This window comes from Arthrobacter woluwensis (assembly GCF_030816155.1).
In the GTDB taxonomy this organism is placed as follows: domain Bacteria; phylum Actinomycetota; class Actinomycetes; order Actinomycetales; family Micrococcaceae; genus Arthrobacter_E; species Arthrobacter_E woluwensis_A.
On sequence record NZ_JAUSXR010000001.1, the window covers coordinates 1,605,300 to 1,660,748 of the forward strand.

Consider the following 55,449-nt stretch of genomic DNA (forward strand, 5'->3'; position numbering starts at 1 on the left):
ATGTCCAGGACCACGCGGTCCACGCTGCCGGGCGCCTCAGCCTTGACGACCTCGTCCTGGAAGTCGCCCAGGCTGATCTGCCAGGCCGGGTGCGGGCCGCCGAAGATCGTCTCGACGTTGCCGCGGGCGATGTCGGCGAACTCTTCGCGGCGTTCGAACGAGTGAAGGTACCCCAGGTCACCGACGGCGCGGAGCAGGGAGATGGACAGGGCACCGGAGCCGACTCCGGCTTCGACGACGCGGGCGCCCGGGAAGATGTCCGCCATGGTCACGATCTGGCCGGCGTCCTTCGGGTAGACCACGGCCGCGCCGCGCGGCATCGAGAGGACGAAGTCACTCAGGAGCGGACGCAGCGCCTGGTACTGCTGGCCGATGTTGTTCACGGCCACGCTGCCGTCGGGCTGGCCGATCAGGTCGTCATGGTTGAGGAAGCCACGGTGGGTGTGGAACGCCCCGCCCCGCTCAAGGGTGATGGTGTTCATCCGCCCCTTCTCGTCGGTGAGCTGGACCCGCTCGCCCACCCGGAACGGCCCACGGCGTCGAGCGGCGCCGACCGCCTGGCGGCCTTCCGCGGGGGTGGCCTGAGGGGTGTCCTGGTTGCTCATGGCGTGTTCCTTCTCCTGTGCGCCACGTCGGGCACGCATGGGGGTTGGGCGAAATGTCCGGGAATCAACTGTACCCGTCAGCGGGACCCGGCTCGGCCGGGGCCTTGCGGACGTCCCGTCAGGGCCGCCACGATGGTCGACTGGCGGAGGAGCCCGGTCACCCTGCCGTGCGCGTCGACGACGGCGTACTGGTTGCCGTCCAGCGCCGAGAGGTAGTCGATGAGTTCCTTGCCGGCGGCGTGGTCCGGCACGTAGGCGCCGGCGGCGAGCGGCACGCTCACCGCGGTGACCGGCGTCGTCGGCAAGAGGTCAGCGGGCACCGCGGCGACGGCTGACGGGTCGACGACGGCCTGCGGGCTGCCGTCGGGGGCGATGACGATGAACGCGGTGCCCGGTCGGGCCGCGGAGAAGAGCTGCGCCACGGACAGGTTCTGCGGGACGCCCTGCGCCGGTTCGGCCAGCTGTGCCGCACGGATGTCCGGAAGCCGGCCACGCATGCGGGCCACCTTGATCGCTTCGCTCGCTCCCATCCACAGGAATCCGGCCACCAGCAGGGTGATGACGGCGAACTTGAAGTCCAGGCCCTCCCCCAACAGGTACGGGCGGACGATGAAATACAGCACGATCAGGATGACGAGGATGCGGCCGGTCCAGCCTGCGGCGATGGTGCCCTTCTCGCGGTTCCCGGTGGCGGTCCAGACGATGGTCTCGACCAGGCGGCCGCCGTCGAGCGGCAGGCCGGGCAGGACATTGAAGATCGCGATGACGAAGTTGGTCCACGTGAAGATCCACAGCAGGAAGTCCCCCACCCCGACAGGATGGGTCACCGCCATGGCGATCCAGCCGAGGCCCGCCAGGACGAAGTTGGCCGCAGGACCGGCGAAGGCCACCAGGACGGAACGCCACGGGGTCGCCTTGAACTCGGTGAACTGCGTGTGGCCGCCCCAGAGGTTGAGCACGATCTTCTCGGAACTCCAGCCGAAGATCCTGGCCGTGAGCGCATGGGCGAGTTCGTGAACCAGCACCGAGAGGAGCAGAAGGACGGCGTACGTGAAGGCGGCCAGGTAAGCCCCTGCGCCCATCCCCTGCTGAGCCAGCAGGGGGCCGACGGTCGCCACGGTGAACGCCGCGATGATGAACCAGGAATAGGCCAGGTAGATGGGCACTCCCCAGAGCCTGCCGAGACGCAGGCCGTCCCGGCTCGCCACCGAGCTCACGCGCTGACCTTTCCGTCTTCGGGATCGAGCCCTGCCGGAGCTCCGGACCAGTGGCCGTCGAGAATGTGCTGCATCGCGGTGAAATCCTTCTGGGCCAGGGTGTCCCAGCGAGTGAAGCGGCCGGGGAACTCGGGCAGGGGCACCGTGTGCGGGATGCCGATGGTCACGGCTCCGGATGCCAGCGCCGCGCCCACACCCGGGACGGAATCCTCCAGGGCCACGAAGTTCTCCACGCGGAGCGCGGATTCGGTGGACTGCATCGTCGCCATGGCCTGAAGGTAGGCCTCCGGGTCGGGCTTGCCGTTCGTGACATCATCCCCGGTGACCAGGAACTCGAAGTACTTCTGCGGCAGCTTCTCCACGACCAGACTGGCGAGAGGGCGTTCGCTCATGGTGACGAGGGCGCAGCGCACCCCGTTCGCCGTCAGCGAATCCAGCATCTCCTGGGCGCCGGGCCGCCACGGCACCGCTTCCTCGATGCGTTCCATGACGCGCGTCGACAGCGTGGAGATGATCTGCCGTTCGGGCATGCGGACGCCTGCGGCCTGCAGGATGCGGGCGCTGCGGTCCAGCGCCTGTCCCACCAGCTGGATCGCCTGAGCGTGGCTCCACGTGCCCCCGAAGCTCTCCACGAGTTCGTGTTCGGCCGCGATCCAGTACGGTTCCGTGTCCACCAAGGTCCCGTCCATGTCCCACAGAACGGCCCGCAACGGGGCATCGGGACGGCGATCACCGGAGGACAGAGGCGATGGAGACAACATGGGCCAAGTCTACGGGGCGGTGATGTGCGAACACGTCCCTTGAGCTGGGCCGGGTCCGTCGTAGGGTAGAGCCCATGGAGAACTTCGACGACCCCGAGGGTCTGCAGGACGAGGCGTTCCTTCCCCTGCACCAGGGTGGGAAACGCAGCACGGTTCTCATTGCGGCCTTCGAGGGGTGGAATGACGCCGGTGAAGCTGCGAGTGACACCATCAAATTCCTGAGCAAGGCATGGCATGCCAGGAAGGTGTCGGTCCTGGAGCCTGACGACTATTACGACTTCCAGTTCACCCGGCCCACGGTGCGCACCACGGGCTCCGGGGAGCGACGGCTCCGCTGGCCGGGCACCAGAATCCACCAGGCGAGCATCCCTGGCGTCCCGGTGGACGCCATCCTGGTGAGCGGCGTGGAGCCGTCCTACCGCTGGCGCGCGTTCACCGCGGAGATCCTGGCGCAGGCCGAGGAACTCGGCGTGGACCGGGTGGTCCTGCTGGGCGCCCTGCTGGCCGACGTCCCCCACACCCGCCCGCTGCCCGTCACCGTGACCACCGATGACCGCGCTCTGCAGGAGCGCCTGGACCTGGAACCGTCCACGTACCAGGGCCCCACGGGGATCGTGGGTGTGTTCGCCGAGGTGGCGCGCCTCGCGGGGCTCCCCGCGATCTCACTCTGGGCGACCGTCCCCCACTATGTGGCGCAATCGCCCTCCCCCAAGGCTCAGCTCGCGCTGCTGCACCGCATCGAAGAGCTGCTCCAGGTCCCGCTCGATCCCGGCGATCTGGTGGAGGACGCGGAGGCGTGGGAGCGCGGCGTGGACGAGCTGTCCTCGGAGGACCCGGACATCGCCGGGTACGTCCGTCAGCTGGAGGAGGCCACCGACACGGCCGAACTGCCGGAGGCTTCCGGCGAGTCGATCGCCCGGGAGTTCGAACGGTATCTGCGGCGTCGCGGCAAAGGCAACGGCCACCCGCACGCCGATCCGTCCTGAGCGCTTCCGCCGGGACCGCAGAAGAACTTAACAAGAGACGACGACGGCGGTCACCCGCCGTCGTCGTCCGTTTCAGGAGCGTTCGCCGCGCCTCAGCGCGGAGTCCGTCCTCAGAGCTCCACGCCGAGGAGCGCGTTGACGGAGTCGGAGACCAGGCTGGCGTCCGGCACGCTGGCGGTCCCACCCGCGGCGAGAGCGGTATCCGCCCAGGCGTCCAGGGCCTTCAGCGCGCCCGGGGCATCCAGGTCGTCGGAGAGACGCTCCCGCAGCGCCGCCAGGAGCGGTCCGGCGGAACCCTCCGGAGCGTGGTCCAGGGCCTCACGCCAGCGGGTGACGCGACGTTCCGCCTCCTGGAGAAGCTCATCGGTCCAGAACCAGTCGGTGCGGTAGTGGTTCGCCAGAACGGCGCTGCGGATGACCGCTGGCTCCACACCTTCCCGGCGCAGCGCCGAGACCAGGACCAGATTGCCCCGGGACTTGCTCATCTTCTCGCCGTCCAGGCCCACCATGCCCGTGTGGGCGTAGTGCTTCGCCATGGGCTCGCCCGTGAGGGAGTACCAGTGCCCGGCGCCCATCTCGTGGTGCGGGAAGATCAGGTCCGAGCCGCCGGCCTGAACCGTGAACGGCGACGGCAGGAAGCGCCGGGCGATGACGGTGCATTCGATGTGCCAGCCGGGACGGCCCCGGCCGAGTGAACCGCCGTCCCAGCAGGGCTCACCGTCGCGGGCGACGCGCCAGAGGAGCGGGTCGAGGCGGTTGCGCTTGCCGGGGCGGTCCGGATCGCCACCGCGCTCGGCGAAGAGGGGAAGCATCTCCTCCTCGCTCAGCCCGGAGACGGCGCCCAGTTCCCAGGCTTCGACGTTCTGACCTTCGGCGTCGGCCGCGGCGACGTCGTAGTACACGTCACCGTCGGGCTCGCCGTTCGTCCCCGGCACGCGGTATGCCAGTCCCGAGGCCACGAGGCGCTCGATCTCCGGGACGATCCACGGGATCGCCTCGACGGCGCCGACGTAATGAGCGGGTGCCACGACATTGAGCGCTTCCATGTCCTCATGGAAGAGACTGGTCTGATCGACGGCCAGCTCGCGCCAGTCCTGGCCGGTCGCAGTCGCCCGCTCCAGGAGCGGGTCGTCCACGTCCGTCACGTTCTGCACGTAGTCGACCTGGCTGCCGGCGTCGCGCCAGGCGCGATTCAGCAGATCGAAGGCCAGATATGTCGCCGCGTGACCCATGTGGGTCGCGTCATACGGGGTGATCCCGCAGACGTACATCGACTGTTCGGCCTGCGGCTGGATGGTGGCGAAGTCACCGCGCGAGGTGTCGTAGATCCTGAGCGGCGGCATGGTTCCGGGCAGTTCAGGTACGGGGCGCGTCTTCCACGATTTCACGCCTGTCAGCCTATCGCTCAGGCGGGGATGACCCCGAATCCGAGCAGCAGGTACAGCGCGGCGCCGAGTCCGATGCGGTACCAGACGAACGCCTGGTACCCGCGGCTGGAGATGAACTTGAGGAACCAGCCGATGATCACGTAACCGACCGCGAAGGCGATCAGGGTCGCCAGGGCGGTCTCCCCCAGTCCGTACGGACCCGCTGCTTCGGAGCCTTTGAGGACCTTGAAGAGCTGGTAGAAACCGGAGCCGAAGACGGCGGGGATCGCCAGGAGGAAGGAGTACCGGGCCGCCGCCTCACGGGTGTAGCCCATGAAGAGACCGGCCGTGATGGTGCCGCCGGAGCGGGAGACGCCCGGGATGAGTGCGAGCGCCTGGGCGAAACCGTAGAGGACACCGTGCTTGACGGTCAGGTCCTTGAGCTGGCGTTCCTGCTTGCCGAAGACGTCGGCCACGGCCAGGATCATGCCGAACACGATCAGCGTGGTGGCCACGATCCACAAGGAGCGGAAGGTGTTCTCGATGTAGTCCTGGAGCAGGATGCCGAGCACGACGATCGGGATGCTGCCGAGGATCACGAGCCAGCCCATGCGGGCGTCCGGATCGTCCCGGGGCACGCTGCCCCGCAGGGAGCCGAACCACGCCTTGACGATCCTGACGATGTCCTTCCAGAAGAAGATCAGGACGGCGGTCTCGGTGCCGAGCTGGGTGATGGCGGTGAAGGCCGCCCCCGGGATCGGAGGCATTCGGCAGGAACTCCCCCAGGATGCGCAGATGAGCGCTCGATGAAATGGGGAGGAACTCGGTCAGGCCCTGTACCAGGCCGAGAAGTATGGCTTCGATCCAATTCATGTAGACGACCTTACGTCATGGCCTGTGGCCTGCCAGGAAGCCCTCGCGGCACCCCCGGCGAAATGTGTCGGAGGGCAGGAAATTCGCCCGCAGGAGTGGTAGACATCTCACATGAAGGAACAGATTCTGCCGCGGTCCGTGGAACAACGTCTGTACCAGGGCCAGAATTACGAGTACATGGTCATCAGCGTCGAGCGCGACGAATCGCTGCCCGAAGCGCGACGGCGCGTGCTGGAGCACAGCGAATACGGCAAATGGGAACTTCACCGCTCCGTCCTTTACCTGGGCGGTCATCGGCGCTACTGGATGCGGCGCAAGGTCATGAACGTCGCGCGGACGATCTGAGCACGCCACCCGGGCCCGCTGGCGCCGTTTCCCGGCGCCGGCGACCCCGGTCCTGTCAGGACCAGTCCCGGTCAGTAGTTCTGCAGCAGATCGGACAGGACGCGCGTGCCGAAGCGCAGGGAGTCCAGCGGGACCCGCTCGTCGACACCGTGGAACATGCCGGTGAAGTCGAGTTCGTCCGGCAACTGCAACGGTGCGAAGCCGTAGCCGGTGATGCCGAGCTGGCTCAGCGACTTGTTGTCCGTGCCGCCCGAGAGCGTGTACGGCAGCACCGTGGCCTCGGGGTCATGCCGCTTGAGGGAATCGACCATGGCGTCCACGAGATTGCCTGCGAACGGCACCTCCAGGGAGACGTCCTTGTTCACGTAACTGAGTTCGATCCCCTCGCCGGCCAGCTGACGGATCGTCTCGAACACCTGCTCCTGCTGGCCCGGCAGCGTGCGGCAGTCCACCAGCGCCTCCGCCGTCTCCGGGATGACGTTGTGCTTGTACCCGCCGGTGAGCAGCGTGGGGTTGGAGGTGTTCTGCAGCGTGGCTCCGACGAAGCGCGCCACGGTGCCGAGTTCCTTGAGGATGATCTCCGGATTGTCCGGATCGAACTCGACGCCCGTCAGCTCGGTCACGCCGTCCAGGAACTGCCGGGTGGTGGGCGTGAGCTCGATGGGCCACTCGTGCTGGCCGATGCGCGCGACGGCGGCCGCGAGCCGCGTCACGGCGTTGTCCGTGTTGATCTGCGAGCCGTGGCCCGCACGGCCGTGTGCCACCAGGCGGAGCCAGGACAGACCCTTTTCCGCCGTCTGCAGCAGGTAGGCGCGCTTGCCGCCGATCGTGGACGAGAAGCCGCCGACCTCGGAGATGGCCTCGGTGGCGCCGTCGAACAGTTCGGGACGCTTGTCCACCGCATAGCGGGCGCCGTAGTCCCCGCCGGCCTCCTCATCGGCGAAGAACGCGAAGACGAGGTCCCGTTTCGGCTTGATCCCCCGTCGCGCGAAGTCACGGAGGGTCGCGAGGATCATGGCGTCCATGTCCTTCATGTCCACGGCGCCGCGGCCCCAGATCATGCCGTCCTTGACTTCGGCGGCGAAGGGATCGACGCTCCACTGTTCACGCAGCGCCGGCACGACGTCGAGGTGTCCATGCACCACCAGCGCACTCGCGCTGGGGTCCTGGCCCTCCATACGGGTCACGACGCTGGCGCGGCCGGGCGCGGACTCGAAGATCTCCGGCTCCAGGCCCACCTCGGCCATGAGCCCGGCCACGTACTCGGCGGCCTTCCGCTCCCCGGGACCCTGGTTGTCACCGAAGTTGGTGGTGTCGAAGCGGATGAGTTCGCGGCAGATGTCCACCACTTCCGCTTCGGCCGGAGATGTCCCCTGGGAGGGGGTGACGGATTCCTGAGTGCTCATCGTTTCGCCTTTCCGCGCCGCTGCCGAACTGATCACTCCTCAGCCTAGTGGGGACGCTCACGCGCGGGGCGTTCTCCCGTTCATGCCCCGAAACCTTGCGAAGCCCCAGCTCAGCCAGGATTTCGCGTTTCCGCGAAATGCGTGTAGAGTATTTCTCGTTGCCCCGGCGGCCTGAACAGCGGAAACGCAGTCCAGACAGCCGGATCACCCAGATGCGCGGGTGGCGGAATGGCAGACGCGCTAGCTTGAGGTGCTAGTGCCCGAATAGGGCGTGGGGGTTCAAGTCCCCCTCCGCGCACAGAGCGAAGGCTCCCGGTCTCAGACCGGGGGCCTTCCGTGTTTTCCGGGTGTCCACTGCCAGAATGACCTCATGACGCCACGGCTCTTCGACCTCCGGTCCACCTGGCATCTGCCCGCCCCGGTCGACCAGGTGTGGGACGTACTCACCGCACTGGACCTCCACCCGGGCGAACCGGTGTGGTGGCCAGGGTGCACCGTGGCCGCCCCTCTCACCGTCACGCCGCCCTCCGGAGGCTCGGACGAACAGACGCTGACCGATGTCACCGCTCACCTGCGCTTCCGGACGGCGCTCGGCTACTCACTCACGGTGAGCATCCGTCCCACCGTCGCCATCCCACCGCGGAAGCTCGAGTTCGAAGCGCTGGGCGACCTCGAGGGGGAAGGCTCCATCACCCTCACCCCGGACAGCCCGGGAGGCATGACCAGGATGGACATCCGCTGGACGGTGCGTCCCACGGTGCGGTGGATGAATTTCCTCGTGCCCGTGGCCTCTCCCGTCTTCGTGGCCGCGCACACGCACACCATGAGGAAGGGCGAGCGGGGGCTGGCCGCAGTTCTCGCCACAGGCTGAAGGGGAGGGCCCGTCACCCTCTCGCCGCCAGCCCGCCGATGCCGGTCCTCAGGAACGCGAAGGGATACAGCAGCACCGGCACCACCAGGAGGACGTCTTCGCCCGAGAGGTCACCCCCGAGCAGGAGCCACGGGAGGACGAAGGTGATCACCAGGGCACAGGCGAGATAGAGCCACAGCTGCCACCACGGGTTCGGGGGCAGCCTCTTGTCCGGATCACTCGAACGGGTCCTCGACTTCTTACGGCGGCGTTCGAGCAGTCCGTGGAGCCCGTTCCAGACCATGCCGTTCAGCACCCAGATCTGCAGCGCCGTGAGGACGAGCGCGGAGACTCCGAGAAGCCACCCATCCGATGGATCCGTCCAGCGGTAGGGGTTCCCTGTGCACAGCCAGGAGAGCCAGGACCCCGGATCCACGCCGCAGCGGGCCGCCCCGTGCACCACGTTCAGAGAGGCCAGCCAGGTCATCACCTCGGGCGCGGTGAGCACGGCGGCCACCAGGGCCGCCAGCCGGGTCACGCCGAGAGACTTGACCATCACGCGGTGCGGGCGGAGACGGGTGTCACCCGGCACGCCCGTGAAGAGCAGCGGCTCCTGCTCCCCCGCCGTCGTCGGCCGCGCGGGTTCGCGACGCGGGGTGGCGAGGATGAGCCTGGCCAGGGGGTCGATCACCTCGATCCGGTTCCGGGAGTAGACCACGTGGTCGTACACGAGGGCCGAGCGGTTGTAGACCGGGTGCTCCTCCGGGCCGGGGCCACCGGCGCCCGGCCCGTGACGGTCGAAGATCTTGCGGAAGATGGCGGCACGACCGTCCACGGCACGGGAGATGGGACCGGCCGGGACGAAATCGAGTTTGCCCCACACATTGATCCACCGAGGGCGGTCCGGAACGTCGAGCCAGTCCTGGACCGGATCACTCCCGTCGGTGCCGCCCCACTCCGCATATCCGAGAAGGTCGATCCCGCTGCCGACGCTCACGAAGTTGGTGGCGCGCACGGGATCCTCAGTCCGCTGGAACAGCACCTGCCCCACGATCGCGGCGCCCTGGCTGTGCGCCACCACCGTGACGGGCACCCCGGCGTCGCCGTCCCAGCGCGCGAGCGTCTCCCGGATCCGCTGGCGCATGGCGGCAGCCTGCATCTGCTTGCGTTTCCAGACCTGAGGGTCGCCGAGGAAGTCCGCGAACAGTGCGAGAAGCCGGCTGACGAACTGACCGAGGGCCGGGATCTTCGCCAGGACCATGAGGACGAGGCCCAGCGCGAGAATCCCGAGGATCAAGGCCGCTCCGAGCACCGCCACCACACTGATGAAGGGGATCAGGAGCGTCCAGTTGAGCAGGCGGGCCGGCAGGATGCGTTCGTGCGACGCCGGACGGAAGGTCCACCACAGCAGTCGCAGGCACCGGGTGAACACCGTCCAGGCCTGACTCACGGCCCACCAGAAGGTGGCGCCGACGGTCGCCGGTTCGAAGTCCTTCGCCCAGGAGGCCTCGGTCATCAACACGTCGAGGTACACGGGACCGCCCGACGGCGAGCATCCGGTGAGCACCTTCACCCGGGCCTGCGGGGCGTCGCCCACGGCCGTCGCCCCGGTGATGATCAGCGGTGGGTGGTTTCCGGCGTCGTCGCACTCGAGGGCCTCATCATGGAGGCTGAGCATGAGCGGCTGCGCCCACTCCTGGAGTGTCCCGCCCTTGAGGGCTCGTCCCATGCCGTGGACGAACAGCACCACGTGATCCGGCGCGCCTTCTTCAGGCGTCTCACCGGCCTGACGCCCGGTTGGGATGCAGCGGCCCTTCCGACGACTCCACATGTCTCATCTTCCGTCCGCTCGGCGGAGAAGGAAAGGGTGGTGACAACGTACGGAGGCAACCGGAACGCAAAGCGGGAAGAAGGAACAGAACACCTCTCCTCACTTTCAATCTATAGCGCACCGGGGGGCTTGCGGCAAGGCCCCCCGGATGCTGCACAGTAAGGGGTCCACCGACACGATCCGAGGAGAAGCCATCGTGGCCGCCACCACCCCGTCCAGCGTCTTCCAGCTCCCCGAACGCCTCGCCGCCAAGGCCGACCCCGCCCTGATCGCGGACGATGAACGGCACTTCGCCGCCATCGCCGACAACCTCGAACGGACCCGCTCCGACCTCGCAGAGCGGCTGGACGCCGCACGCCGGGCCCCCGGCCGGTCAGGTCAGCAGGCCGTGGACCGCGACGCCGAGATCCGGCGCCTCACCGGTCGGCTGCGCGCGCTGGAGAGATACGGGCTCGACCTCTGCCTGGGGCGATTCGTCCCCGCCGACGGCTCGGCGCCGGTCTACATCGGACGACTGGGCCTGACGGATGCCGACGGCGAGCGCCTCCTGGTCGACTGGCGCGCACCCGCGGCCGAGCCGTTCTCCGGCGCGACTCACGCGCACCCACAGGGGGTGGCGAGCCGGCGTCGGTACCGCTGGAGCGGCGGGCACGTCGTCGACTACTGGGACGAGGCCTTCTCCCCCGACGGAGTGGGGGGTGCGGCGTCGCTCGGCGATCTGTCCGCCTTCATCGCGAGCCTGGGCCACAGCCGCACTCCGCGCATGCGGGATGTCCTGGGCACCATCCAGGCCGACCAGGACGAGATCATCCGTGCGTCGTCGCGGGGCGCTCTCGTGGTGGACGGCGGCCCGGGCACCGGGAAGACGGTCGTGGCCCTGCACCGAGCGGCGTATCTCCTGTACGCGGATCCGCGGCTGAGCCGCGGCCGGGGCGGCGTGCTGCTGGTAGGCCCGCATCGGCACTACCTGTCGTATGTGGCGGATGTGCTTCCCGGCCTGGGGGAAGAGGGCGTGCAGGCCTGCACCATCCGCGATCTGGTGCCGGAAGGCACGACGGCCCGCGCCGAGCGCGATCCGGCGGTGGCCCGGCTCAAGTCCTCCGCGGAGATGGTGCGTGCCATCGAGAAGGCGGTCCGGTTCTACGAGGAGCCGCCCACGGAAGCCCTGCTCGTGGAGACCCCGTACCAGGACGTGCGGGTGAGTCCCGACGCTTGGGCCGAGGCCTTCGCCGCCCCGGCGCCCGGGACGCCCCACAACGAGGCGCGTGCGGAGGTCTGGGACGAACTGCTTGACCTTCTGGTGGCCGCGGCCGACGACGGCGATGTCACCGACGGCGCTCTTCGCTCGGCACTGGCCCGGAACGCGGAGCTCGCGGCCGTGTTCAACCGTGCCTGGCCCTTGCTGGAGCACACCGTGGTGGTGGGTGATCTGTGGCGGGTGCCGGCCTTCCTGTCCCTCTGCGCGCCGTGGCTCACCCCTGAGGAGGTCCGTCTGCTGCAGCGGGAGGAGCCCCAGGCCTGGACTCTGGAGGACCTGCCCCTCCTGGACGCGGCCCGGCTGCGGCTCGGCGACCCCGAGGAGGCCCGGCGTGTTCGCCGCCGGTATGCGGAGCAGGCCTCGGAGCGCGATGTGATGAACCGTGTGGTGGAGGATCTGATCGCCGCGGACGACTCGGAGATGCTCGTGATGTCGATGCTGAAGGGCGATGACCTTCAGGAGAGCCTGGGCGATGAAGGACTCGTGGCCGCGCCGTCCCCCGATCTGCTCGCCGGCCCGTTCGGGCATGTGATCGTGGATGAGGCCCAGGAACTCAATGACGCCGAGTGGCAGATGCTCCTGGCGCGGTGTCCGTCCGGGAGTCTGACGATCGTTGGCGACCGCGCTCAGGCGCGGCAGGGTTTCCCGGAAAGCTGGATCGAACGCCTCGAGCGGGTCGGCGTCCCCGGGGGCCCGCGTGAGCGCACTCAGCATCAATTACCGCACTCCCGAGGAAGTCATGGCCGAGGCCGCGCCCGCGATCCGTTCCGCGCTGCCTGACGCGAACGTCCCGACGTCGGTCCGGAGCAGCGGGATTCCGGTCCGGCGCGGCGCGGTCGCTGAACTCGACATGGTGCTCAGCACCTGGCTGGCGGAGAACACCGAGGGCATCGCCTGTGTGGTCCGTGCCGTCCCGAGCGAAGGGGCCGAGCGCCGGCGGGCGGATGATCTGGCGGATGATCCCCGGGTGACGTTCCTGACGGCGGAAGAGGCCAAGGGCCTCGAGTTCGACCTGGTGGTGCTCGTGGACCCGGCGGGTTTCGGTGCCGGCATCGAGGGCGCGGTGGACCGGTACGTGGCCATGACCCGGGCGACCCGGGAGCTGGTGATCCTCGAGACCTGAGGCAGCCGTGAGCGCGTTCCGCCACTCCCCAGCCGGCCGCTGACAGTTCTTTCCGGAATCCCACTATTCAGTCTTGCTAAGTACCGGTAGTCAGTGTTACTTTCTAGTGGTACCAAGTATTACTGAGTAGTGAAAGGAGGAACCGATGGGCAAGCAGATGACCGAGATGCTCAAAGGCACCTTGGAGGGCATCGTCCTCGCCCTCCTGGCCGAGCAGCCGGCCTACGGATATGAGATCACCGCACGCCTGCGGGACCGGGGCTTCGCCGACATCGCGGAGGGCACCATCTACGCCCTCCTGGTGCGGCTCGAGCAGAAGAAGCTCGTGGACGTCCAGAAGGTGCCGAGCGAGAAGGGACCGCCGCGCAAGGTGTTCACCCTCAACGCGCAGGGAGCCCAGGAGCTCGACGAGTTCTGGAACACCTGGACCTTCCTCGCACAGCACATCGAACAGCTGAACAAGACCGGAAACAAGGAGAACTGATCATGGCCGCGAAGTGGATCGAAGCGCTCACCGGATCGCTCGAACAGAAGAAGCAGTACCGCCAGGCGAAGGCCCGGCTCGACGCCCTCCCCTCGCCGTACCGGGAGGTGGCCAACGCCCAGCACCGGTACTCCATGTACTACGGCGGGATCACCGACGGCGACACCCTCGTCCAGATGTTCCTGGACCTGGCCGACCTTTGGGAGCGTGCGGCGCTGGACGGCACCCCCATCAGCGCCATCGTCGGCGAGGACCCTGTGGAATTCGCCGAGAACTACGCCCAGTCCTACGGCGGCGCCCAGTGGATCGACAAGGAGCGGGCCCGTCTCATCAAGGCCGTCGACGACGCGAAGACGCAGGAGGACAGGCCATGAGCTCGCCGGCCATCTCGGTCCGTGGCATCGAGAAATCGTACAAGGACCTCCCGGTCCTCCGCGGTGTCAACTTCGACGTGGAGCCGGGCGGGATCTTCGCCCTCCTCGGCTCGAACGGCGCCGGGAAGACCACCATGGTGCGGATCCTCTCAACCCTCCTCCAGGCCGACGCCGGCACCGCCACGGTGCTGGGCCACGACGTCGCGCGTGAAGGCCTGAGCGTCCGCGAGGTCATCAGCCTCACCGGACAGTTCGCGGCCGTGGACGAGATCCTCACCGGCCGGGAGAACCTGGTGCTCGTCGCGAAACTCCGCCACGTCCCCGATCCCGGCGGCGTCGCCGACGAACTCCTGGCGGCCTTCCGTCTCACGGAGGCCGGTGGCCGGAAGGCCGGCAGCTATTCCGGAGGCATGCGGCGCCGTCTCGACATCGCGATGAGCCTGGTGGGGCATCCCGAGGTGATCTATCTGGACGAGCCGACCACGGGGCTCGACCCCGAAGCCCGCCTCGAAGTCTGGGAGGTCGTCAAGGGTCTCGCCGCCGGCGGCACCACGGTCCTGCTGACCACGCAGTACCTCGACGAGGCGGAGCACCTGGCCGACCGCATCGCCATTCTGCACGAAGGCCGGATCATCGCCAACGGCACCCTGGCGGAGCTCAAACAGCTCCTTCCGGCCGCCACGGTGGAGTACGTCGAGAAGCAGCCGACGCTCGAGGAGATCTTCCTCCAGCTCATCGGTCCACGTCAGACCCAGAAGGAGGACGCGTCATGAGCACCCATGCGCTCGCGGACACCGCGACACTCACCGGCCGCTCCCTGCGGCACATCTTCCGCAGCGCGGACACCATCATCACCACGGCGGTCACCCCGATCGCCCTGATGCTGCTCTTCGTCTATGTCTTCGGAGGAGCACTCCGGCAGAGCACCGGGACCGAGAACTACGTCAACTACCTGCTGCCGGGCATCCTGCTCATCGCCATCGCCTCCGGCATCGCGTACACGGCGTTCCGGCTGTTCACCGATCTGCAGAGCGGGATCTTCGAACGGTTCCACTCCATGCCGATCGCCCGGTCCAGCGTGCTCTGGGCTCACGTGCTGACCTCGATGGTGGCCAACGGCATCACGCTGGTGATCATCTTCGGCGTCGGATTCCTCATGGGCTTCCGCACCGGGGCGAGCGTGCTCGCCTGGCTCGGCGTCATCGGAATCCTGCTCCTCTTCACCCTGGCCCTCACGTGGCTCGCCATCATCGCGGGCCTGAGTGCCAAGACCACCGACGGCGCGAGCGCCTTCTCCTACCCGCTCATCTTCCTGCCGTTCATCAGCTCGGCCTTCGTGCCGACGGCCACCATGCCCGGTCCGGTGCGGTGGTTCGCCGAAAACCAGCCGGTGACCTCGATCGTGAACACGATCCAGGCACTGTTCGCCGGGCAGCCGGTGGGGAGCGACATCTGGGTCGCGCTGGCCTGGTGCGTCGGAATCCTCGTGGTCGCCTACGTGCTGGCGACCGCCGCTTACCGGAAGAAGATCAGTTGAGCACAGCGAGCGAAACGGAACGCTCCGCCCGGGTTCTTGCCCGGACGGGGCGTTTCGCCGCGCTCGCGGGCGGTCCGGCGGCTACTGGTCGTGCGAGGTCACCCAGAGCTCACGGCCCAGCGCCGCGTGCTGGAGCACGAGCCAGGGACTGAAAACGAAGGGCGTCGCGGTGATCGCCTGGTCCACGCGGTCAGGAGACGCCCAGGCCCACGAATCGACCTCCTCTGGAGACGGTTCCGGGTCACGGTCGATCCTGGCGACGAACACCGGACAGATCTCGTGCTCCACCACGCCGCTGGAGTCCACGGCCCGGTACCGGAAATCGGGCAGCACGCTGCGCACCTCGGTGATCTCCAGCCCGAGTTCCTCCCGCGCGCGACGCCGGACGGCCTCCTCCAGCGGCTCCCCCGGCGCCGGATGGCCACAGAAGGAATTGGTCCAGACTCCCGGCCATGCCGCCTTGGAGAGGCTCCGCCTCGTCAGCAGCACCCTCCCCTGCCCGTCCACGAGGTGACAGGAGAAGGCGAGGTGGAGCGGCGTCGTCGTGGTGTGCACGGTTGCCCGGGGCGCCGTGCCGAGCGGTTCGCCCTGCTCGGAGACCAGTTGGACGAGTGAGGTGTCATGTGCTGGAGCGCTCATGGGTGCCTTTCCGTGGGGACATGGAGGGACCGGTTCAGGCGCTCGCCGAGGCCGCGGAGCACGCTCCGCCGGAACGGCAGGAGCCTGGCCCAGTGGAACCGCGCCGACCGGTCGTGATGCGGCAGGAAGATCACTCGCTGCCGGCAGACACACTCGCTCCCCAAGTCGGCCAAGGAGAGCTCCAACCAGAGACGTCCCTGGCGCAGGCGCCCGGCGCGCAACAGGACCGACCGGCCCGGCTCCACGGACTCGATGCACCAATAACCCCTGTGCCGGCCCGTCGGAACGGAAAGACCGGACGAGCCGTACGCATTGATCACGCGCCACACGTCCTGCGCGCTGGACGAGCAGCGCTATTCCCTGGTCTCGGTCAGCATCGGATCAGGCCCTGCCCGTCCGGCGCCGGATCAGGAACAGCGCCGCTCCCAGCACCAAGGCGACGGCGGCGAGCAGCGCCACGAGCGCGACGTCGCCGGAGTATCGGGGACCCTGCCAGCGCGCGACGGCGATCCAGGCGACTCCCCAGACCATGGACACCAGCGGAGTCCAGGCCCCGCGGCGCGCGAGGGCCAAACCGATCGCCACGACGACGGCGAGCACCGCCACCGACGTGAACACCTCCGGCCAGACGACGCCGGCCCACGCGAGCACCGCCGCCACATTCGCCACGGTGGCGACGCAGATCCAGCCGAGGTAGAGGCCGAAGACCGCCACGCTCAGCACCCACTCCACGCCGGCCCGGGGCGTGACGCCCTCGGTCAGCATGAGAATCCGGCACAGGACCGCGAGCAGCAGGGCCATGACCACCAGGGTGGCCGGGAGACTGCCGAGCTGGGCGGCCCAGAGCCACGCGGCATTGAGCAGCATCGACGCGGCGGCCCACGGCCTGAGCCGCTGCTGCAGGGCGTCCCTCCGGGCCCGGCGCCCGAGCTGCCATACCGCATAGGCCAGGAGCCCCAGGTAGATCACACTCCAGATGCCGAAGGCGGCGTTGGCCGGCGCCAGTGGAGTGGCGGTGCTGGAGAGATACCCCTCCCGCCGCGGAGGCGACCGGAGTCAGACCGAACGCCCCGGACCCTCCGGCCGCCAGGACCAGCGCCAGAAGAGCGGCTGCGAGCGTCGCCACGGCTGGGACGAGGTGCGACTTCGGAGACTGCAGTGCCATCGACATGGTGTCCTCCTCTGGACAATCGAGCGTTCCTCGACAACCATATTTGTAGATAGTCGAGATATACAACAAGCTAGATGTTCTAAGAGCTAGGCAGTCACGCCGGCCGAGTCAAGGAGTGGACATGAGCAGTGCGACCCAGACGGCGTGGACGGCGCCGGATCTTCACCTCCCCGAGACCCGCACCACCCGACAGCAGCCCGCGGCGGCGCCTGCCGCACCCGCCGTCGCCGAGTGGCCTCGCACGTCCCGCCTGGTGGACGAGCAGATCGTGGACATCATCACCTCGGCGATCGACGCCACCAACTCCGTGCAGGCGCGCGGTCTCTGGCGCCATCTCGCGGACTCCTTCGAAGGCGGCAAACGGCTGCGGCCTCAACTCGTCTGGACGAGTTATGCCGCGTTCGGCGGCACGGATGCCCTGCGGTGCTCGGCTCTCGGCGCGGCCTTCGAACTGCTGCACGCGGCGCTCGTGATCCATGACGACGTGATCGATCAGGACCTCACCCGGAGGGGACGCACTAACATCGCCGGGATCTACGGCCGAGGCGCCCTCGAGCGCGGGATGACGGAGGAGGAGGCTCGCCACGTGGGCCGCTCGGTCGCCATCGTGGCCGGGGACATGCTCCTGGCCGCCGCCTTCCGCGCCGTGCGCGAACTGGACTGCCCCGAACCCGCCCGTCAGGCGATCGCCGACCTCATGGACCGCGCCGTCGCGGACGCCGCGAGCGGAGAGCTCGAGGACATCCTGATCGCCCAGGACGCGTCCATCTCGCTGGGGGATGTGCTGGAGATGGAACGTCAGAAGACGGCCGTGTACTCCTTCGCGGCGCCCCTGGCAGCCGGAGCCCTGCTGGCCGGTGCGCCGGCCGCGTCGGCCGCGGCCCTCGAATTGCTGGGCGAGAAGGTCGGCATCGCCTACCAGGTCATCGATGACGTCCTCGGCACCTTCGGCGATCCCGGACAGACCGGCAAGTCGGTCACCTCCGATCTGCGCGGCGGCAAGATGACGGCCCTCACGGCGCTCGGCAAGCGGAACCCGCAGGTCTCCTCCCGCCTGCACGCGGTGACGGACACCGACGACGTCGAGGCACTGAAAGCGGCGCTTCACCGTGCGGGCGCGGACGACTCGGCCCTCGCACTGGCCCATGAACTCGTCAGCGAAGCGCTCCAGGACGCCGCGGACGCCGGACTGCCGGCACCCCTGCGGACCGACCTGACCCGCATCTGCAACCACGTCCTGCACCGGGAGAACTGATGTCCCTTTCCGTGAAGGCGCGCACCGGCACGAGACCGGGCCGCCATCAACCCGACCCCCTGCAACGCTATTCGCTGGCCGCGAGCGCCGGATCGGTGGTCATCATCCGGCGGTATTCGACGTCGTTCTCTCTGGCGTGCCGCCTGCTCCCCCGGCCGGTCCGGCAGGACATCGCCAACGTGTACGCGCTCGTCCGCCTGGCCGATGAGGTGGTGGATGGCGCGGCAGCTCACGCAGGCTTCACGGCCGAGGAGGTGCTCGCCTGCCTCGACGGCCTGGAACGGGAGACACTGCTCGCCCTGGACTGTGGGTACAGCGCCAATCCCGTCGTGCATGCCTTCGCGGGAACCGCCCGCAGGACGGGCATCGACCCGTCCCTGGTGACACCGTTCTTCGCCTCCATGCGGCGGGACTGCGTCGCGGCCCCGCACACGGCGGAATCGGTGGAGACGTACATCTACGGGTCCGCCGAAGTGGTCGGGCTGATGTGTCTGAGGGTGTTCCTCAGCGCGGAAGATGCGCACGCCTCCACTGCCGGAGAGCGGTGGGAGGAACTGGCCGAACCGGCACGGCGCCTGGGCGCGGCGTTCCAGAAGGTCAACTTTCTGCGGGACCTCTACGAGGACACCGAAGAGCTCGGCCGGGGGTACTTCCCCGGTGTCGCGGCCGGAGCTTTCAACGAGGAGCAGAAGCGGGCGCTGGTCGACGGCGTCCGGGCTGATCTGCAGGCCGCGCTTCCGGGCGTGCGGCGGCTGCCGGCGTCGTGCCGTAAAGCCGTGGAGCTCGCCTATGCGCTGTTCTCGGCGCTCACCGACAGGCTCGCGGCAACCCCTGCGGAGGTGGTGGCCCACGAACGGGTCCGGGTTCCCGGCCGCGAGAAGGCCTGCCTCGCCGGCGCGGTGCTGCTCGGGCTTGGCCCGGCCCGCGGCGCGGGACGGGAGGTTGCCGTATGAGCGCGCGGACCCAGGACCGCTTGCGGATCGCGGTGATCGGCGCGGGCGCTTCAGGACTGGCGACGGCGGGGCTGCTCGCGCGCGACGGTCATGAGGTCACCGTGTTCGACCAGCGGGAGGAAGTCGGCGGCCGGGCGGGGCGCTGGGAGAAGGACGGGTTCCGGTTCGACACCGGCCCGTCCTGGTACCTCATGCCCGAGGTCATCGACCATTGGTTCCGGCTCATGGGGACGTCCGCGGAGGCGGAGCTCACGCTCACCCGCCTGGACCCGGGATACCGGACGTTCTTCGAAGGAGCGGCGAGCTCACAGGACGTACCCGTCGGTTCGCGCCGGGCGGCTGCGCTGTTCGACGAGCTCGATCCCGGCAGTGGAGCGAACCTCACCGGATACCTCCGTGAGGCCAGGGACATGTACGACACGGCAGTGCGGCACTTCCTCTACGACGACTTCTCCTCGGCCCGGTTCCTGACCCACCCGGAGATCATCCGCCGTGTCCCCCGGCTCCTGGCCGCACTCGGCCAGACGCTCGCGGGAGTGACCGGCCGACGCTTCCGGGACCACCGGCAGCAGCAGATCCTCGGCTATCCCGCCGTGTTCCTGGGGACCACGCCCTACAAGGCCCCGGCCCTGTATCAGCTCATGAGCCACCTCGACCTTGAACAAGGCGTCCTCTATCCGCAGGGCGGCTTCGCGGCGTTCATCGACGCGATGGCCCGTCTGACGGTCGCGGCGGGCGCCGGCATCGTCACCTCGGCACGGGTGACGCGGATCCTCACGTCCCTCGGCGTCGGCGGCGCCGCCGTCGCGGGCATCGAATGGACGGACGACGCCGGCACCTCGCATCGTCACGCCGCGGATCTGGTGGTGGGCGCGGCGGATCTGCACCATCTGGAGAACGCCCTCCTGCCCGAGGAACTCCGCACCCACCCGGAAAAGACCTGGCGTCGGCGCGACCCGGGACCGGGGGCGTTCCTGGCCTGCCTCGGCGTCCGCGGCCGACTGCCGGAGCTGAGTCACCACAATCTGTTCTTCAGCCGTGACTGGCGCACCGACTTCGACTGGATCAGCGACGCCGGCGCACCGCACGAGATCCCCGATCCCGCCGCGCTGCCGAAAACCACCTCGATCTACGTCAGCAAGACGAGCGCGAGCGACCCGGGCGTCGCCCCGGTGGGCGACGAGAGCCTCTTCATCCTCGTCCCGTCCCCCGCCCGCCCCGAGTGGGGTCGCGGCGGAGTCGACGGCAACGGCTCCGCGATGGTCGAAGCGGCCGTGGACCACACCGTCGATCAGATCGCCGCCTGGGCCGGCATCCCGGACCTCGCCTCACGGATCGTGGTGCGGAAGACCCTGGGCCCGGCCGACTTCGCAGCGGACTTCAACGCCTGGCGCGGCGGCGCCCTGGGGCTCGCCCACACCCTGCGGCAGAGCGCCTTCTTCCGGCCTGGCAATGTGAGCCGTAAGGTTCAGGGGCTGCACTACGCCGGGGCCTCCGTCCGGCCCGGAATCGGCCTGCCGATGTGCCTGATCAGCGCGGAACTCGTGCTCAAGCGAGTACGTGGAGAGCGGCGTCCGGGACCCGCCGAGCCGGCGCCGGCGCGGACCATTCCCCTGGAGGCCTCGTGAGTTATCTGATCGCCTTGCTCGTGAGCGCCGCGGGAATGGCGGTGCTCGATCGGCGCTGGCGTCTGGTGCTGTGGCGCGCGACGCGGTCGGCCGCGCTGGTCGTGCTGCTCGGCACCGTGTTCTTCCTGGTGTGGGATCTGGTCGCGATCGGGCTGGGCATCTTCCGGCATGGCGACTCGGCGCACATGACCGGAGTGCTCCTGGCCCCGGAGCTTCCCCTGGAGGAGCCGGTGTTCCTGGCATTCCTGTGCTACACGGCGCTCGTGCTGTTCGCGGGGGCCGAACGGATCCTCGAATGGGTTCAGGAGCGACGCCGGAAGCGGGTGAGCTCATGAGTTACCTTGCGCTGGACGCCGTCTTCCTCGTCGTCTGCTGCGCCGTGACCGCGGTAGTGGCGAGGGCCGCGCGCCGACGCGACGGACGGTGGGCGGGTGCCCGGGTGAGCTGGCCCGCGGTGCTGCTGGCCGGCGTCGTGCTCCTGGCACTCACGGCGGTGTTCGACAACGTGATGATCGCCGTCGGGCGTGTTCTCCTACGATCCGACAAGCCTCAGCGGCGCACACCTCGGCAACGTGCCCGTGGAGGACTTCGCCTACCCGGTGGCGGCGGCCCTGATGCTCCCCGCGCTCTGGGTGCTCCTCCGCGGACGCGAAAAGCGGGGTGGCCATGACGCTGACCGCTGATCTGCTGCGCAAGGTCTTCGTGGCGTCCCGCCCCATCTCCTGGCCTAACACCGCCTTCCCCTTCGCCGCCGCGTACTTCCTGACCGCCGGAGTAGTCGACTGGAAGCTCGTGGTCGGCACGCTGTTCTTCCTGGTCCCCTACAACGCGGCGATGTACGGCACCAACGACGTGTTCGACTACGAATCCGACCTCCGCAACCCCCGCAAGGGAGGTGTCGAGGGCGCGGTGCTGGACCCGTCGCTGCACCGAACCGTGCTGTACCTGGTGTGGGGTTCGTGCGTGCCGTTCGTCATCGCCGTGGTGCTCGGCGGCGGGCCGTGGAGCTGGCTCGTGCTCGCCGTCTCGCTGTTCGCCGTCGCCGCGTACAGCGTCGCGGGGCTGCGGTTCAAAGAGAAGCCGATCCTGGACTCCATCACCTCCAGCACGCACTTCGTCTCCCCCGCGCTGTACGGTCTGGTCCTCGCCGGGTGGGCTCCGGGCGGTTCGGCGGTCGTGAAGGCCGACGACGCCGCGGTCGGCCTGAGCGTGCTCTGCGCCTTCTTCCTCTGGGGCATGGCGAGCCACGCCTTCGGGGCGATCCAGGACATCCTCCCGGACCGCGAAGCCGACATCGACTCGATCGGCACGCTGCTCGGGAGCCGCGTGACCCTCGCGTTCGTGGTGGTCTGCTATGCCGCCGCGGGCGTGGTCCTCCTGGTGAGCGGAGGACCGGCCCGCTGGACCGGTCTTCTCGCGATCCCCTACCTCCTCAATGTCGCCCCGTATCTCGGGGTGCGAGATGAGACGTCGGAACGGACCAGGCCCGGCTGGCGGCGATTCCTCTGGCTCAACTACCTGACCGGCTTCGCGGTCACCCTGACCATGATCGGGCTCAGCCTGGGGATCTGAACGTGACAGCGGTCCGTCCCGGAAGCTTCCTGAACCGGGACGGACCGCTCTGGACGGTCAGAGCGTCCAGCAGTTGTTGGTCGCGGGAAGGCCCCGGAACCGCGCTTCGAAGAACGCCAGCGTCGCCGCGAAGTGCGGCGCCGCTCCGCCGACGTGGGTCGGCACCGGAGTGGGCACGAAGTTCACGGTCGTCCCAGCCGTGCACCAGCGCTGGGCCAGCCCCTTGCCGACACGGTACGGAATCACATCATCGGCGACGGAATGCGTGATCAGCACGGGAGCCCCCGGACGCGAGCGTCCGATGAGCTGATCCGCCAGCATCGTCGAGATCGGCGCCTGCTGTGCGAGCTGCGTGAACGACTGCCCCGAGGAGGACAGATTCGACATCTTCACGTAGCTGTTCTGCGGCAGGTTCCAGACGCAGTGGTTGGAGACCTCCACGGCCTTGGCCTGCCCGGCAGCGTTGAGGAACGACGCCGGGTCGACACCGTAGGAACTGACCAGCCCGTCGAGCGCGAAGAGCATGAACTCGGCGTACAGACCGCCGTCCAGCGACGTTCCGACCGCGGTGAGGTCCGCGGGGACGGCCCCGGCGGAGACTCCCTTGATCTGGAGCTCCGGCGCATAGCTCGGTGCGAGCTCGGCCGCGGCTGCCGCCGCCCCGCCGCCTTGTGAATACCCGTCGATGCCGATCGGTGACTGCGGGCTCAGCCCGGTCCCGGGAAGGGCGATGGCTGCCCGGGCCATGTCCAGCACAGCGCGGCCTTGGGAGGCGCGGTCCATGTAGGTGTGAATGCCTGCCGTGCCCAGACCTTCGTAGTCGGTGATCGCGACGGCGTAGCCCCGGCTCAGCAACGTCCCGACGAACACCTCTTCGTACTCCGCGGCGAAGGCCAGCAGACGGGAGGGCGCACACTGGTCAGCGAGGCCTTGCGTGCCGACGGCGAACGAGATCAGCGGTCGCTTTCCGGGGCCGGACCACGCGGTCTTGGGGGTGATCACCGTGCCGGTGACGCCGACCGGGGTGCCTGTCCGGTTCGTCGTCTTGTACATGATGCGCTGGGACGTGATGAGCGTGCCGCGCAAGTTGAGAGGATCCAGATGGAAGGGCGCCGGTTCGGCCTTGATGACTGCGCCGTTCTGAGCCGGGAGCTGTGCTGGCGCCTGATAGAACGCCGGCCGGGTCGCGTCACCCGGATCGGTGAGAGGTGCCGCCTGGGCCGGGGCCCCGGGCAGCAAAGAGAGGACAGTGAGCAGTGATACCGAGGCCGCAGTGGCGACGCGGCGGGTCAACGATGTCATGGTGGCCTTTCGGGACGTCTTTGTTCCGTGAATGTCGGGCCCACGAAGCCGTGAACCCGGGGTAAGGCGCGGTGATAGCTTGAAACCTACTTGCCAGTAACTTGCCGGTCAAGAGTGAGACTGAAATTTCACTTGCTCTTGACGGCCGCGTTGAGCCGCCGCGCTCGGGACTGTCGGGCAGTGCTCGACGGCGCGGCAGGTCGTGGAGGCCGTCCGGTTTCACGGTCACCGTTCTGGCACCGAGACCTGGCTTCCCACTGGAGCATGCGCTTCCGTTTCGCCCGCCCGAGTTCAAACAAAATGTGGATTAACCCTTTCGGCGAGCGCCTCGCCCGGATAGTCTGGTCGCGTCGTCAACGGCGGTTCGACCGCCTATGACCAGCCCAAACAGCGCTGCTCGTTGTGACGCCTATTCGACTGCGATCAGTCGCAGCATGACATCCAGGGGGAAGAATGCTCAAGAAGAAATCTCTCGCGGCCATTGCGGTCTCCATAGGACTGCTGGCGCTCGGACCGATCTCCTCGGCTCACGCCGGGACCACGCCGGACGCCGACAAGTACGAGGGAACGACCCTGTGCGGCGCCTACCAGAATGGCGGTTCAGGCTATGGCTACAACATGGAGAAGAACATCCCGATCTCGAGTGCCGGGTGGAGCCGCCTTCTCCAGAATGACCCGTACGGCTTGAAGGTCGCAGACAATGTCTGGGCCAGGACGAAGGCCCAGCTCGGGACGGTTTTTCCCCTGCACAACTACACCCACGTCACGTACCAGACCGTGACGAACACCAATGGGACGACGTATCAGCTGCGCGTGAACAACAACCTCAACAAGGCCATGAACAATCTGACGTGCGGATCGACCTTCCACCTCGGTTCGCCCAAGTCGATGATGTCCGATCCCGTGGCCTTGCATTCGGATGCGCCCGCACCAGGACATTTCAAAGTCATCCAGGTTCGCACGAACGGCGTCTCCTTCATCGGCACCGATGGAGTCATGAAGGGCGCCGTGATGAACTTCCGCATCCGTTCCGGCGCTTCCCGGACGTTCCTCAACGTGCACGCCACCGGTCCGGCGCTCAACTGGGCTTCCGTCGAGAACTGGATGCGCCAGTTCATGGAGAGCCAGGCAGACGCGACCTGGGCCGACTTCGCCACCCGGATCGGCAAGGTCCAGTAGACCGGACCGCCCTCACGCTGCTCGGCGCCACCCGCACAACCTTCTCATCATTCGCACAACCCTCACCGATCAAGGAGATTCCCTGATGAAAGCCCTTTGGAAGAAGTCGGCCGCAGCGATCATGCTGGGCGCAGCGCTCTCAGCCGCCGCGGCGGCCGCACCTGCTCAGGCGGCGGTCCCCAAGCTCTCCAGCACCATCAAGCTGTGCTCCTCGTTCCCCCACAATGGCTATGGCGGAGCAGTCTCCTACAGCGATCGCGCGTCGAAGTGCGCGCAGGTCTACACCGACACCACCCTGAACGTCAGGACGGGCCCGGGCAGCGGATACTCCTATGCCGGCTACACCCTGCGCGCAGGTCAGGTCTACGAGTTCGATTGCTGGACCTACGGGGAATCCGTCGACGGTGACAACATCTGGCTGAAGGTCTACACGGCCGGAGGCTCCCGTTGGGTGACCGATCGCTACGTTTACACCGGCCCGAACGTCACCTCGATCATCGGGCGGTGCTGACCCCGGGTGGCTGTCGCCGGACGCCGACGCCGACCCCTGAGGCTTGCGCTGCCGCGGCCTCGCGTGGGTGAGCGCCCGGTGAACGGAAAGGGCCCCGTCCAGCTGGACGGGGCCCTTTCCATGTCGTCGACGCCGTCGGCTCGTGGAGATCTTCCACGACTGCCGAGTCGGTCTGTCGGTGCCCGAGGTGGGACTCGAACCCACACACCTTTCGATACCGCATTTTGAGTGCGGCGCGTCTGCCAATTCCGCCACTCGGGCAGGCACCGAAGCGGTCCGCGACATCACGCGGGCCGCATACGCGTGATAACTCTACATGGCGATAGGCTAAGAGCGTCAAATTGCCCATCAGGGCCACTGGCAACGGCGCCATAGACCTGACACGTTGTCCCCGTTCCCCTCGTTAAAGGAGACCCTGTGAGCGAATCCCCTGCCCAGGACACCACTGAAATCACCAACGGCCCGGCCAAGCGCATCGTGGTCGCCGAGGATGAGACCCTCATCCGCCTCGACATCATCGAGATCCTCCGCGGTGAAGGCTACGACGTCGTCGCCGAAGCCGACAACGGCCAGCGCGCCGTCGAGCTCGCCGAAGAACACAAGCCGGATCTGGTGATCATGGACGTCAAGATGCCCGTCATGGACGGCATCAGCGCCGCCGAGCAGATCGCGAAAGCCCGGATCGCCCCCGTCGTGCTCCTGACCGCTTTCAGCCAGAAGGAACTCGTCGAGCGCGCCCGCGAGGCCGGCGCCATGGCCTACGTGGTCAAGCCGTTCACCCCGGCGGACCTGATCCCGGCCATCGAGATCGCGCTGTCCCGCCACGAGGAGATCAAGGCCCTCGAGAAGGAGGTGGTGGACCTCAAGGAGCAGTTCGCCACCCGCAAGCTCGTGGAGCGCGCCAAGAGCCTTCTCACCACCAAGATGGGCCTCTCCGAGCCCGAGGCCTTCCGCTGGATCCAGAAGACCTCCATGGACCGTCGCCTCAGCATGCGCGAGGTCGCGGAGACCATCATCAACCAGGTGAACTGAGCTCCCCCTCAGCCAGCCAGCGACGACGGCGGCGCACCCACTCCGGGTGCGCCGCCGTCGTCGTTTCCGCAGGAGAGCCCCGGCCGGGAACGCCCGAGGGGGCGGCCCTTCCGGACCGCCCCCTCGGGGAACGCAGCGAGACGCTACTTCTTTTTCTTCTTCTTGGCGGGCCAGGGGCCGATGGGCTCCCGACGCTCCTCCTGGCCGGCACGGCCGGTGTCTGCCAGGTCGCCCACCTTGTGGACCTTGATGGAGTTGGTGGTGCCGGCCTGTCCGGGAGGCGAACCGGCGGCGATGACCACGAGGTCGTCCTCCTGGACCAGCTCCAGATCCGCCAGGAAGGTGTCGACCTGGGCGGTCATGGCGTCGGTGTGGTTCACCATGGGGACCTGGATCGGCTGGATGCCCCAGGTCAGGGCCAGGAAGTTGCGGACCTGGTCCACCGGGGTGAACGCGAAGATCGGCTTCTTCGGACGCAGGCGGGACAGGCGGCGGGCCGAGTCACCGGACTGCGTGAAGGTGCAGATGTACTTGGCGTCGAGCTGGTCGGCGATCTCCACGGCGGCCAGGGTGATGGCGCCGCCACGGGTCTTCGGCTTGGAGCCGAGGGCCGGAACGAGGTCCAGAGCCTTCTCCTCCGTGTACTCGATGATGCGGGCCATGGTCTTGACCGTCTCGATCGCGTACTTGCCCACGCTGGTCTCACCGGAGAGCATGACCGCGTCGGCGCCATCCAGCACGGCGTTGGCGCAGTCGGAGGCCTCGGCACGGGTGGGGCGGGGGTTCTCGATCATGGATTCGAGCACCTGGGTGGCGACGATGACCGGCTTGGCCCAGCGACGGGCTTCGGCGATGGCCTTCTTCTGGACGACCGGCACTTCTTCGAGGGGCAGCTCGACTCCGAGGTCGCCACGGGCGACCATGATGGCGTCGAACGCGTCGACGATGTCATGCAGCTGATCGACGGCCTGCGGCTTCTCGATCTTGGCGATGACCGGGATCTTCCGGCCTTCCTCGTCCATGATCTCGTGGACACGGGTGATGTCCGTGGCATCGCGCACGAAGGACAGTGCGATCATGTCGACGCCGCGCTGCAGCGCCCAGCGGAGATCGGTCTCGTCCTTCTCGCTCAGGGCGGGGACGTTGACGGCGACGCCGGGCAGGTTGATGCCCTTGTTGTTGGACACGTAGCCCGGCACGGTGACCTCGGCGACGACCTTGACCTCGTCGACGCTCACGGCGCGCAGAGCGACCTTGCCGTCGTCGATCAGGAGGGTGTCACCGGGACGGACGTCCTCGGTGAGGCTCTTGAGCGTGGTGGAGCAGATCTCCTTGGTGCCCGGCACGTTTTCCGTGGTGATGGTGAACTGGTCCCCCACCTCCAGGAAGTGCTTCTCATCGTTGACGAACTTGCCCAGACGGATCTTGGGCCCCTGAAGGTCGGCCATGATGCCCACGGCCACACCGAGCATCGACGAAGCCTTGCGGATGTTCTCGTAGTTCACATCGTGCATGGAGTGATCGCCGTGGCTCATGTTCAGGCGGGCCACGTTCATGCCCGCCTGGATGACCTCGAGGGCCTTCTCATAGGTGCCCAGGGCGGGGCCGAAAGTGGCCACAATCTTTGCGCGTCTCATATACCTAACCTAGTTCATTGCTTTTTACGGAAGGTTGACTTCTGTTGAAAATCTCGTGCAGGCCTTTGGGCCTAGAGCAGCGAGATGGCTCGATCGGTGGGCGCCACGGGAGCCGGGAGGATGGTGCTCCCGGTCAGGAACCGGTCCACCGAGGCCGCGCACGCACGGCCCTCGGCGATCGCCCACACGATCAGTGACTGGCCACGGCCTGCGTCGCCGGCAACGAAGACGCCTTCCGTGCTGGTCATGTACTCGGCGTCGCGGCTGACGTTGCCGCGGCCGTCGAACTCCGCCTTGATCTGCTCGGTGATCCCGGCCGGCTCCGCGCCGGTGAATCCGAGAGCGAGGAAGACCAGGTCGGCCGGGATGATCCGCTCGGTGCCGGCTTTCGGGAGGCGCTTGCCGTCCACGAACTCGGTCTCCGCGACCTTGATGCCGGTGAGCTGACCGTTCTCCCCCACGAATTCGACGGTGGACGCGAGGTAGGTGCGCTCACCGCCCTCCTCATGGGCACTGGCCACTTCGAAAAGCGTCGGGAACAGCGGCCACGGCTGGTGAGCGGGGCGCTCGGCCGGAGGCTGCTTGCCGATCGCGAGCGTCGTCACGGACGCCGCCTGCTGGCGGTGCGCGGTGCCGATGCAGTCGGCGCCGGTGTCACCGCCGCCGAGGATGACCACGTGCTTGCCGCGGGCGTCGATGTGGTTCTCCGGATCCTCCCCCGCGACCACGCGGTTGGACGGCACCAGGTAGTCCATGGCGTAGTGCACGCCGGACAGCTCACGGCCGGGGATCGGGAGATCACGGGGCACGGTGGCGCCGGTGGTGACCACGACGGCGTCGTAACGCCGGCGCAGCTGCTCCCACGTGACGTCGACGCCCACGTTGACGCCCGGACGGAAGCGGGTGCCCTCGGCCTTCATCTGCTCCAGACGGCGGTCCAGGTGGTCCTTCTCCATCTTGAAGTCCGGGATGCCGTACCGCAGCAGGCCACCGATCTTGTCGTCCCGCTCGTAGACGGCCACGGTGTGGCCGACACGGGTGAGCTGCTGCGCCACGGCGAGGCCGGCCGGGCCGGAACCGACCACGGCCACCGTCTTGCCCGTCAGACGGGTGGGCGGCAAAGGAGTGACCCAGCCTTCCTCGAAGGCCTGGTCGATGATCGAGACCTCGACCTGCTTGATGGTCACGGCGGGCTGGTTGATGCCCAGCACGCAGGACGACTCGCAGGGCGCCGGGCACAGCCGACCGGTGAACTCCGGGAAGTTGTTGGTGGCGTGCAGGCGTTCGATGGCCTCCTGGCCACGGTCACGCCACACGAGGTCGTTCCATTCAGGAATGAGGTTGCCCAGAGGACAGCCCTGGTGACAGAACGGCACACCGCAGTCCATGCACCGGCCGGCCTGGCTCTTCAGGACGCCCTTCTCCTGCGCCTCGTACACTTCCTTCCAGTCCATGATGCGGACCGGAACGGGGCGGCGAGGCTGGGTCTCGCGTTCGCGGACCTTCAAAAAGCCACGGGGATCAGCCACCGGTTACCTCCAAAATACGGGACCAGACCTCTTCGCCATCCGGGTCGAGACCCTCTTCGAGGGCGTCCAGTCGAGTCTGCAGTACGGCCGCGTAGTCGCGGGGCAGGACCTTGGTCACCCGTGCGGCCGTGTCGTCAAAGTTCTCCAGCAGGCGTGCGGCCAGCTGGGATCCGGTCTCCTCCGCGTGACGCTTGAGCAGGCCGTGCACGATGTCACGGTCCTCGGCGTCCAGCTCCAGGAGCTTGAGCTCGCCGTTCTCCAGCGCATCCTTGTTGACCTTCTCCGGGCGCAGGTCCAGCACGTAGGCCGTGCCGCCGGACATGCCGGCGCCGAAGTTGCGGCCGGTGCGTCCCAGGATCAGCGTCTGACCGCCGGTCATGTACTCGCAGCCGTGGTCGCCGATCCCCTCGACCACCGCGGTGGCGCCGGAGTTGCGCACCAGGAAGCGTTCGCCGACCTGACCGCGCAGGTAGATCTCGCCGCTCGTGGCGCCGTAGCCGATCACGTTGCCCGCGATCACGTTCCGCTCCGCCGGGAAAACGTTCTGGCGGTCCGGTCGGACGATGATGCGGCCACCGGACAAGCCCTTGCCGACGTAGTCGTTCGAGTCGCCGTCGAGCCGGAGCGTGATGCCGGCCGGCAGGAAGGCGCCGAGCGACTGACCGGCCGTGCCCGTCAGGGTGATGTCGATCGTGTCCGGGGCGAGAGTGTCCACCCCGAACGTCTTGGTGACCACGTGACCCAGCATCGTGCCCACCGAACGGTCCGTGTTGACCACGCCGAGCGTGATCTTGACGGGCTCGCGGCGTTCCAGGGCGTCCGCCGAGAGACGGATGAGCTGCTGGTCGAAATGCTGGTCCAGCTCGTGGTTCTGCCCGGTGGTGTTGCGCAGCGGGGCGTCCTCGTCGAAGTCCAGCCCGTTCAGGATCGGATCCAGATCCAGTCCGGAGGCCTTCCAGTGGGTGATGGCCGCTTCCTTGTCCAGGTACTCGGAGTGCCCGATCGCCTCATCGAGGGTCCGGAAACCGAGCTCGGCGAGGATCTCACGCACCTCCTCCGCCAGGAACTCGAAGAAGTTCACCACGAACTCCGGCTTGCCCGTGAAGCGGGACCGCAGCTCGGGGTTCTGGGTCGCGACGCCCACCGGGCAGGTGTCGAGGTGGCAGACGCGCATCATGATGCAGCCGGACACCACGAGCGGCGCCGTGGCGAAGCCGTATTCCTCGGCGCCCAGGAGCGCCGCGATGACCACGTCACGCCCGGTCTTGAGCTGGCCGTCCACCTGGACGACCACGCGCTCCCGGAGGTTGTTCAGCATGAGGGTCTGCTGGGTCTCGGCCAGGCCGAGCTCCCACGGCACACCCGCGTGCTTGAGCGAGTTGAGCGGCGAGGCGCCGGTGCCGCCGTCGTGTCCGGAGACCAGCACGACGTCGGCCTTCGCCTTGGTCACGCCGGACGCCACGGTGCCGATGCCGACCTCGGAGACCAGCTTCACGTGGACGCGGGCGGACGGGTTCGACCGCTTGGCGTCGTAGATCAGCTGAGCGAGGTCCTCGATCGAGTAGATGTCGTGGTGCGGCGGCGGCGAGATGAGCCCGACGCCGGGCGTCGAGTGCCGCGTGCGCGCCACCCAGGGGTACACCTTCTGGGCCATGAGCTGTCCGCCCTCGCCCGGCTTGGCGCCCTGGGCCATCTTGATCTGGATGTCGTCGGCGTTGCTCAGGTACAGGCTCGTGACGCCGAAACGACCGGACGCGATCTGCTTGATCGCGGAGCGGCGCTCCGGATCCAGCAGACGGTCCACGTCCTCGCCGCCCTCACCCGTGTTGGACTTGGCGCCCAGACGGTTCATGGCGATGGCGAGCGTCTCGTGCGCCTCCTTGGAGATCGAGCCGTAGCTCATGGCGCCCGTGGAGAAGCGCTTGACGATCGAGGAGACGGACTCGACCTCCTCTAGGGGCACCGACGGGCGCAGGCCCTCCTTGAACTTCAGGAGGCCGCGGAGCGTCATGAGCTTGCCCGACTGATCGTCGATGCCGCGCGTGTACTCCTTGAAGATGTCGTAGCGGCGCTCACGTGTGGAGTGCTGCAGGCGGAACACCGTCTCCGGGTTGAACAGGTGCGGCTCGCCGTCACGGCGCCACTGGTACTCGCCGCCGCCGTTGAGCGGGCTGTGCGGAAGCTCGATGCCCTCTTCCGGGTACGCGAACCGATGGCGCGTGAGCACCTCCTGCGCGATCACGTCTAGGCCCACACCACCCAGCTGCGAGTGGGTGCCGGAGAAGAACTCATCGACCAGGTCCTGAGAGAGACCCAGCGCCTCGAAGGTCTGCGCGCCGCAGTACGACGCCACGGTGGAGATGCCCATCTTGGACATGATCTTCAGGACGCCCTTGCCGAGGCCCTTGATCAGGTTGTAGACGCCGGTCTCCGGGGTGACACCGCGCAGTTCACCGGTGCGGATGAGCTCTTCGACGCTCTCCATGGCGAGGTACGGGTTGACCGCGGAGGCGCCGTAACCGATCAGCACGGCCACATGGTGGACCTCACGGACGTCGCCGGCCTCGACCAGCAGGGCCGTCTTGGTGCGGTTCGCGCTGCGCAGCAGGTGGTGGTGCACGGCGGACAGCAGCAGGAGCGACGGGATCGGCGCCCACTGGGCGTTCGAGTCACGGTCCGAGAGCACGACGTACTGGACGCCACGGTTGATCGCGCTGGAGATCTGCTCGCAGATCTCCTTGATGCGCGTGCGGAGAGCCTGCTCGCCGCCCTCGGGGCGGTACAGGCCGCGGACCTTGATGGCCACGCGGTCGCCGTCGGCGTTCTCCATGTTCGCGATCTTCGAGAGCTGATCGTTGTTGATCACGGGGTACGGCAGGGCGATCTGCGGCTGGCGGATCAGCCCCGTGTCCAGCATGTTGCCATTGGGCCCGACGGCGCAGCGCATGGAGGTCACGAGCTCTTCGCGGATGGCATCCAGCGGAGGGTTGGTCACCTGGGCGAACGACTGCACGAAGTAGTCGAACAGGACGCGGGGACGCTCGGAGAGCACGGCCACCGGGGTGTCCGAACCCATCGCGCCCAGGGGCTCGGCGCCCGTGCGGGCCATGGGCCCGAGGAGGATCTTCAGTTCCTCCGTGGTGTAGCCGAAGGTCCGCTGGCGGATGTTGACCGAGGCAGGGGTGTGGACCACGTGCTCGCGCTCGGGGAGGTCGTCCAGCTTGACGAGGTTCTGCTCCACCCATTCGGCCCACGGGTTCGAGGCGGCGATCTCCGCCTTGACCTCCTCGTCCGCGATGATGCGGCCTTCCCCGGTGTCGACCAGGAACATCTTGCCCGGCGAGACGCGGCCCTTCTTGACCACCTTCGACGGCTCGATGTCCAGGACACCCACCTCGGAGGCGAAGACGATCATGCCGTCCTCGGTGATCCAGTACCGGCCGGGACGCAGGCCGTTGCGGTCCAGCGTCGCGCCGACGAGGTTGCCGTCGGTGAAGGACACCGCGGCAGGGCCGTCCCACGGCTCCATGAGCATGGAGTGGTACTCGTAGAAAGCACGGCGGGCCGGGTCCATGGCGGTGTGGTTCTCCCACGCCTCCGGGATCATCATCATGATCGCGTGGCTGATGGGGCGGCCGGACAGCCAGAGGAGTTCGGCGACCTCATCGAAGGACGCGGAGTCGGAGGCACCCGGGGTGCAGATCGGGTAGAGATCCTCCGGGGAGTTCCCGAGCAGCGGGCTGGCGAGCTGCGACTGGCGGGCACGCATCCAGTTCCGGTTGCCCTTCACGGTGTTGATCTCACCGTTATGGGCGATCGTCCGGAACGGCTGTGCGAGCGGCCAGGACGGGAAGGTGTTGGTCGAGAAGCGCGAGTGTACGATCGCGAGCTTGCTCTTGAACCGGGTGTCCGAGAGGTCCGGGTAGAACGGTTCGAGCTGGGCCGTGGTGAGCATGCCCTTGTAGACGATCGTGCGGCTCGAGAGCGACGGGAAGTAGACACCGAAGCGGTTCTGAGCGCGCTTGCGGATCCGCCAGACCCGGCGGTCCAGCTCGTCCCGGCTCAGCTCAGCGCCGTCGGGCGCCGCGAAGAAGGGCTGCGCGAAGAACGGCATGCAGGCGCGGGCCATGGATCCGACCAGCTCGGCGCGGATGGGGACCTCGCGCCAGCCGATGACCGACAGGCCTTCTTCACCGGCCAGGCCCTCGATGCCCTGACGGGCGGCGTCGGCCTCGCCGGGGACAGCGGGAAGGAAAGCGGTGCCGACGGCGTACTGTCCCTGGGCGGGCAGCTCGAAGTCGAGGACCGCGCGGAAGAACTCGTCCGGGATCTGCGTCAGCAGGCCGGCGCCGTCGCCGGTTCCCTCGTCGGCGCCGACGGCGCCTCGGTGTTCCAGGCTGCGCAGTGCATGGAGGGCATTGGCGACGATGTCGTAGCCAGGCTCACCCCGCAGGGTGGCGATGATGGCGAGGCCACAGGCGTCCTTCTCCTCCTCGGGGCGGTAAAGCCCCGAGGCGGCAGGCTGAGCCGCGAACCGCACGAAAGGGTTCTCCGGCTGCCCGGGGGCTGCCGGATCCACTTCGGGTGCGTGGTGCCGCGTATGAGTCATGACGGAGCGTCCTTCCTCCTGGTCGAGCTGGTGGAGGGGACAACATTGGCCCCAGTCGTTCGCGCGTCATTGTGACGAGCGCAACAAGGCGATTGATACTAGCGATTGTAGGTCACCAGCGGTCACCGAACGAATGGTTACACCCCTCGGAGGGGTGGCATCAGGCCGCCCCCGTCGTGACGGGGCGGGGCCGTGGCTGGATTCAGTTCCGGGATTCCTGGTCGGTGGACGAGGAGGAGGCTTCCGGGCCCGCGGACTGGGGGGTGGCGTCCGCTTCGGGCTGGGCTGCTGCAGGGTCATCATCGGTTGCAGCATCGCTCGGTGTTGCAGCGACACTACCACGAGGACCACCATCTGAGACGGAACCTTCCGCATCCTGGATGGTAACTTCCGGTTCGTGACTACCGGCCGGCGCTTCGGGCTCCGGTTCGCGACCCTTCAGGTACGGTGTGTCGCCCCGCTTCGAGCGTCCGAAACCGGCGATCACGAAGTACAGCAGGGCCGCGATGAGCACGAAGATGCTCGTCCAGACGTTGAGGCGGGTGGTGACGCCGAAGAGGGTGATGTGCTCGGCGTCGTCGATCCGGAGCAGTTCGATCCAGACGCGGCCCAGGCAGTAGTACGCGGCGTACAGGGCGAAGAGGCGGGCACGGCGGAAGTGGAACCGGCGGTCCAGCAGCAGCAGGATGACGACGCCGATCAGGTTCCAGAGGCTCTCGTAGAGGAACGTCGGGTGGAACAGGGTGCCCGGGGCCGCGTCGGCGGGGAAGTTCGGGTTCTGCGGGTCGATCTGCAGGCCCCACGGCAGGTCCGTGGGCGCGCCGAAGAGCTCCTGGTTGAACCAGTTGCCCCAACGGCCGATCGCCTGAGCGAGGAGCAGGCCGGGCGCCGCCGCGTCCATGAACGCGCTGAGCTTCACCCCGGACCGGCGGCAGCCGATCCACGCGCCGACCGCGCCCAGGACCACCGCGCCCCAGATGCCCAGGCCACCACGCCAGATCTGCGGGATCAGGCTGAGGTCACCCGTGCCGTCGAAGTTCGGGCCGAAGTACTGCGCCGGCGAGGAGACCACATGATAGAGGCGACCGCCGATGATGCCGAACGGGATCGCCCAGATGGCGATGTCCCACAGGCTGCCCTCCGGCGTGCCACGGCGCTTCCAGCGGACCGCAGTGAGCCAGAGGCCCACCACGATGCCGAGCAGGATGCACAGGGCGTACGCCCTGATGCTGAACGGTCCCAGCTCGAACCCCGACCAGCTGGGGCTGGGGATGCTGGCAGTGAGCTGGGTCGCCATCAGGGCGGTCTGCATACCGGGTTCCTATCCGGCCGGGGTGAATCCGGCGCTGAGTTCCTGAGTGAGCTGCGCGACGGCGGGGACGCCGCCGTCGCGGAGGGCCGAGACCAGGGCGGAGCCCACGATCACGCCATCGGCGTAAGAGGCGATCTCCCGGACGTGCTCGGCCCGGGACACGCCCAGCCCGACGCACACGCGTTCCGCGCCGGCGGCGTGGGTGGCCGCCACGAGGCTCTCGGCGAGGTTGCTCACCGCGCCGCGGGCGCCGGTGACGCCCATGACCGAGACGGCGTACACGAAGCCGCGGCTGGCCTGGACCGTCATGCTGAGGCGCTCCGGCGTGGAGGACGGCGCCACCAGGAAGATGCGGTCCAGCGAGTACTTGTCCGACGCGGCGACCCACTCGGCCGCCTCATCGGGGATGAGGTCCGGCGTGACCAGGCCTGCTCCCCCGGCTTCCGCCAGCCGCCGCGCGAATTCGTCGACGCCCAGCCGCATGACCGGGTTCCAGTAGGTCATGACCACGACGGCGGCGTCGCTCGCCTCCGTGATGCCCTTGACGACATCGAAGACGCTCGCCACGTGGAAGCCGTTCGCGAGGGCCTCGGTGGTCGCGGCCTGGATGACCGGGCCGTCCATGACGGGGTCCGAGTACGGGATGCCGATCTCGATGATGTCCGCGCCGTTCTCCGCCAGCGCGATGCCGGCGTCGATGCTCGTCTGGACATCCGGGTATCCGGCGGGCAGGTAGCCGATCAGGGCGGAACGCCCCTCGGCCTTCGCCTTGTCGATGGCGGCCGCGGCCTTGGAGTGGATCATGCCGGGGACTCCTCACCCGTGGTGCTGTGACGTGTGGAAAGCGTGGTGCCGCGGACGTTGCCGTCCTCGTCGAGCATGTCGAACCACTCGGCGGCGGTCTGGACGTCCTTGTCACCGCGGCCCGACAGGTTGACGACGATGATGACCTCGCTGGGGTCCTCCTTGCCCTCGGTCAGCCGCTGGCCGACCTTGATGGCGCCGGCGAGGGCGTGGGATGACTCGATGGCGGGGATGATGCCCTCGGTCTGCGACAGCACCTTGAAGGCGTCCATCGCTTCGGTGTCCGTGATCGGCTCGTACGTCACGCGGCCGATGTCGTGCAGATAGGAGTGCTCCGGCCCGACGCCCGGGTAGTCCAGGCCCGCGGAGATGGAGTGGGACTCGACCGTCTGGCCGTCCTCGTCCTGCATCAGGTAGGAGCGCGCGCCGTGCAGCACGCCGGGGCGGCCCAGCGTGATGGTCGCCGCGTGCCGGCCGGTCTCCACGCCGTCGCCGCCGGCCTCGAAGCCGTAGATGGCGACCTCGGGGTCGTCGAGGAAGCCGTGGAAGATGCCGATCGCGTTCGAGCCGCCGCCGATGCAGGCGCAGACCGCGTCCGGAAGACGGCCCGTCTGGGTCAGGATCTGCTCGCGGGCCTCGTCGCCGATGACCTCGTGGAAGAAGCGGACCATGGCCGGGAACGGGTGGGCTCCGGCCGCGGTGCCGAGGAGGTAGTGGGTGTTGTCCACATTGGTCACCCAGTCGCGGAGCGCCTCGTTGATGGCGTCCTTCAGCGTCTGGGAGCCGTTCGTGACGGGGATGACCGTGGCGCCCAGCAGCTGCATGCGGGCCACGTTGAGGGCCTGACGGCGGCAGTCCTCGGCACCCATGTAGACGACGCACTCCAGACCCATGAGGGCGGCGGCCGTGGCCGAGGCGACGCCGTGCTGACCCGCGCCGGTCTCGGCGATCACACGGGTCTTACCCATGCGCTTGGCGAGCAGGGCCTGACCCAGCACGTTGTTGATCTTGTGCGAACCGGTGTGGTTGAGGTCTTCGCGCTTGAGGAAGACGCGGGCGCCACCGGCGTGCTCGGAGAAGCGCTTGGCCTCGGTGAGCAGGCTCGGGCGGCCCGAGTAGTTCTTGTTCAGCTCGGAGATCTCCGCGAGGAAATCGGGATCCAGCCGGGCCTTGTTGAAGGTGTCCTCCAGCTCATCCAGAGCGGCGATGAGGGATTCGGGCATCCAGCGGCCGCCGTACTCACCGAAGTAGGGACCTTCGGCGTGACGCAAGGGGCCGTGGTCCGTGGCGCTGCCGCCCTCGGCCTGCTCCGCCAGCCGTCCCGCCAGGAATGCCTCAGCGGGGTCCCCGAAGGCCTGCTCTTCAGCCGCGCCCTGCCCGGGGTTCTGCGATGCGTTCTCCGCCATCGCGCTCACCGTCCTCTGTGTTTCGGTTCGGACCGGCGACGCCGCAGGGGCATCGCCGGGCGTGTTCGTAGAGCTGTTCAGCCGCGCCGGGCCGGCATGGCACGGGTGCCTGCCTCCCGGAAGTCCTGGAGCAGCCGGCGCGGGTCATCGGTGGTGACGAGCGCCTCGCCCACCAGGAGCGCCTGCGCGCCCTGGGACGCATAGTGCACGGCATCCTCGACTCCGCGGACCCCGGACTCCGCCACGGCGATCGCTCCGGCCGGAATGGCCGAGGCGAGGCCGCCGAAGACGCCGCGGTCGACGTCGAGGGTCTTCAGATTGCGGACGTTGACGCCGATGATGCGAGCTTCCACGGCCGCAGCACGCTCGATCTCCTCGAGCGTGTGGGTCTCCAGCAGCACATTCATGCCCAGTTCGTGGGCGAGGTCGCTGAAGTCCTTGAGCTGAGCGTCATCGAGAGCGGCGGCGATCAGCAGGATGAGGTCGGCGCCGTGGGCACGGGCCTCCCAGATCTGGTACTCGTCCACCGTGAAGTCCTTGCGGAGCAGTGGCACGTCCACCCGGGCGCGCACCGCGTCAAGATCGGCGAGGCTGCCGTTGAAGCGGCGCTGCTCGGTCAGTACCGAGATGACGGATGCTCCCCCGGAGACGTACTGCTCCGCGAGTGCCGCAGGATCGACGATCCCGGCCAGCTCGCCCTTGGAGGGGCTGCGGCGCTTGATCTCCGCGATGACCTTCAGCCCGGCGTCGGGCTGGCCTCCGCCGAGCGCGGCCCAGGCGTCCCGCGCGGGGGCCGCGGCGCGCGCGGCGTCCTCGATCGCAGCCTGCGACTGCCGGCGGGCCTCAAGGTCTTCGCGGACCCCCGCGATGATGTCGTCGAGGACAGTCACAGATCAGTGGCTGTTCTTGAGCTTGCTGCCGCCGACGCCGTAACCGGCCTTGCGCATGGCGAAACCGGCCAGGAGGCCGATCACCATGACGCCGATGCCGCCCCAGAAGACCGGCGCGCTGGCCAGGACGAAGGCGATGGACGAAACCAGGGCGCCCACCAGCATGATGGCCACGCAGGTCCAGGCAGCCGGGCTGTTGCCGTGTCCGATCTCGTCCGCGTGGGACTCGGTGGACTGGCTGGCCGGAAACAGTGGCTTTGCTCATGGTGATACTCCTCAGGAATGAAACTAACTACATTCTGCCATTGATTGTGCAGGTCCAGGCGCAGCGGAGCCGCCGTGCCCACCTGCCGGACAGGCCTAGCTGGGGTCGTGCCCCTTGCTGAGCTGATCCCAGCTGTCGATCGCGTCCAGAGGCTCGTCGTCGGCGGCCTCCTCGGCTGCGGTGGAGGGGCCCGCGGAGCCCTTCGCGGCCGCGCGGGACCGGCCCGCGGCGCCGTCGTATTTCGAGCTCCCCGCCCAATGGCGCGAGGCGAGAATCAGCCACACCGCGCACAGGATGAGCAGCGCGCCGCAGATCACCGCGACCAGGGGGAAGGACGTCAGGCTGACGTCCGCCGGTCCGTTCGCGACGCCGGTCTGGCGGCTGATCTCGCCCTGTGCCGCGGCACGGGGGTCGTTCAGCACGGTCAGGCCGGCCGAGACGATCCCGATCCCGGACAGGGCGATCGCCACCGCGACCACCCATCGGGCGATGCGGCCCGCGATGCTGCTGGCGATGGCGCCGGCGACCGCCACCACCGCGAGGGCCGTGACCGCCGTCGCGGCCTTGCTGCCGGCGACGTGGAGATCCGGCATCCTGACACCGCTCTGCGCCAGGACGACGTTCACCCAGCTCTGAGTCGTGGTGCCGAAGACGGCGACGGCGCACAGCACCGTCACCAGCACGACGGTGCCCTTACGTGACCAGCGGGGAGCTGCGGGGCGGCTCATCACTGACCTTCCGTGAGCGACGCCGCGAGGCCGGGCTCCGCGTCCCGCAGGGCGGAGGCGAGGTGCGCGGCACGCAGCGGCGCGGCGGCCTTGTTCACGGTCTCCAGCGCTTCGTCCGGCTTGTGGGAATCGGCGACGATGCCGCCGCCGGCCTGAACGTACGCCTTGCCGTCCAGCAGGAGGGCCGTGCGGATGGCGATGGCCATGTCCATGTCTCCGGCGAAGTCGAGATATCCGACCACTCCCCCGTAGACGCTGCGCCGGTGCGGCTCCAGTTCGTCCAGGAGACTCAGCGCCCGCGGCTTCGGGGCGCCGGAGAGCGTGCCGGCCGGGAAGGTGGAGGCGAGCACGTCGTAGGCCGTGGAGCCCGGGGCGAGCTGCCCCACCACGGTGGAGACCAGGTGCATGATGTGGCTGAAACGCTCCACCTCCATGAACTGCGTGACATCCACGGTGCCCGCGGTGCAGACCCGAGAGAGGTCGTTGCGGGACAGGTCCACGAGCATGAGGTGCTCGGCACGTTCCTTCGTGTCCGCGAGGAGCTCCTCGGCCAGCGCGACGTCGGCGTCATGGGTCTTGCCGCGCGGACGGGATCCGGCGATCGGGTGCGTGATCACCTCGCGGTCCGTGACCGTCACGAGCGCTTCGGGGCTGGAGCCGACGATCGCGTACTCACGGCCCTGAGGATCCTCGAAGTTGCAGAGGTACATGTACGGGCTGGGGTTGCTGTTGCGCAGCATCCGGTAGACGTCCAGCGCACTCGACGCGCAGTCGAGCTCGAAGCGCCGGGAGATGACCACCTGGAAGACCTCGCCGTCGCGGATGGCCTCCTTGCCGCGGTCGATGGCTTCGAGATACTGCGCTTCGGGCCAGCGGTGCTGCACGGATTCCTGGTAGTCGCGGCTGGGAGCCAGGGCGGCGATGGCCGGTGCGGCCGGACGCTGCAGGCGCTCCAGCATGGCGTCGAGGCGCATGACCGCGTCCTGATAGGCCTCGTCCACCCGTTCCGGACTGTCGTCCATGTTGATGGCGTTCGCCACGAGCAGCACCGAACCGTCCACGTTGTCGTGGACCGCGATGTCGCTCACCAGGTTGAGGGCCAGTTCCGGCAGGTTCAAGTCGTCCTGCGGCGGGTGCACCAGGCGTTCCCAGTGGCGGACGGTCTCCCAGCCGACGAAGCCGACGAGGCCCGACGTCAGCGGCGGCAGATCCGCGTGGCGCTCGGTGCGCAGCGCTTCGAGGGTGAGGCGGAGGGCCTCGGCCGGGTTCCCCGAGGTGGGCACGCCCTGGGGAGGCTCTCCCTGCCAGAAGGCCTCGCCGTCGCGCGTCGTCAGCGTGGCCCGGCTGTGCGCGCCGATGAACGAGTAGCGGCTCCAGGACCCGCCGACCGCGGCGGATTCGAAGAGGAACGTGCCCGGCTTCGCGGCGCCGTCAGCGTCGAGGGCGAGCTTGCGGTACAGGCTGATCGGCGTCTCCGCGTCGGCCAGGACCTTCAGCGTCACCGAGATCACCCGGTGCTCGCGCGCCAGGGTCCGGAACTCATTCAGGCTGGGGTTCAGGGCGGTGGTCTCCAGCACTAGCGTGCACCTTCCGTCGTCGCGGCGTCTGCGGCCGGGTCCTCTGTCGGCTGTTCGTCCTCCCGGGACCCGACGACGGCGGGCAGCTCCCGGCCGTCGAAGCAGGTCCGCGTTCCCGTGTGGCAGGCGGCGCCCACCTGGTCGACGCGCACCAGCAGGGCGTCGCCGTCGCAGTCGAGGGCGACGGACTTGACCCACTGCACATGGCCCGAGGTGTCCCCCTTGCGCCAGTACTCCTGCCGCGAGCGGGACCAGAAGGTGACCCGTCCCGTGGTGAGCGTGCGGCGGAGCGCTTCGTCGTCCATCCAGCCGAGCATGAGGACTTCTCCACTGTCATGCTGCTGGATGATGACCGCCACCAGGCCGTGGTCGTCGCGCTTGAGGCGCGACACCACGTCAGGGCCGAGCCCGGTGGTCGGCTCAGAGGCTGCGGAAGCGCCGGGAAGAGGGGGAATGGGCTGTTCAGACATCGCGATCCAGTCTAGTACGGCAAGCCGTGCCGCCACGCCTCCGCCTGCCTCGGTGACGTCGCCCGCCACCTGCTTTCCGACGGCGCGCAACGCCGCGTCTCGCAGTGCGTCATGCACCGCCGGGAGCCCGCTCTCGTGTTACGTTCACAGTGATGCGTTTTGTGGCCCCCTCCCGAGAATTCCTGGCCGAGACTTTGCTCGCGGCCGGTCCCGACGCGCCCACCCTCTGTGAGGGGTGGAAGACGCGGCACCTGCTGGCGCACCTGCACCTCCGGGAGACCAGCCCCCGGCTCGCCCTGGGCCTCGCGGTCAAGGCCCTGGCGCCCGCCTCGGACCAGGCGATCGAGGAGCTCGCGTCCACCCTGGATGATGGCGCGTACGTCAAGCTCGTGGAGCAGTTCCGCGCCGGACCGTCCCGTTTCTCGCCGTGGGGCATTCCCGCGTTCGCCGAGCTGGCCAATCTCGCGGAGTTCTTCGTGCACGCCGAGGACGTCCGCCGTGCCGGGGACCGCTGGGCGCCCCGGGCCCTCGATGACGCCTACGCCGAGGCACTCTGGGCGGATCTGGTGAAGCGCGCCGCCCTCCTGTACCGCGGCGTCGATCTGGGCATCGTGCTCGTGCGCCCTAACGGGCCACGGCACGTCGCCCGCCGCGCTCCGGACTCGGTCGCCATCCTGGGCGATCCGGCCGAGCTGATGATGCACGCCTACGGCCGCGCCTCGCATGCGTTGGTGTCCTTCGAAGGCCAGCCCGACGCCGTCGCCCTGCTGCGGTCGGCGACGCTCGGAGCCTGAGACCAGCCCAGTCTGAGGCGAGCCCGCTCGACACTCTTGAGCTGATACAACTCATGGAACCGAGGAGGGACCCTGCCAGACGGCAGGGTCCCTCCTCGGTTCCAGCGGGTGCTTCGGCGCTGAGGTCAGCGGACCTCGTACCCGGCGTCGCGGATGGCGGTCTTGACCTGGGCGATCATGTCGTCCGGGCCGAAGTGGAACATCGACGCGGCGAGGACGGCGTCCGCGCCGGCTTCGATCGCGGGCGGGAAGTGCTCCGGAATCCCGGCGCCGCCCGAGGCGATGAGCGGGATGTTCACCGCGGCCCGCACGGCACGGATCATCTCGAGATCGAAGCCGTCCTTGGTGCCGTCGGCGTCGATGGAGTTCAGCAGGATCTCCCCCACACCCCGGTCGGCGGCTTCCCGCGCCCAGGCGATCGCGTCGATCCCGGTCCCCTGGCGTCCGCCGTGGGTGGTCACTTCGAAGCCCGAGGGCGTCGTGCTGTCCGCGCCCTCCGGGACGCGGCGCGCGTCCACCGAGAGCACCAGGACCTGAGAGCCGAAGTGCCGGGTGATCTCATCGATCACGTCGGGACGCGCGACGGCGGCCGTGTTGATGGACGCCTTGTCCGCGCCGTAGCGCAGCAGCTTGTCCACCTCGGCCACGCCGCGCACGCCGCCGCCGACCGTGAGGGGGATGAAGATCTCCTCGGCGGTGCGGCGGACGACGTCGAACGTGGTCTCGCGGTTGCCGGAGCTCGCGGTGACGTCCAGGAACGTCAGCTCGTCCGCGCCGGCGCGGTCGTAACGGTGAGCCAGCTCGACCGGGTCTCCGGCGTCGCGAAGGCCCTTGAAGTTGACTCCCTTGACCACGCGGCCGGCGTCGACGTCAAGGCAGGGGATCACGCGGATGGCGACGGCCATGGTTCCTCCTGGGTTCTCGTCCGGTGGCTCAGATGCGGCAGGCGTGGATGCTGCTCACCAGGATGGCGCGGGCGCCGAGATCGTAGAGCTCATCCATGACCTGATTGGTGGACTTCTTGAGCACCATCGAGCGCACGGCCACCCAGTCGGAGTCGCGCAGCGGGGACACCGTGGGAGATTCCAGGCCCGGCGTCAGGGCCGCGGCCTCCTCCACCAGGTCCTTGCGGATGTCATAGTCCACCAGCACGTACTGACGCGCCACGAGCACGCCCTGCAGGCGGCGGATCAGCACCTCGGCGGCGGGGTTGTTCTCCCCCGGCCGGCCGATCAGCACGGCCTGGGACTTCAGGATCGGCTCGCCGAAGATCTCCATGCCGGCGGCCTTCAGCGTGTTGCCGGTCTCGACGACATCGGCGATCGCATCGGCGACGCCGAGGCGCACCGAGGACTCGACCGCGCCGTCGAGGCGGACCACCTTGGCGTCGATGCCGAGGTTCGCGAGGTAATCGCGGAGGAGGCCGTCATAGCTGGTGGCCAGGCGCTTGCCGGCCAGCTGCTCGACACTCTGGAAGTCGCCGACGGGTCCGGCGAACCGGAAGGTCGAGGCGGCGAAACCGAGTTCGAGCATCTCGACCGCGTCCACCTGGGCGTCCAGGAGGAGGTCGCGGCCCGTGATGCCGACGTCGAGAGTGCCTTGCCCCACGTACACCGCGATGTCACGGGGACGGAGGAAGAAGAACTCCACATCATTGTCGGGATCCACCATGACGAGTTCACGGTTGTCCCGGCGCTGGCGGTAGCCGGCTTCGGCCAGCATCGCCGCGGCGGCTTCGGAAAGGGAACCTTTATTGGGAACTGCTACGCGCAACATATGTCTTCAAGCATCTTTCGTGTCCGGGCCCTCGGCCCGCAGTGGTCTGTGAACTGGAGAGACGTGAGCCGTCCCGTCCCGCGGGAAGGCAGGGCCGGGAACGACGCCAGCCGCCGGGCGCTTGCCGCGCCGAGCGGCTAGAGATGCTTGTAGACGTCTTCGAGGGTCAGGCCTTTGGCAAGCATCAGGACCTGAAGGTGGTACAGGAGCTGGGAGATCTCCTCCGCAGCCGCCTCATCGGATTCGTATTCCGCCGCCATCCAGACTTCGGCGGCCTCTTCCACAACCTTCTTGCCGATCCCGTGCACGCCCGAATCCAGTTCAGCGACGGTACGCGAACCTTCGGGCCGGGTGTCGGCTTTTTCGCTCAATTCAGCGAAGAGCGCCTCGAAATTCTTCACGTGTCATACCCTACTGTGAACCGGGCCCCCGGCCCGAAACGGGCCGGGGGCGTTACAAAGCCGCCAGGGGTGATGTTCCCCACCCCGCCGACGGTTCAGTCCTGCTGGGCGAGGGTCGACCGCAGCGTCAGCGCGGTGGCCACGGCGGCTTCGAGCGCCTCACGGCCTTTGTCCTCGGAAGACCCCGGCAGGCCCGCCCGGTCCAGCGCCTGCTGCTCGTTGTCGCAGGTGAGGACGCCGAAACCGACCGGCACTCCGGTGTTCACCGACACCTGGGTGAGGCCGAGCGTCGCGGACTGGCACACGTAATCGAAATGCGGGGTGCCGCCACGGATCACGACGCCGAGCGCGACGAGGGCGTCGTAGTGCGGGGCCAGACGCGCCGCGGCGACACTGAGTTCGAAGGTGCCGGGGACGGTGACCACCGTGACGTCGGTGAGTCCGGCGTCGGCGGCCGCCGCCTGTGCGCCGGCCAGCAGACCGTCCATCACCTCCCGGTGCCAGCTCGCGGCGATGACGGCCACGCGCAGCGGCTGCTGCTCCGCGCCGGCGTCGAGGGTGATGGTGGGTGCTCCGTGGCCGCTCATGCGGTGCTCGCTTTCTGTTCGGGCTGGGTGGTCATCAGGAGTTCGCTCCGGGGATCTCCACGTCCGGGACCTCCAGCGTGAGCCGGTGATCCATCCGGTCCTTCTTGGTCCGGAGGTACCGGAGGTTCTCCTCACGGCTCGGGACCTCGGTGGGGACCATCTCCACCACCCGGACACCGGCGGCAGCGAGACGCTGTTCCTTGTCCGGATTGTTGCTGAGCAGACGGATCTCCGTCAGCCCCATCTCCGCCAGGATCTGAGCCGCCGCCTTGTAGCAGCGGGCGTCCACGGGCAGACCGAGCTGCTCGTTGGCCTCCACCGTGTCGAAGCCGGCCTCCTGCAGGGCGTAGGCCTTGATCTTGTTGGCCAGCCCGATGCCGCGGCCTTCCTGCCCGCGCAGGTAGAGCAGCGTGCCGCCCTGTTCGCGGATGAGGTTGAGCGCCAGCGCGAGCTGTTCGCCGCAATCGCAGCGGTACGAGCCGAAGACGTCGCCCGTGAGGCATTCGGAGTGCAGCCGCACGAGGGGCGCCTGACCATCGCTGGGCGGATTGGGCGAGCTGACGGCCAGATGTTCCACACCGGTTGCCTCATCGGTCCAGGCCTGGGCCACGAACTCCCCGAAGGCCGTCGGCAGTTTCACGATGGGCCCCGAGCTGACGGGGTGCTTCCCACTGTGCTGTTCCGGACTCATAGTTCCTCCTCTAGATCCACCATGCTGCGCTCTGTCATCCTGCCTGTCCTGCCTGCTCGCCTCCGGTCCGGAGGTACGCCGCAAGATCGGCGATGGACACCAGAGGACACCCGTGAGTGGCTGCGAAGTCACGCAGCGCATCCAGGCGCATCATCTCGCCGTCGTCGTGGACGATTTCGGCGATGACCCCGGCCTCCTGGACTCCGGCCAGGCGGCAGAGGTCCACGGCCGCCTCGGTGTGTCCAGGGCGTTCGAGCACTCCACCCTTAACGGCGCGCAGCGGGAAAATATGCCCGGGACGGGTGAGTTCCTCCGGCCGGGTCTGCGCGCTGGCCAGGAGATTCACCGTCAGCGACCGGTCCGTCGCCGAGATGCCGGTGCTCACGCCGACCGCCGCGTCGCAGCTGACGGTGTACGCGGTGCCCTTGGCATCCTGGTTGACCTCGACCATGGGCGGCAGCTCGAGACGATCCGCCTGCTCCCCCGTCAGCGGCACGCAGATGACGCCCGAGCTGTGCCGGATGGTCCAGCCCATGAGCTGCGGCGTCGAGTGCTCGGCCGCGAAGATGATGTCGCCTTCGTTCTCGCGGTCCTCGTCATCCACGACGACGACGGCGCGCCCAGCGGCGATGGCGGCGACCGCGTCCTCGATGGGGTCCAGGCCGTGCGGACCGCTGGGCTGCGCGCTCACCGGCGCTCTCCGTCCAGGAAGGAGAGCAGACGCTCGGCGTACTTCGCGAGCACGTCGACCTCCAGGTTGACGCCCTCCCCCGGCTTCTTGTCGCCCAGCCCGGTCTCCGCGAGGGTGATCGGGATCAGCCCCACTTCGAACCACTGCTCCGGCTCGGCGGCGGGACTGACGGCGGTGACGGTGAGGGACACACCATCGATCGCGATGGAGCCCTTCTCGGCCACGTAACGGGCCAGCGGTGTCGGGATGCTGAACCGCAGCCGGTCCCAATTGCCCTGGTTCTCGCGTTCCAGCAGAGCGCCCACGCCGTCGACGTGGCCCTGCACGACGTGGCCGTCCAGGCGTCCGCCGGCGGGAACACAGCGTTCGAGATTGACCTGGTCCCCCGGCTCCAGCGAGCCGATCGTGGTCCGGACGAGGGTCTCGCCCATGACGTCGACGTCGATGCGGCCGCCCTCACGGGACGTGGCGGTCAGGCACACGCCGTTGACCGCGATGGAGCCGCCCAGGCCGAGGTCCTCGGCCAGGGTGGGGACGTCGAGGGTCAGGACGGCGCTGCCGTCCTGCTGCTGGAACGCGGCGACGGTGCCGCGTTCGGCGATGATTCCGGTGAACATGACTATTCCTTAATACTGCGGCGTGGCCGGCTGAAGATGAAGGCGGAGATCGCGGCCCAGGTGCCGCACGGAGCCGCCGTCCGAGTGATCCCAGTCCCAGGACTGGGCTTCGGCGAGGGTGTGGATGCCCAGCCCGGCCACGGAGTTCTTCCCGGAGCCGAGGAGGGTGGGGGCCTGGTAGACCACGAGTTCGTCGACCAGGCCGGCGCTGAGGAAGGCCCCGATGATCCGGCTGCCGCCCTCGACCATGACGTGGCGGACTCCCCGGTCGAAGAGCTCCGTGAGGGCCTCGGCCGGTTCCCGCGTGGCGAGATGGATGGCGCGGCCGTCATCGCCGAGGATCGCGGCGCCCTCCGGGATCGGGCGCAGTCCCATCACGGCGCGGAGCGGCTGACGCTCCGCGAGCTCACCATCAGGGGTGCGCGCGGTGAGCCGAGGATCGTCGATGTCCACGGTCCCGGTTCCGACGAGGATCGCATCGATCCGCTGCCGGATCGCGTGGTTGTCCCGCAGCGACTCCGGGCCGGAGATCCACTGGCTGGTCCCGTCCTCCGCCGCGATGCGCGCGTCCAGGGTCTGGGCGATGTGCAGGGTCACGAACGGCCGGCGACCGTCGACGACGGCGAGCCAGCGCGCGTTCAGCGCCCGGGCCCGCTCGGCCTCCAGCCCGCTCTCCACCTGTATTCCCGCGGCGCGCAGTGTCGCCGCGCCTCCTGCGGCGGGATCGTGGGGATCGTCGATCGCGTAGATGACCCGGGCCAGGCCCGCCGCGATGATCGCCTGGGCACAGGGACCCGTGCGGCCCTGGTGGTTGCAGGGCTCCAGGGTCACGAGGATGGTCCCGCCCGTGACGTCGATGCCGTGCTCACGGGCCGTGGCCAGCGCGTCCGCCTCGGCATGTGCCGTGCCGGCCCCTCGGTGGTGCCCGACGCTGAGGACCCTGCCCTCGGGGTCGAGGATCACGGCCCCCACGAGCGGGTTCGCTCCCCGGGGCCCGCCGAGCGCGGCGTCCAGGGCCTGGTTCATCGCGGAACGTTCGATCTCCGTGAAGGAGGCGCCGCTCTGGTGCTGCCCGCCCACGTCATGCCCGCCCACTCAGCGCACCTCCGCCGTGACGGGGGCGCCGTCGTCGTGGGTGTATCCCGCGAGGCGCCTGCGCCTCGCGCTTCTGGGCGCGCATCCAGACGAAGAAGCCGACCAGCGTGAAGACGCCGTAGAAGAGATACATGAAACCGCTGGCGTAGTACCCGGCGCTGAACAGCAGCGGCACGCCGACGATGTCCACGGCCACCCAGATGAGCCAGAACTCGGTCCAGCCCTTGGCCATGCCGAAGGTGGCCAGGAGCGAACCGACGAAGGTCCAGGCGTCCGCCCAGACCGGAGGATAGGAGCCGAGAAGTGAGAAGAGCGGGGTCAGAAGCCCCGTGCCGAGCAGGAGCGCCGCGATGAGGGCCACGCGGGCCCGTCCGCCGGCCCAGCGGGGCACGAGGGCCACGCCGTGGCTGTCGGCGTCGCGCTTGCCCTGGCGCCAGCGGATCCAGCCGAAGACGGCCACCGCGATGAACATGATCTGACGGCCCGCCTGGCCCCACAGTGTGGCGGGGGCGGCGGCGCCGAAGACATTGCCCAGGAAGACCGTGAGCAGGAGCAGATTGCCCACGATGCCCACGGGCCACGCCCAGACGCGGCGGCGCATGCCACCGAGGGCACTCGCCAGACCGAAAACATTACCGAGAACTTCACGTAGCAGAAGCGCCGTCCCACCGACTGGGATCTGCGCTTCGAAGAGCCACCGCAAGAGGTCCATGTCTCACCCTTTCCAGAGAACCGCGGCGGCTCCGGGGGCGACAACAAGGACGCACGGGACAGACCCGTGGCTTGTGTTCGTGCTTCTCCCATCCAGACTTTAACTGTCGGTGCCGGAATTTCACCGGCTCAACCGGCAGACCGATGAAGGTCTGGCGGGTCGCGGACTATAACCGCCGGTTCGGACTTTCACCGACCCCGGAGCACGATTGATCAAATTGTGTCTGTTCCCCTCACCGTGAGGTGCTGGGAGCAGGATTACATAGTGTCATAAGTCCGGAGGCCGCCGGTTCATTCCCGACGGCCACCGGAAACATTTCGTCAGGAACGCGCGCCGGCCCAGACACTCTCCGCGACGTTGCGCAGCCGCGTGATGGCCCGTTCCGGATCCTCCGCCCCGTAGACCGAGCTGCCCGCCACGAAGACGTTTGCCCCGGCCTCGGCGGCCCGCACGATCGTCTCCTCGGTGACGCCGCCATCGACCTGCAGCTGCACGGCCGCGCCGCTGCCGTCGATCGCTGCACGGGCGCGGCGGATCTTGGGCAGCGTGACGTCCAGGAAGCTCTGACCGCCGAAGCCCGGCTCCACGGTCATGACCAGGATCATGTCGAATTCGTGGAGGAGGTCCAGGTAGGGCTCCACCGGGGTGGCCGGGCGGAGTGCCAGGCCGGCCTTGGCGCCACGGGCCCGCAGCTCACGGGCCAGTTTGATGGGAGCGGTCGCCGCCTCGGCGTGGAACGTGACGGAGGCCAGGCCCGCGTCCGCGAACCCGGGAGCCCAGCGGTCCGGGTCCTCGATCATGAGGTGGGCGTCCAGCGGGATGGGGCTCACCGCCTGGATCCGGGAAGCCACGGGCAGGCCCAGGGTCAGATTCGGCACGAAGTGGTTGTCCATGACGTCCACGTGGACGGCGTCGGCTGCGGCGATCCTGTCCAGCTCCGCCTGAAGATTGACGAAGTCGGCGGACAGGATGCTCGGATTGATGCAACAGCGCATGCGTTCTCCTTCGGAGGGGCTGGACCGCTCAGGCCTGGGCCGCTGCGGGGGTCTTCTTACGGAGCAGCGCCAGGAACATGGCGTCCGTCCCGTGCTGATGGGGCCAGAGCTGAACGTACCCTCCGTGGTCGGCGGACAGCGATTCCCCCCGCGCCACGCCATCGATCACGGGGCCCGCGTCGAGGAGTTCCAGATCGTCGCGGCGCTTGAGGACGTCGTCCACCACCATGCGGGTCTCCGCGAGGTGCGGGGAACACGTCACATACGCGATGACGCCGCCCGGCCGGGTGGCCTGGATCGCGGAGTCCAGCAACTGACGCTGCAGGGGGCCGAGCTCGGTCAGGTCCTGGGGCGTACGCCGCCAGCGGGACTCCGGCCGACGGCGCAGAGCACCGAGGCCGGTGCACGGAACGTCGACGAGGACACGGTCGAACTGCTCCGGGAGCTTCTCCCCCACGTCACGGCCGTCTCCGGTGCGGACCTCCCAGCGTTCCTCCGGGACCGGCTGAAGGGCGCGCCGGACGAGCTCGGCCCGGTGCTGCTGAGACTCGTTGGCCAGCAGCGACGCGTCCGCGTCGATCGCCAGGGCGGCGAGCAGGGCGGCCTTGCCACCCGGACCGGCGCACAGATCGAGCCAGCGCTCCGGGCCGCCGTCGCCGCCCACGAGGGGCGCGGCCACCAGAGCCCGCGCGACCAGCTGGGAGCCGACGTCCTGCACCCGGACGACGCCGTCCCGCACCGCCGGGATACGGCCCAGATCGCCGCCTGCCGACAGCCAGGACCCCTCCAGGAGCGGGCCGGGTTCGGCGCCGCTGTCGTCTAGGTCGTGTGCGGACGCCAGCGACGGCAGAGCCACGAGGTTCACCACGGGGGCCTCGTTGTCGGCCGCGAGGAGGTCTTCGATCTCGGCCACGTCGTGGCCGTGGCCCACGAGCGCCTGGCGCAGGGCCCGCACGATCCACGCCGGGTGGGCCTGGCGGAGGGCGAGCTGCTCGATGACATCGGGTGTCCGGGACGAGATCTCGTCCAGCCACTCCTCCAGCGTGTGGGCGCTGACCTTGCGGAGCACCGCATTGACCAGTCCGGACGGCCCGGCGCCGATCACCGCACGCGTCAGACCGACGCTCTCATCGAGGGCCGCGTGCGCGGGGACCCGCATGCCGAGGAGCTGGTGCGCTCCGAGCCTGAGCACGTCGAGCACGGCCGGGTCCAGGTCCTTCAGAGGCCGGTCCACGGATTCGGACAGGATGGCGTCGTAGCTGCCCTGGCCCCGGAGGGTGCCGTAGGCGAGTTCCGTGGCGAACGCGGCGTCCCGGCGTTCCAGCCGGTGCTCGCGGATGAGGCCGGGCAGCACCAGGTTGGCGTAGGCGTCCGCGCCGGAGACGGCGCGGAGCACCTCGAACGCGACCAGACGGGCCGGGTCGGCGCGGCGTGAACGCTGCGAGGGCGCGGCCGAGCTGAACTGCCGGCCACCGCCGCTGTTGCCGCGATGCCGTTCGCGGCCCTGCGCGTTCCTGCGTCCGGCGTCCCGGCCACTGCCGGAGCGGCCCGAGCCGCCCGAACCTGAACCACCCGAACCCGATCCACCCCTGGACTGGGGCGTGCCCCGATGCTGGCTCATGCGAAGGTCACTTTCTCCAGGGCGGCCAGGCCACGGGCCCAGTCGCGTGCTGACATCATGCGTTTGCCGCTGGGCTGCACCTCGAGTAGCTCCAGGCCGTGACTGCCGGTGCCGACCACCACGGACTTCCCCACGAGCCGCAGGGTGCCGGGGGCCAGATCCCGGACGTCCGGCCGGAGCGCGAGGGCCCCGATCTTGAAGCGCTGGCCGTCGAGTTCGGTCCATGCGCCAGGTTCCGGAGTGACGCCCCGGGCGCGGCGGTGCAAGGACAGCGCCGGCAGGGACCAGTCGAGACGGCCGTCCTCCAGCGTGAGTTTGGGGGCGAGCGTCGGCGTGCCCTCCTGGGGCCTCGCCTCCGCCCGGCCCGTGGCGATCGCCGACAGCGTCTGGGCGAGCAGGACCGCGCCGCTCACCGCCAGACGTTCGAGGACCACGCCGCTCGTGTCATCCGGTCGCGCCGTCTCGGTCATGGTGCCGAACACCGGACCGGTGTCCAGGCCCGCCTCCAGCTGGAAGGTCGAGGCGCCCAGGACGTCGTCGCCGTTGATGAGGGCGTGCTGAACGGGGGCCGCCCCGCGCCAGGCGGGCAGCAGGGAGAAGTGAAGGTTGATCCAGCCGTGCGCCAGGGCGTCGAGCGCGGACTGCGGCACCAGACCGCCGAAGGCCACGATCGCCCCGACCTCCGCGCCGGTCGCCACGATCTGCTCCGTCACCTCCGGGGTGGGATGCGGGAGGCCTTGATGACCTCCAGCCCGAGCTCTTCGGCGCGCTGCGCCACCGGCGACGGGGTCAGGACGCGCTTCCGGCCGAGCGGCGCATCGGGGCGGGTCAGGACACCCACCACCTCGAAGCCGGCCTCGAGCAGGCGGTCGAGGGACGGGACGGCCACCGCCGGTGTTCCGGCGAACAGAACCTTCACAGCGCCTGCCCGAAAGAGCCGCGGCCGTTCGCTGCCGACGACGGCACCTTGCTGAAGGCGGAGGCCACGGAACCGGCGCGCTGATCCACCGTCGCCCGCTCGGCCGCGGAGTACTCGCCGCTCCGGAGGGCCTTCAGAGCTCGACGCCGTTCCTCGCCGGACAGCCGGTCGATGAACAGGATGCCGTCCAGGTGGTCCGTTTCGTGCTGGAAGCACCGCGCGAGCATGCCTTCGGCCGTCAGCTCCACAGGATTGCCGTCCCGGTCGATCCCGCGGACCGTGGTCTGGCGGAACCGGCGGACCGGGGCGGAGATGCCGGGCACGGAGAGGCACCCTTCGCGTTCGTCCGGCTGATGGTCCTCGCTGTTGACGAGGACGGGATTGATGACATGGCCCTTCACACCGTCGATGTTGAAGGTGAAGATGCGCTGGCCCACGCCCACCTGGGGCGCGGCGAGGCCGGCGCCATGCACGTCCTCCATGGTCTCCAGCATGTCGTCCACCAGCTGATGGACCGCCGGTGAGATGTCGGTGACTTCCTCGGCCCGGGTCCTGAGGACCGGGTCGCCGAGAGTCCTGATGCCGAGAACGGCCATGGAGTGGACCTCCTGTATAAGGTGCTGACGGATCACTGCGGCGCCGTGCGCCACGCTGTCTATTCTACGGACCGGCGGTCCCCGGGCCTCCCGGCGAGGGGTCCCAGCAGCGCCCGGACTCCGTTCAGGCCCGCGGCGGGGCCAGAGGAAGGAGGGCGGACCGCTCCTGCAGCAGGTCCTGGTTGAGCTGCCACACCCTCTTCAAGGCACAGAACTTCCACCAGTGATGCTTGAGGACCTCGGGGTTGGCCCGCTGCGGCCGCACCTCGGTCTCTCCGACCGCCACCGCGATGAGCAGTGGACCGGCGCCGTGTTGCCAGGCCTCCCACTCCCCGAGCTCGGGATCCACCAGGCTCTCCTCCGCCTTCATGCCGGCGACGAGCTGCATGACCACCTTGTCATCCAGCGCCTTGACCTGGCCGTCCCGGGTGGTGCCCTTGGTCTTGTAGTCGATCAGGCAGGTGCGCCCGTTGATCTCGGCCACCAGGTCGAGAGTGCCCGCGTAGCCGACCTCGTGGTTCCAGACCGTGATCTCGGGGGCGATCGGGCGCACGTCGTACGCCTTCCACCATTCATCGAAGCGGTCAGCGAACGCCTGCTCGCCGTTCTGAGCGAGAAGTTCCCGCGCGCCGTCGACGTCGTGCTCACGGTCCAGATGACGCAGCGCCACCTGCTCACAGTAGTTGTGGACGCGGTCACCGCGCTCCGCGGCGGCGTCGCGGTACAGGGCGGCCGCGTTGGCCGCGCGCTGCACCGCCTGGCGGAGCTTCGCCGGGCTGTTGAGTGCGGATTGCAGGGTGACGTCCTGCGCCAGGGCGTTCGCTCCCATGTACCCGAACCAGCCGTCCAGACCGTGGGGCTGCTGCGCGATCACCGTGGTGATCGACGGGACGACGGGTTCTTCACGCGTGCTGCGCGCATACATACGGCCCGTATCGGTGGCCCGGGCAAGCATTGGTGCGGTCATGTCTTCACTTTCCCATAACGCGCCGACATTCCTTCAGGCAGCCCACGGTGAGCGGGGAACGAGCCCGGGGACTGCGACGGGCTGGAGGTGATGAATCCGGAGAGTGCACCATCCGGCCCGGCCGACGCCATCCTTAAAGGCCGGACTTAATGCCCGGAGTCCTCGTCCTGGAGCAGCCAGACGACATCCTCATACACTGACGATGTCAATCGTGCGAGCCGTTGGTTGGCGGCGGCCGCCTCGGAGTCGGTCAGGAGCTGCCCGTTATGCTGACTGATGACCACATCGTTGAGGCTTCCCATGCCCCCGAAGGCGCTTCTCACCCCTTCCAGAGCCCGAGGGTCACCACTCTGAAGCAGGGCCAAGCAATGATCGGCCCAGGAACTCCAGCGTGAGACGCCGTACTTCTCCAGGAACCGGGCCAGGGCCGATAGCTCACGCCCGAGCCGCGCGACATGACGGCTGCGCTGTTTACTGCTCATGAAACCGGCACGCGGCTGCGGAGGCGCCCCGCTCCGGTCTGATGAACTGTCTCTGCGTCGCTCTCCATCTCAGTCCACTTCCGTCTACGAATGGTGCGTACAGCCTACTCGGCGAACGACAGGACAACGGCTTCGCCGCCCGGAGCGGCATCGCGTCCGCCGGAGGCAATGCCACGGAACAGCGAGGGCGGGCGCGCGGAGGAAATCCGACTTCATCGGAGTCGATGAGCGACCACGAAAAAGCCCCTTTTCCCGCGATATATCGCGGCAAAAGGGGCTTTGCAAGGGTGGGCGATACTGGGTTCGAACCAGTGACCTCTTCGGTGTGAACGAAGCGCGCTACCACTGCGCCAATCGCCCTTGCGTTCTGCAACGCTTAGAAACTCTAGACCATGATCGAACGGAACGCCAATCGGGCGGCGCGACGCGCGGAAGGCCGCGGGATTTGAACAAACAGGCCTCCGTCCTATAGAGTTTTTCTTCGTTGGAAAGCGGCCCTAGCCCATAGCGGGACAGGGCCGGAAAACCTTCTGCGGACGTAGCTCAGCTGGTAGAGCACCACCTTGCCAAGGTGGATGTCGCGAGTTCGAATCTCGTCGTCCGCTCGCAGGACACTGTCTGAAGAGAAATCTTCTGCACGGTGGGTTGGCCGAGAGGCGAGGCAGCGGCCTGCAAAGCCGTATACACGGGTTCGAATCCCGTACCCACCTCGGTGAAAACCCTGGTTCCACTTCGGTGGAAAGCTAGGGGCGATTGGCGCAGCGGTAGCGCGCTTCCCTGACACGGAAGAGGTCACTGGTTCGATCCCAGTATCGCCCACGGACACGCAAGTGTTCCATGCGGACGTAGCTCAGCTGGTAGAGCACCACCTTGCCAAGGTGGATGTCGCGAGTTCGAATCTCGTCGTCCGCTCGCAGTGTGGTCAAACAGACTGCAACCCGGCACCCCGGGCGATTGGCGCAGCGGTAGCGCGCTTCCCTGACACGGAAGAGGTCACTGGTTCGATCCCAGTATCGCCC

Annotated in this window: 52 protein-coding genes, 8 tRNA genes, 3 pseudogenes and 1 riboswitch (2 of these 64 running past the window's edge); of the genes and pseudogenes, 25 read left to right on the forward strand and 38 right to left on the reverse strand. The window is 68.4% G+C overall.

The genetic code is table 11. The features are described from left to right. The 3 genes from QFZ52_RS07215 to QFZ52_RS07225 form a co-directional block, all read right to left on the reverse strand. Nucleotides 1-605, reverse strand: the 5' portion of a protein-coding gene (locus QFZ52_RS07215; protein ID WP_307496945.1) for a tRNA (adenine-N1)-methyltransferase. It extends 439 nt beyond the left edge of the window; the window shows 605 of its 1,044 coding nt (coding positions 1-605); it begins with the start codon at nt 603-605; its stop codon lies beyond the left edge, outside the window. A gap of 77 nt (nt 606-682) precedes the next feature. Beyond that, nucleotides 683-1,822, reverse strand: a complete 1,140-nt coding sequence (locus QFZ52_RS07220) for a site-2 protease family protein (protein WP_307496946.1) — start codon at nt 1,820-1,822, stop codon at nt 683-685. Next, nucleotides 1,819-2,583 (reverse strand): HAD family hydrolase, encoded by a 765-nt coding sequence (locus QFZ52_RS07225; RefSeq protein ID WP_307496947.1) that lies wholly within the window; start codon nt 2,581-2,583, stop codon nt 1,819-1,821. The genes QFZ52_RS07220 and QFZ52_RS07225 overlap by 4 nt, the downstream gene beginning before the upstream one ends. 74 nt (nt 2,584-2,657) lie before the next feature. Between QFZ52_RS07225 and QFZ52_RS07230 the strand changes: the two genes are divergently transcribed. Further along, the gene (locus QFZ52_RS07230; RefSeq protein ID WP_307496948.1) at nt 2,658-3,569 is read left to right on the forward strand and encodes a PAC2 family protein; all 912 of its coding nucleotides are present in this window, start codon (nt 2,658-2,660) and stop codon (nt 3,567-3,569) included. Between the two features lie 110 nt (nt 3,570-3,679). On the opposite strand, the gene mshC is transcribed toward QFZ52_RS07230, so the two are convergent. Continuing rightward, on the reverse strand, nt 3,680-4,957 hold the full coding sequence (mshC, locus tag QFZ52_RS07235) for a cysteine--1-D-myo-inosityl 2-amino-2-deoxy-alpha-D-glucopyranoside ligase (RefSeq protein ID WP_307496949.1): 1,278 nt from the start codon (nt 4,955-4,957) through the stop codon (nt 3,680-3,682). Between the two features lie 17 nt (nt 4,958-4,974). Beyond that, nucleotides 4,975-5,809 (reverse strand): annotated as a pseudogene (locus tag QFZ52_RS07240) (undecaprenyl-diphosphate phosphatase). A 111-nt stretch (nt 5,810-5,920) separates the two neighbouring features. Between QFZ52_RS07240 and QFZ52_RS07245 the strand changes: the two are divergent. Further along, the gene (locus QFZ52_RS07245) at nt 5,921-6,154 is read left to right on the forward strand and encodes a DUF5703 family protein (RefSeq protein WP_066212440.1); all 234 of its coding nucleotides are present in this window, start codon (nt 5,921-5,923) and stop codon (nt 6,152-6,154) included. Between the two features lie 71 nt (nt 6,155-6,225). Here QFZ52_RS07245 and QFZ52_RS07250 read toward each other — a convergent pair whose 3' ends face one another. Then, complete coding sequence (locus QFZ52_RS07250; protein WP_107002523.1) at nt 6,226-7,560, reverse strand: M20/M25/M40 family metallo-hydrolase; 1,335 nt, start codon at nt 7,558-7,560, stop codon at nt 6,226-6,228. A gap of 214 nt (nt 7,561-7,774) precedes the next feature. On the opposite strand from QFZ52_RS07250, the gene QFZ52_RS07255 reads away from it, so the two are divergent. Further along, nucleotides 7,775-7,858, forward strand: a tRNA-Leu gene (locus QFZ52_RS07255). 72 nt (nt 7,859-7,930) lie between these two features. Continuing rightward, a complete protein-coding gene (locus QFZ52_RS07260; RefSeq protein ID WP_307496950.1) occupies nt 7,931-8,431 on the forward strand; it encodes an SRPBCC family protein in 501 nt (166 codons plus the stop codon). Between the two features lie 13 nt (nt 8,432-8,444). Here the strand turns inward: QFZ52_RS07260 and QFZ52_RS07265 are convergent, their stop codons facing one another. Continuing rightward, nucleotides 8,445-10,241 (reverse strand): hypothetical protein, encoded by a 1,797-nt coding sequence (locus tag QFZ52_RS07265; RefSeq protein WP_307496951.1) that lies wholly within the window; start codon nt 10,239-10,241, stop codon nt 8,445-8,447. Nucleotides 10,242-10,389: 148 nt separating this feature from the next. Here QFZ52_RS07265 and helR point away from each other — a divergent pair, with 148 nt between their 5' ends. The 6 genes from helR to QFZ52_RS07295 all read left to right on the forward strand — a co-directional run bounded on the left by helR (nt 10,390) and on the right by QFZ52_RS07295 (nt 15,017). Beyond that, nucleotides 10,390-12,279 carry an RNA polymerase recycling motor ATPase HelR gene (gene helR, locus QFZ52_RS07270; RefSeq protein ID WP_307496952.1) on the forward strand — a complete coding sequence of 630 codons (1,890 nt, stop codon included), beginning with the start codon at nt 10,390-10,392 and terminating at the stop codon, nt 12,277-12,279. Beyond that, a complete protein-coding gene (locus tag QFZ52_RS07275; protein ID WP_307496953.1) occupies nt 12,239-12,622 on the forward strand; it encodes an ATP-binding domain-containing protein in 384 nt (127 codons plus the stop codon). Before helR ends, QFZ52_RS07275 begins: the two co-directional genes overlap by 41 nt. Nucleotides 12,623-12,767: 145 nt before the next feature. Further along, the gene (locus QFZ52_RS07280; protein WP_307496954.1) at nt 12,768-13,106 is read left to right on the forward strand and encodes a PadR family transcriptional regulator; all 339 of its coding nucleotides are present in this window, start codon (nt 12,768-12,770) and stop codon (nt 13,104-13,106) included. A 2-nt stretch (nt 13,107-13,108) separates the two neighbouring features. Further along, complete coding sequence (locus QFZ52_RS07285; protein ID WP_066212413.1) at nt 13,109-13,480, forward strand: DUF1048 domain-containing protein; 372 nt, start codon at nt 13,109-13,111, stop codon at nt 13,478-13,480. Further along, entirely contained in the window at nt 13,477-14,253 is a 777-nt protein-coding gene (locus tag QFZ52_RS07290; protein ID WP_307496955.1) for an ABC transporter ATP-binding protein, read from the forward strand. Before QFZ52_RS07285 ends, QFZ52_RS07290 begins: the two co-directional genes overlap by 4 nt. Next, complete coding sequence (locus tag QFZ52_RS07295; protein ID WP_307496957.1) at nt 14,250-15,017, forward strand: ABC transporter permease; 768 nt, start codon at nt 14,250-14,252, stop codon at nt 15,015-15,017. Before QFZ52_RS07290 ends, QFZ52_RS07295 begins: the two co-directional genes overlap by 4 nt. A gap of 81 nt (nt 15,018-15,098) precedes the next feature. Here QFZ52_RS07295 and idi read toward each other — a convergent pair whose 3' ends face one another. Then, on the reverse strand, nt 15,099-15,656 hold the full coding sequence (gene idi / locus QFZ52_RS07300; protein WP_307496958.1) for an isopentenyl-diphosphate Delta-isomerase: 558 nt from the start codon (nt 15,654-15,656) through the stop codon (nt 15,099-15,101). A 381-nt stretch (nt 15,657-16,037) separates the two neighbouring features. Further along, a pseudogene (locus QFZ52_RS07305) lies at nt 16,038-16,673 on the reverse strand (tryptophan-rich sensory protein); the annotation flags it as partial. 275 nt (nt 16,674-16,948) lie between these two features. On the opposite strand from QFZ52_RS07305, the gene QFZ52_RS07310 reads away from it, so the two are divergent. The 6 genes from QFZ52_RS07310 to QFZ52_RS07335 all read left to right on the forward strand — a co-directional run bounded on the left by QFZ52_RS07310 (nt 16,949) and on the right by QFZ52_RS07335 (nt 22,235). Further along, nucleotides 16,949-18,082 carry a polyprenyl synthetase family protein gene (locus QFZ52_RS07310; protein ID WP_307496960.1) on the forward strand — a complete coding sequence of 378 codons (1,134 nt, stop codon included), beginning with the start codon at nt 16,949-16,951 and terminating at the stop codon, nt 18,080-18,082. Next, nucleotides 18,082-19,035, forward strand: a complete 954-nt coding sequence (locus QFZ52_RS07315) for a phytoene/squalene synthase family protein (protein ID WP_307496961.1) — start codon at nt 18,082-18,084, stop codon at nt 19,033-19,035. Before QFZ52_RS07310 ends, QFZ52_RS07315 begins: the two co-directional genes overlap by 1 nt. After that, nucleotides 19,032-20,663 (forward strand): phytoene desaturase family protein, encoded by a 1,632-nt coding sequence (crtI, locus tag QFZ52_RS07320; RefSeq protein WP_307496962.1) that lies wholly within the window; start codon nt 19,032-19,034, stop codon nt 20,661-20,663. The genes QFZ52_RS07315 and crtI overlap by 4 nt, the downstream gene beginning before the upstream one ends. Beyond that, nucleotides 20,660-20,998 (forward strand): lycopene cyclase domain-containing protein, encoded by a 339-nt coding sequence (locus QFZ52_RS07325; protein WP_307496963.1) that lies wholly within the window; start codon nt 20,660-20,662, stop codon nt 20,996-20,998. Before crtI ends, QFZ52_RS07325 begins: the two co-directional genes overlap by 4 nt. A gap of 189 nt (nt 20,999-21,187) precedes the next feature. Then, complete coding sequence (locus tag QFZ52_RS07330) at nt 21,188-21,346, forward strand: hypothetical protein (protein ID WP_307496964.1); 159 nt, start codon at nt 21,188-21,190, stop codon at nt 21,344-21,346. Further along, nucleotides 21,330-22,235, forward strand: a complete 906-nt coding sequence (locus tag QFZ52_RS07335; RefSeq protein ID WP_307496965.1) for a prenyltransferase — start codon at nt 21,330-21,332, stop codon at nt 22,233-22,235. Before QFZ52_RS07330 ends, QFZ52_RS07335 begins: the two co-directional genes overlap by 17 nt. 57 nt (nt 22,236-22,292) lie before the next feature. Here QFZ52_RS07335 and QFZ52_RS07340 read toward each other — a convergent pair whose 3' ends face one another. Further along, nucleotides 22,293-23,537 carry a lipase family protein gene (locus tag QFZ52_RS07340; RefSeq protein WP_307496966.1) on the reverse strand — a complete coding sequence of 415 codons (1,245 nt, stop codon included), beginning with the start codon at nt 23,535-23,537 and terminating at the stop codon, nt 22,293-22,295. Nucleotides 23,538-23,990: 453 nt separating this feature from the next. Between QFZ52_RS07340 and QFZ52_RS07345 the strand changes: the two genes are divergently transcribed. Then, nucleotides 23,991-24,716 (forward strand): hypothetical protein, encoded by a 726-nt coding sequence (locus QFZ52_RS07345; RefSeq protein ID WP_307496967.1) that lies wholly within the window; start codon nt 23,991-23,993, stop codon nt 24,714-24,716. 85 nt (nt 24,717-24,801) lie between these two features. After that, nucleotides 24,802-25,227: a hypothetical protein gene (locus tag QFZ52_RS07350; RefSeq protein WP_107002549.1), complete on the forward strand. Its 426-nt coding sequence runs from the start codon at nt 24,802-24,804 to the stop codon at nt 25,225-25,227. Between the two features lie 179 nt (nt 25,228-25,406). On the opposite strand, the gene QFZ52_RS07355 is transcribed toward QFZ52_RS07350, so the two are convergent. Beyond that, a tRNA-Leu gene (locus tag QFZ52_RS07355) sits at nt 25,407-25,488 on the reverse strand. Between the two features lie 156 nt (nt 25,489-25,644). Here QFZ52_RS07355 and QFZ52_RS07360 point away from each other — a divergent pair. Then, the gene (locus QFZ52_RS07360) at nt 25,645-26,259 is read left to right on the forward strand and encodes an ANTAR domain-containing response regulator (protein ID WP_307496969.1); all 615 of its coding nucleotides are present in this window, start codon (nt 25,645-25,647) and stop codon (nt 26,257-26,259) included. Nucleotides 26,260-26,402: 143 nt separating this feature from the next. Here the strand turns inward: QFZ52_RS07360 and pyk are convergent, their stop codons facing one another. From pyk to hisI, 11 genes are all read right to left on the reverse strand, one after another. Continuing rightward, complete coding sequence (gene pyk / locus QFZ52_RS07365) at nt 26,403-27,896, reverse strand: pyruvate kinase (protein WP_307496970.1); 1,494 nt, start codon at nt 27,894-27,896, stop codon at nt 26,403-26,405. Nucleotides 27,897-27,967: 71 nt separating this feature from the next. Then, nucleotides 27,968-29,425 (reverse strand): glutamate synthase subunit beta, encoded by a 1,458-nt coding sequence (locus QFZ52_RS07370; protein ID WP_307496972.1) that lies wholly within the window; start codon nt 29,423-29,425, stop codon nt 27,968-27,970. Further along, on the reverse strand, nt 29,418-34,034 hold the full coding sequence (gltB, locus tag QFZ52_RS07375; protein WP_307496973.1) for a glutamate synthase large subunit: 4,617 nt from the start codon (nt 34,032-34,034) through the stop codon (nt 29,418-29,420). The genes QFZ52_RS07370 and gltB overlap by 8 nt, the downstream gene beginning before the upstream one ends. Nucleotides 34,035-34,236: 202 nt before the next feature. Beyond that, on the reverse strand, nt 34,237-35,346 hold the full coding sequence (gene lgt / locus QFZ52_RS07380) for a prolipoprotein diacylglyceryl transferase (protein WP_307496974.1): 1,110 nt from the start codon (nt 35,344-35,346) through the stop codon (nt 34,237-34,239). Between the two features lie 9 nt (nt 35,347-35,355). Beyond that, a complete protein-coding gene (gene trpA / locus QFZ52_RS07385) occupies nt 35,356-36,150 on the reverse strand; it encodes a tryptophan synthase subunit alpha (protein WP_307496975.1) in 795 nt (264 codons plus the stop codon). Continuing rightward, complete coding sequence (trpB, locus tag QFZ52_RS07390; protein ID WP_307496976.1) at nt 36,147-37,556, reverse strand: tryptophan synthase subunit beta; 1,410 nt, start codon at nt 37,554-37,556, stop codon at nt 36,147-36,149. The genes trpA and trpB overlap by 4 nt, the downstream gene beginning before the upstream one ends. 77 nt (nt 37,557-37,633) lie before the next feature. Continuing rightward, nucleotides 37,634-38,446 carry an indole-3-glycerol phosphate synthase TrpC gene (gene trpC, locus QFZ52_RS07395; protein WP_307496977.1) on the reverse strand — a complete coding sequence of 271 codons (813 nt, stop codon included), beginning with the start codon at nt 38,444-38,446 and terminating at the stop codon, nt 37,634-37,636. 3 nt (nt 38,447-38,449) lie between these two features. Continuing rightward, on the reverse strand, nt 38,450-38,698 hold the full coding sequence (locus QFZ52_RS07400) for an HGxxPAAW family protein (protein ID WP_373425706.1): 249 nt from the start codon (nt 38,696-38,698) through the stop codon (nt 38,450-38,452). 108 nt (nt 38,699-38,806) lie between these two features. Further along, complete coding sequence (locus QFZ52_RS07405) at nt 38,807-39,439, reverse strand: Trp biosynthesis-associated membrane protein (RefSeq protein WP_307496979.1); 633 nt, start codon at nt 39,437-39,439, stop codon at nt 38,807-38,809. Next, nucleotides 39,439-41,016: an anthranilate synthase component I gene (locus tag QFZ52_RS07410; protein WP_307496980.1), complete on the reverse strand. Its 1,578-nt coding sequence runs from the start codon at nt 41,014-41,016 to the stop codon at nt 39,439-39,441. The genes QFZ52_RS07405 and QFZ52_RS07410 overlap by 1 nt, the downstream gene beginning before the upstream one ends. Beyond that, nucleotides 41,016-41,486, reverse strand: a complete 471-nt coding sequence (gene hisI / locus QFZ52_RS07415) for a phosphoribosyl-AMP cyclohydrolase (RefSeq protein WP_307496982.1) — start codon at nt 41,484-41,486, stop codon at nt 41,016-41,018. Before hisI ends, QFZ52_RS07410 begins: the two co-directional genes overlap by 1 nt. Before the next feature lie 152 nt (nt 41,487-41,638). On the opposite strand from hisI, the gene QFZ52_RS07420 reads away from it, so the two are divergent. Next, nucleotides 41,639-42,280 (forward strand): TIGR03085 family metal-binding protein, encoded by a 642-nt coding sequence (locus tag QFZ52_RS07420; protein WP_307496983.1) that lies wholly within the window; start codon nt 41,639-41,641, stop codon nt 42,278-42,280. A 125-nt stretch (nt 42,281-42,405) separates the two neighbouring features. Here the strand turns inward: QFZ52_RS07420 and hisF are convergent, their stop codons facing one another. From hisF to QFZ52_RS07500, 16 genes and pseudogenes are all read right to left on the reverse strand, one after another. Further along, entirely contained in the window at nt 42,406-43,185 is a 780-nt protein-coding gene (gene hisF / locus QFZ52_RS07425) for an imidazole glycerol phosphate synthase subunit HisF (protein WP_066212359.1), read from the reverse strand. A 28-nt stretch (nt 43,186-43,213) separates the two neighbouring features. Continuing rightward, nucleotides 43,214-44,056 carry an ATP phosphoribosyltransferase gene (gene hisG, locus QFZ52_RS07430; RefSeq protein ID WP_066212356.1) on the reverse strand — a complete coding sequence of 281 codons (843 nt, stop codon included), beginning with the start codon at nt 44,054-44,056 and terminating at the stop codon, nt 43,214-43,216. 137 nt (nt 44,057-44,193) lie between these two features. Continuing rightward, nucleotides 44,194-44,457, reverse strand: a complete 264-nt coding sequence (locus QFZ52_RS07435; protein WP_066212354.1) for a phosphoribosyl-ATP diphosphatase — start codon at nt 44,455-44,457, stop codon at nt 44,194-44,196. Nucleotides 44,458-44,552: 95 nt separating this feature from the next. Further along, entirely contained in the window at nt 44,553-45,044 is a 492-nt protein-coding gene (ribH, locus tag QFZ52_RS07440) for a 6,7-dimethyl-8-ribityllumazine synthase (RefSeq protein ID WP_144628539.1), read from the reverse strand. Between the two features lie 34 nt (nt 45,045-45,078). Further along, nucleotides 45,079-45,735, reverse strand: coding sequence for a GTP cyclohydrolase II (gene ribA / locus QFZ52_RS07445; protein WP_307496984.1), 657 nt, complete (start codon nt 45,733-45,735; stop codon nt 45,079-45,081). A gap of 34 nt (nt 45,736-45,769) precedes the next feature. After that, complete coding sequence (gene ribB / locus QFZ52_RS07450; protein ID WP_307496985.1) at nt 45,770-46,426, reverse strand: 3,4-dihydroxy-2-butanone-4-phosphate synthase; 657 nt, start codon at nt 46,424-46,426, stop codon at nt 45,770-45,772. Further along, nucleotides 46,423-47,043 (reverse strand): riboflavin synthase, encoded by a 621-nt coding sequence (locus QFZ52_RS07455; RefSeq protein ID WP_307496987.1) that lies wholly within the window; start codon nt 47,041-47,043, stop codon nt 46,423-46,425. Before QFZ52_RS07455 ends, ribB begins: the two co-directional genes overlap by 4 nt. Nucleotides 47,044-47,052: 9 nt before the next feature. After that, nucleotides 47,053-48,069 carry a bifunctional diaminohydroxyphosphoribosylaminopyrimidine deaminase/5-amino-6-(5-phosphoribosylamino)uracil reductase RibD gene (gene ribD / locus QFZ52_RS07460; RefSeq protein WP_307498686.1) on the reverse strand — a complete coding sequence of 339 codons (1,017 nt, stop codon included), beginning with the start codon at nt 48,067-48,069 and terminating at the stop codon, nt 47,053-47,055. A gap of 55 nt (nt 48,070-48,124) precedes the next feature. Beyond that, entirely contained in the window at nt 48,125-48,850 is a 726-nt protein-coding gene (pnuC, locus tag QFZ52_RS07465) for a nicotinamide riboside transporter PnuC (protein WP_307496988.1), read from the reverse strand. 75 nt (nt 48,851-48,925) lie between these two features. Further along, nucleotides 48,926-49,060, reverse strand: a riboswitch (FMN riboswitch). Between the two features lie 110 nt (nt 49,061-49,170). Further along, entirely contained in the window at nt 49,171-49,845 is a 675-nt protein-coding gene (rpe, locus tag QFZ52_RS07470) for a ribulose-phosphate 3-epimerase (protein ID WP_307496989.1), read from the reverse strand. A gap of 28 nt (nt 49,846-49,873) precedes the next feature. Then, complete coding sequence (locus QFZ52_RS07475) at nt 49,874-51,466, reverse strand: RsmB/NOP family class I SAM-dependent RNA methyltransferase (RefSeq protein WP_307496990.1); 1,593 nt, start codon at nt 51,464-51,466, stop codon at nt 49,874-49,876. Continuing rightward, a pseudogene (fmt, locus tag QFZ52_RS07480) lies at nt 51,463-52,385 on the reverse strand (methionyl-tRNA formyltransferase). The gene QFZ52_RS07475 and the pseudogene fmt overlap by 4 nt, the downstream one beginning before the upstream one ends. After that, nucleotides 52,382-52,981 (reverse strand): peptide deformylase, encoded by a 600-nt coding sequence (gene def / locus QFZ52_RS07485; protein ID WP_307496991.1) that lies wholly within the window; start codon nt 52,979-52,981, stop codon nt 52,382-52,384. Before def ends, fmt begins: the two are co-directional and overlap by 4 nt. Nucleotides 52,982-53,105: 124 nt before the next feature. After that, complete coding sequence (locus QFZ52_RS07490; RefSeq protein WP_307496992.1) at nt 53,106-53,948, reverse strand: cytochrome; 843 nt, start codon at nt 53,946-53,948, stop codon at nt 53,106-53,108. Between the two features lie 146 nt (nt 53,949-54,094). Beyond that, complete coding sequence (locus tag QFZ52_RS07495) at nt 54,095-54,430, reverse strand: DUF6966 domain-containing protein (RefSeq protein WP_307496993.1); 336 nt, start codon at nt 54,428-54,430, stop codon at nt 54,095-54,097. Between the two features lie 288 nt (nt 54,431-54,718). Beyond that, nucleotides 54,719-54,790, reverse strand: a tRNA-Val gene (locus QFZ52_RS07500). A 172-nt stretch (nt 54,791-54,962) separates the two neighbouring features. Here QFZ52_RS07500 and QFZ52_RS07505 point away from each other — a divergent pair. From QFZ52_RS07505 to QFZ52_RS07525, 5 genes are all read left to right on the forward strand, one after another. Next, nucleotides 54,963-55,035 (forward strand) — tRNA-Gly (locus QFZ52_RS07505). Between the two features lie 34 nt (nt 55,036-55,069). Continuing rightward, nucleotides 55,070-55,140 (forward strand) — tRNA-Cys (locus QFZ52_RS07510). Nucleotides 55,141-55,177: 37 nt separating this feature from the next. Then, a tRNA-Val gene (locus QFZ52_RS07515) sits at nt 55,178-55,249 on the forward strand. 20 nt (nt 55,250-55,269) lie between these two features. Beyond that, a tRNA-Gly gene (locus QFZ52_RS07520) sits at nt 55,270-55,342 on the forward strand. A gap of 36 nt (nt 55,343-55,378) precedes the next feature. Beyond that, nucleotides 55,379-55,449: transfer RNA gene (locus tag QFZ52_RS07525), tRNA-Val, on the forward strand (it continues 1 nt past the right edge of the window).

Excerpts from the sequence above, each read along its gene's own strand:
- QFZ52_RS07260 (WP_307496950.1), top strand. The coding sequence starts at position 7,931 with ATGACGCCACGGCTCTTCGACCTCCGGTCCACCTGGCATCTGCCCGCC.
- QFZ52_RS07275 (WP_307496953.1), top strand. The coding sequence starts at position 12,239 with ATGGCCGAGGCCGCGCCCGCGATCCGTTCCGCGCTGCCTGACGCGAAC.
- ribD (WP_307498686.1), bottom strand. The coding sequence starts at position 48,069 with ATGAACCAGGCCCTGGACGCCGCGCTCGGCGGGCCCCGGGGAGCGAAC.
- hisF (WP_066212359.1), bottom strand. The coding sequence starts at position 43,185 with ATGGCCGTCGCCATCCGCGTGATCCCCTGCCTTGACGTCGACGCCGGC.
- pyk (WP_307496970.1), bottom strand. The coding sequence starts at position 27,896 with ATGAGACGCGCAAAGATTGTGGCCACTTTCGGCCCCGCCCTGGGCACC.
- QFZ52_RS07295 (WP_307496957.1), top strand. The coding sequence starts at position 14,250 with ATGAGCACCCATGCGCTCGCGGACACCGCGACACTCACCGGCCGCTCC.
- QFZ52_RS07335 (WP_307496965.1), top strand. The coding sequence starts at position 21,330 with ATGACGCTGACCGCTGATCTGCTGCGCAAGGTCTTCGTGGCGTCCCGC.
- QFZ52_RS07420 (WP_307496983.1), top strand. The coding sequence starts at position 41,639 with ATGCGTTTTGTGGCCCCCTCCCGAGAATTCCTGGCCGAGACTTTGCTC.
- ribH (WP_144628539.1), bottom strand. The coding sequence starts at position 45,044 with ATGAGCGGCCACGGAGCACCCACCATCACCCTCGACGCCGGCGCGGAG.
- QFZ52_RS07225 (WP_307496947.1), bottom strand. The coding sequence starts at position 2,583 with ATGTTGTCTCCATCGCCTCTGTCCTCCGGTGATCGCCGTCCCGATGCC.
- QFZ52_RS07265 (WP_307496951.1), bottom strand. The coding sequence starts at position 10,241 with ATGTGGAGTCGTCGGAAGGGCCGCTGCATCCCAACCGGGCGTCAGGCC.
- QFZ52_RS07315 (WP_307496961.1), top strand. The coding sequence starts at position 18,082 with ATGTCCCTTTCCGTGAAGGCGCGCACCGGCACGAGACCGGGCCGCCAT.
- QFZ52_RS07455 (WP_307496987.1), bottom strand. The coding sequence starts at position 47,043 with ATGTTCACCGGAATCATCGCCGAACGCGGCACCGTCGCCGCGTTCCAG.
- QFZ52_RS07310 (WP_307496960.1), top strand. The coding sequence starts at position 16,949 with ATGAGCAGTGCGACCCAGACGGCGTGGACGGCGCCGGATCTTCACCTC.
- pnuC (WP_307496988.1), bottom strand. The coding sequence starts at position 48,850 with ATGGACCTCTTGCGGTGGCTCTTCGAAGCGCAGATCCCAGTCGGTGGG.
- helR (WP_307496952.1), top strand. The coding sequence starts at position 10,390 with ATGCTGCACAGTAAGGGGTCCACCGACACGATCCGAGGAGAAGCCATC.
- rpe (WP_307496989.1), bottom strand. The coding sequence starts at position 49,845 with ATGCGCTGTTGCATCAATCCGAGCATCCTGTCCGCCGACTTCGTCAAT.
- QFZ52_RS07405 (WP_307496979.1), bottom strand. The coding sequence starts at position 39,439 with ATGAGCCGCCCCGCAGCTCCCCGCTGGTCACGTAAGGGCACCGTCGTG.
- QFZ52_RS07475 (WP_307496990.1), bottom strand. The coding sequence starts at position 51,466 with ATGAGCCAGCATCGGGGCACGCCCCAGTCCAGGGGTGGATCGGGTTCG.
- def (WP_307496991.1), bottom strand. The coding sequence starts at position 52,981 with ATGGCCGTTCTCGGCATCAGGACTCTCGGCGACCCGGTCCTCAGGACC.
- QFZ52_RS07345 (WP_307496967.1), top strand. The coding sequence starts at position 23,991 with ATGCTCAAGAAGAAATCTCTCGCGGCCATTGCGGTCTCCATAGGACTG.
- gltB (WP_307496973.1), bottom strand. The coding sequence starts at position 34,034 with ATGACTCATACGCGGCACCACGCACCCGAAGTGGATCCGGCAGCCCCC.
- QFZ52_RS07340 (WP_307496966.1), bottom strand. The coding sequence starts at position 23,537 with ATGACATCGTTGACCCGCCGCGTCGCCACTGCGGCCTCGGTATCACTG.
- QFZ52_RS07230 (WP_307496948.1), top strand. The coding sequence starts at position 2,658 with ATGGAGAACTTCGACGACCCCGAGGGTCTGCAGGACGAGGCGTTCCTT.
- QFZ52_RS07245 (WP_066212440.1), top strand. The coding sequence starts at position 5,921 with ATGAAGGAACAGATTCTGCCGCGGTCCGTGGAACAACGTCTGTACCAG.
- QFZ52_RS07495 (WP_307496993.1), bottom strand. The coding sequence starts at position 54,430 with ATGAGCAGTAAACAGCGCAGCCGTCATGTCGCGCGGCTCGGGCGTGAG.
- hisG (WP_066212356.1), bottom strand. The coding sequence starts at position 44,056 with ATGTTGCGCGTAGCAGTTCCCAATAAAGGTTCCCTTTCCGAAGCCGCC.
- QFZ52_RS07350 (WP_107002549.1), top strand. The coding sequence starts at position 24,802 with ATGAAAGCCCTTTGGAAGAAGTCGGCCGCAGCGATCATGCTGGGCGCA.
- QFZ52_RS07490 (WP_307496992.1), bottom strand. The coding sequence starts at position 53,948 with ATGACCGCACCAATGCTTGCCCGGGCCACCGATACGGGCCGTATGTAT.
- QFZ52_RS07250 (WP_107002523.1), bottom strand. The coding sequence starts at position 7,560 with ATGAGCACTCAGGAATCCGTCACCCCCTCCCAGGGGACATCTCCGGCC.
- hisI (WP_307496982.1), bottom strand. The coding sequence starts at position 41,486 with ATGTCTGAACAGCCCATTCCCCCTCTTCCCGGCGCTTCCGCAGCCTCT.
- QFZ52_RS07280 (WP_307496954.1), top strand. The coding sequence starts at position 12,768 with ATGGGCAAGCAGATGACCGAGATGCTCAAAGGCACCTTGGAGGGCATC.
- QFZ52_RS07285 (WP_066212413.1), top strand. The coding sequence starts at position 13,109 with ATGGCCGCGAAGTGGATCGAAGCGCTCACCGGATCGCTCGAACAGAAG.
- QFZ52_RS07290 (WP_307496955.1), top strand. The coding sequence starts at position 13,477 with ATGAGCTCGCCGGCCATCTCGGTCCGTGGCATCGAGAAATCGTACAAG.
- lgt (WP_307496974.1), bottom strand. The coding sequence starts at position 35,346 with ATGCAGACCGCCCTGATGGCGACCCAGCTCACTGCCAGCATCCCCAGC.
- idi (WP_307496958.1), bottom strand. The coding sequence starts at position 15,656 with ATGAGCGCTCCAGCACATGACACCTCACTCGTCCAACTGGTCTCCGAG.
- crtI (WP_307496962.1), top strand. The coding sequence starts at position 19,032 with ATGAGCGCGCGGACCCAGGACCGCTTGCGGATCGCGGTGATCGGCGCG.
- ribA (WP_307496984.1), bottom strand. The coding sequence starts at position 45,735 with ATGAGTCCGGAACAGCACAGTGGGAAGCACCCCGTCAGCTCGGGGCCC.
- trpB (WP_307496976.1), bottom strand. The coding sequence starts at position 37,556 with ATGGCGGAGAACGCATCGCAGAACCCCGGGCAGGGCGCGGCTGAAGAG.
- trpA (WP_307496975.1), bottom strand. The coding sequence starts at position 36,150 with ATGATCCACTCCAAGGCCGCGGCCGCCATCGACAAGGCGAAGGCCGAG.